The 52,320-nt window shown below is 74.1% G+C and carries 47 protein-coding genes, 1 pseudogene and 1 riboswitch; of the genes and pseudogenes, 12 read left to right on the plus strand and 36 right to left on the minus strand.

The window, feature by feature from the left end:
* Positions 1–193 precede the first annotated feature (193 nt).
* From H1A17_RS14540 to H1A17_RS14585, 10 genes are all read right to left on the minus strand, one after another.
* Entirely contained in the window at positions 194–1,066 is an 873-nt protein-coding gene (locus tag H1A17_RS14540; RefSeq protein WP_145918450.1) for a PspA/IM30 family protein, read from the minus strand.
* A gap of 189 nt (positions 1,067–1,255) precedes the next feature.
* Positions 1,256–1,699 (minus strand): helix-turn-helix domain-containing protein, encoded by a 444-nt coding sequence (locus H1A17_RS14545; RefSeq protein WP_194822093.1) that lies wholly within the window; start codon positions 1,697–1,699, stop codon positions 1,256–1,258.
* A 166-nt stretch (positions 1,700–1,865) separates the two neighbouring features.
* Positions 1,866–2,441 carry a CinA family protein gene (locus H1A17_RS14550; RefSeq protein WP_145918448.1) on the minus strand — a complete coding sequence of 192 codons (576 nt, stop codon included), beginning with the start codon at positions 2,439–2,441 and terminating at the stop codon, positions 1,866–1,868.
* Positions 2,442–2,557: 116 nt separating this feature from the next.
* A complete protein-coding gene (locus tag H1A17_RS14555) occupies positions 2,558–3,223 on the minus strand; it encodes a response regulator transcription factor (protein ID WP_240762680.1) in 666 nt (221 codons plus the stop codon).
* Between the two features lie 58 nt (positions 3,224–3,281).
* Positions 3,282–5,402 (minus strand): histidine kinase, encoded by a 2,121-nt coding sequence (locus H1A17_RS14560; protein ID WP_240762678.1) that lies wholly within the window; start codon positions 5,400–5,402, stop codon positions 3,282–3,284.
* Positions 5,403–5,440: 38 nt separating this feature from the next.
* Positions 5,441–5,902: a hypothetical protein gene (locus H1A17_RS14565; protein ID WP_145918446.1), complete on the minus strand. Its 462-nt coding sequence runs from the start codon at positions 5,900–5,902 to the stop codon at positions 5,441–5,443.
* Positions 5,903–6,246: 344 nt separating this feature from the next.
* On the minus strand, positions 6,247–9,438 hold the full coding sequence (locus H1A17_RS14570; protein WP_194822095.1) for a hypothetical protein: 3,192 nt from the start codon (positions 9,436–9,438) through the stop codon (positions 6,247–6,249).
* Positions 9,439–9,635: 197 nt separating this feature from the next.
* The gene (gene pgsA / locus H1A17_RS14575; RefSeq protein ID WP_088645596.1) at positions 9,636–10,223 is read right to left on the minus strand and encodes a CDP-diacylglycerol--glycerol-3-phosphate 3-phosphatidyltransferase; all 588 of its coding nucleotides are present in this window, start codon (positions 10,221–10,223) and stop codon (positions 9,636–9,638) included.
* A 77-nt stretch (positions 10,224–10,300) separates the two neighbouring features.
* Positions 10,301–11,851 carry a 30S ribosomal protein S12 methylthiotransferase RimO gene (gene rimO / locus H1A17_RS14580; protein WP_375372813.1) on the minus strand — a complete coding sequence of 517 codons (1,551 nt, stop codon included), beginning with the start codon at positions 11,849–11,851 and terminating at the stop codon, positions 10,301–10,303.
* Positions 11,852–11,939: 88 nt separating this feature from the next.
* The gene (locus H1A17_RS14585) at positions 11,940–12,863 is read right to left on the minus strand and encodes an ornithine cyclodeaminase family protein (RefSeq protein ID WP_194822096.1); all 924 of its coding nucleotides are present in this window, start codon (positions 12,861–12,863) and stop codon (positions 11,940–11,942) included.
* 92 nt (positions 12,864–12,955) lie between these two features.
* Positions 12,956–13,021: riboswitch (guanidine-III (ykkC-III) riboswitch) on the plus strand.
* Between the two features lie 58 nt (positions 13,022–13,079).
* Here H1A17_RS14585 and H1A17_RS14590 point away from each other — a divergent pair.
* Positions 13,080–13,394: a multidrug efflux SMR transporter gene (locus H1A17_RS14590; protein WP_145918443.1), complete on the plus strand. Its 315-nt coding sequence runs from the start codon at positions 13,080–13,082 to the stop codon at positions 13,392–13,394.
* On the opposite strand, the gene H1A17_RS14595 is transcribed toward H1A17_RS14590, so the two are convergent.
* Positions 13,338–13,952: a DinB family protein gene (locus H1A17_RS14595; protein WP_145918442.1), complete on the minus strand. Its 615-nt coding sequence runs from the start codon at positions 13,950–13,952 to the stop codon at positions 13,338–13,340. The two genes, H1A17_RS14590 and H1A17_RS14595, sit on opposite strands and share 57 nt — an antisense overlap.
* 146 nt (positions 13,953–14,098) lie before the next feature.
* On the opposite strand from H1A17_RS14595, the gene H1A17_RS14600 reads away from it, so the two are divergent.
* Positions 14,099–14,344: a hypothetical protein gene (locus H1A17_RS14600; RefSeq protein ID WP_088645592.1), complete on the plus strand. Its 246-nt coding sequence runs from the start codon at positions 14,099–14,101 to the stop codon at positions 14,342–14,344.
* Between the two features lie 102 nt (positions 14,345–14,446).
* Here H1A17_RS14600 and H1A17_RS14605 read toward each other — a convergent pair whose 3' ends face one another.
* Complete coding sequence (locus tag H1A17_RS14605) at positions 14,447–16,918, minus strand: DNA translocase FtsK (protein WP_194822097.1); 2,472 nt, start codon at positions 16,916–16,918, stop codon at positions 14,447–14,449.
* Positions 16,919–17,031: 113 nt separating this feature from the next.
* Between H1A17_RS14605 and H1A17_RS14610 the strand changes: the two genes are divergently transcribed.
* Positions 17,032–17,508, plus strand: a complete 477-nt coding sequence (locus H1A17_RS14610) for a YbjN domain-containing protein (protein ID WP_194822098.1) — start codon at positions 17,032–17,034, stop codon at positions 17,506–17,508.
* On the plus strand, positions 17,505–19,103 hold the full coding sequence (locus tag H1A17_RS14615; protein WP_194822099.1) for a YbjN domain-containing protein: 1,599 nt from the start codon (positions 17,505–17,507) through the stop codon (positions 19,101–19,103). The genes H1A17_RS14610 and H1A17_RS14615 overlap by 4 nt, the downstream gene beginning before the upstream one ends.
* A 75-nt stretch (positions 19,104–19,178) precedes the next feature.
* Here H1A17_RS14615 and H1A17_RS14620 read toward each other — a convergent pair whose 3' ends face one another.
* Positions 19,179–20,378, minus strand: coding sequence for a S1 family peptidase (locus H1A17_RS14620; protein WP_194822100.1), 1,200 nt, complete (start codon positions 20,376–20,378; stop codon positions 19,179–19,181).
* A gap of 184 nt (positions 20,379–20,562) precedes the next feature.
* Between H1A17_RS14620 and H1A17_RS14625 the strand changes: the two genes are divergently transcribed.
* On the plus strand, positions 20,563–21,447 hold the full coding sequence (locus H1A17_RS14625; protein WP_194822101.1) for a helix-turn-helix domain-containing protein: 885 nt from the start codon (positions 20,563–20,565) through the stop codon (positions 21,445–21,447).
* Between the two features lie 197 nt (positions 21,448–21,644).
* Positions 21,645–22,637, plus strand: coding sequence for an SMP-30/gluconolactonase/LRE family protein (locus tag H1A17_RS14630; protein WP_145918436.1), 993 nt, complete (start codon positions 21,645–21,647; stop codon positions 22,635–22,637).
* A gap of 74 nt (positions 22,638–22,711) precedes the next feature.
* Here H1A17_RS14630 and H1A17_RS14635 read toward each other — a convergent pair whose 3' ends face one another.
* From H1A17_RS14635 to H1A17_RS14655, 5 genes are all read right to left on the minus strand, one after another.
* Positions 22,712–24,400 (minus strand): ribonuclease J, encoded by a 1,689-nt coding sequence (locus H1A17_RS14635; RefSeq protein WP_145918435.1) that lies wholly within the window; start codon positions 24,398–24,400, stop codon positions 22,712–22,714.
* A gap of 52 nt (positions 24,401–24,452) precedes the next feature.
* Entirely contained in the window at positions 24,453–25,379 is a 927-nt protein-coding gene (gene dapA, locus H1A17_RS14640) for a 4-hydroxy-tetrahydrodipicolinate synthase (RefSeq protein ID WP_194822102.1), read from the minus strand.
* Between the two features lie 46 nt (positions 25,380–25,425).
* Complete coding sequence (gene thyX / locus H1A17_RS14645) at positions 25,426–26,169, minus strand: FAD-dependent thymidylate synthase (protein WP_194822109.1); 744 nt, start codon at positions 26,167–26,169, stop codon at positions 25,426–25,428.
* 137 nt (positions 26,170–26,306) lie between these two features.
* Entirely contained in the window at positions 26,307–26,978 is a 672-nt protein-coding gene (locus H1A17_RS14650) for a DUF2752 domain-containing protein (protein ID WP_145918433.1), read from the minus strand.
* Positions 26,979–26,982: 4 nt separating this feature from the next.
* Positions 26,983–28,212 (minus strand): winged helix-turn-helix domain-containing protein, encoded by a 1,230-nt coding sequence (locus tag H1A17_RS14655; protein WP_194822103.1) that lies wholly within the window; start codon positions 28,210–28,212, stop codon positions 26,983–26,985.
* Between the two features lie 78 nt (positions 28,213–28,290).
* On the opposite strand from H1A17_RS14655, the gene H1A17_RS14660 reads away from it, so the two are divergent.
* Positions 28,291–28,842 carry a GNAT family N-acetyltransferase gene (locus H1A17_RS14660; protein WP_145918431.1) on the plus strand — a complete coding sequence of 184 codons (552 nt, stop codon included), beginning with the start codon at positions 28,291–28,293 and terminating at the stop codon, positions 28,840–28,842.
* On the opposite strand, the gene H1A17_RS14665 is transcribed toward H1A17_RS14660, so the two are convergent.
* Positions 28,741–30,078, minus strand: a complete 1,338-nt coding sequence (locus H1A17_RS14665) for a glycosyltransferase 87 family protein (protein WP_145918430.1) — start codon at positions 30,076–30,078, stop codon at positions 28,741–28,743. The two genes, H1A17_RS14660 and H1A17_RS14665, sit on opposite strands and share 102 nt — an antisense overlap.
* Before the next feature lie 36 nt (positions 30,079–30,114).
* Between H1A17_RS14665 and H1A17_RS14670 the strand changes: the two genes are divergently transcribed.
* On the plus strand, positions 30,115–30,696 hold the full coding sequence (locus H1A17_RS14670; protein WP_145918429.1) for a GNAT family N-acetyltransferase: 582 nt from the start codon (positions 30,115–30,117) through the stop codon (positions 30,694–30,696).
* Between the two features lie 73 nt (positions 30,697–30,769).
* Positions 30,770–31,150 (plus strand): VOC family protein, encoded by a 381-nt coding sequence (locus tag H1A17_RS14675; RefSeq protein WP_194822104.1) that lies wholly within the window; start codon positions 30,770–30,772, stop codon positions 31,148–31,150.
* Between the two features lie 12 nt (positions 31,151–31,162).
* Here H1A17_RS14675 and H1A17_RS14680 read toward each other — a convergent pair whose 3' ends face one another.
* The 7 genes from H1A17_RS14680 to truB all read right to left on the minus strand — a co-directional run bounded on the left by H1A17_RS14680 (position 31,163) and on the right by truB (position 39,131).
* Positions 31,163–31,633, minus strand: a complete 471-nt coding sequence (locus tag H1A17_RS14680) for a GNAT family N-acetyltransferase (protein ID WP_194822105.1) — start codon at positions 31,631–31,633, stop codon at positions 31,163–31,165.
* Between the two features lie 128 nt (positions 31,634–31,761).
* Complete coding sequence (dapB, locus tag H1A17_RS14685) at positions 31,762–32,529, minus strand: 4-hydroxy-tetrahydrodipicolinate reductase (protein WP_145918426.1); 768 nt, start codon at positions 32,527–32,529, stop codon at positions 31,762–31,764.
* 84 nt (positions 32,530–32,613) lie between these two features.
* Positions 32,614–33,900: a pitrilysin family protein gene (locus H1A17_RS14690; protein WP_194822110.1), complete on the minus strand. Its 1,287-nt coding sequence runs from the start codon at positions 33,898–33,900 to the stop codon at positions 32,614–32,616.
* 206 nt (positions 33,901–34,106) lie between these two features.
* Entirely contained in the window at positions 34,107–36,482 is a 2,376-nt protein-coding gene (locus H1A17_RS14695; protein WP_145918425.1) for a polyribonucleotide nucleotidyltransferase, read from the minus strand.
* 223 nt (positions 36,483–36,705) lie between these two features.
* Positions 36,706–36,975, minus strand: a complete 270-nt coding sequence (rpsO, locus tag H1A17_RS14700; protein WP_067302624.1) for a 30S ribosomal protein S15 — start codon at positions 36,973–36,975, stop codon at positions 36,706–36,708.
* A gap of 218 nt (positions 36,976–37,193) precedes the next feature.
* Entirely contained in the window at positions 37,194–38,120 is a 927-nt protein-coding gene (locus H1A17_RS14705) for a bifunctional riboflavin kinase/FAD synthetase (protein ID WP_145918424.1), read from the minus strand.
* Positions 38,121–38,246: 126 nt separating this feature from the next.
* The gene (gene truB / locus H1A17_RS14710; RefSeq protein ID WP_145918423.1) at positions 38,247–39,131 is read right to left on the minus strand and encodes a tRNA pseudouridine(55) synthase TruB; all 885 of its coding nucleotides are present in this window, start codon (positions 39,129–39,131) and stop codon (positions 38,247–38,249) included.
* 95 nt (positions 39,132–39,226) lie between these two features.
* Between truB and H1A17_RS14715 the strand changes: the two genes are divergently transcribed.
* Positions 39,227–39,523: a hypothetical protein gene (locus H1A17_RS14715; protein ID WP_088645572.1), complete on the plus strand. Its 297-nt coding sequence runs from the start codon at positions 39,227–39,229 to the stop codon at positions 39,521–39,523.
* Between the two features lie 224 nt (positions 39,524–39,747).
* Positions 39,748–40,683, plus strand: a complete 936-nt coding sequence (locus H1A17_RS14720) for a hypothetical protein (protein ID WP_194822106.1) — start codon at positions 39,748–39,750, stop codon at positions 40,681–40,683.
* A gap of 55 nt (positions 40,684–40,738) precedes the next feature.
* On the opposite strand, the gene H1A17_RS14725 is transcribed toward H1A17_RS14720, so the two are convergent.
* The 10 genes from H1A17_RS14725 to rimP form a co-directional block, all read right to left on the minus strand.
* Positions 40,739–42,064: an MATE family efflux transporter gene (locus H1A17_RS14725; RefSeq protein ID WP_145918421.1), complete on the minus strand. Its 1,326-nt coding sequence runs from the start codon at positions 42,062–42,064 to the stop codon at positions 40,739–40,741.
* A gap of 1,746 nt (positions 42,065–43,810) precedes the next feature.
* Complete coding sequence (locus H1A17_RS14730; protein ID WP_194822111.1) at positions 43,811–44,020, minus strand: DUF6186 family protein; 210 nt, start codon at positions 44,018–44,020, stop codon at positions 43,811–43,813.
* Positions 44,020–44,427, minus strand: coding sequence for a hypothetical protein (locus tag H1A17_RS14735; protein WP_145918420.1), 408 nt, complete (start codon positions 44,425–44,427; stop codon positions 44,020–44,022). The genes H1A17_RS14730 and H1A17_RS14735 overlap by 1 nt, the downstream gene beginning before the upstream one ends.
* A 19-nt stretch (positions 44,428–44,446) precedes the next feature.
* The gene (locus tag H1A17_RS14740) at positions 44,447–45,547 is read right to left on the minus strand and encodes a bifunctional oligoribonuclease/PAP phosphatase NrnA (protein WP_194822107.1); all 1,101 of its coding nucleotides are present in this window, start codon (positions 45,545–45,547) and stop codon (positions 44,447–44,449) included.
* Positions 45,544–46,020: a 30S ribosome-binding factor RbfA gene (gene rbfA / locus H1A17_RS14745; RefSeq protein ID WP_145918418.1), complete on the minus strand. Its 477-nt coding sequence runs from the start codon at positions 46,018–46,020 to the stop codon at positions 45,544–45,546. Before rbfA ends, H1A17_RS14740 begins: the two co-directional genes overlap by 4 nt.
* Before the next feature lie 334 nt (positions 46,021–46,354).
* Positions 46,355–46,648, minus strand: coding sequence for a DUF503 domain-containing protein (locus tag H1A17_RS14750; protein WP_088647721.1), 294 nt, complete (start codon positions 46,646–46,648; stop codon positions 46,355–46,357).
* An 89-nt stretch (positions 46,649–46,737) separates the two neighbouring features.
* Positions 46,738–49,740 (minus strand): translation initiation factor IF-2, encoded by a 3,003-nt coding sequence (gene infB, locus H1A17_RS35550; protein WP_194822108.1) that lies wholly within the window; start codon positions 49,738–49,740, stop codon positions 46,738–46,740.
* A gap of 93 nt (positions 49,741–49,833) precedes the next feature.
* On the minus strand, positions 49,834–50,166 hold the full coding sequence (locus tag H1A17_RS14760; protein ID WP_088647723.1) for a YlxR family protein: 333 nt from the start codon (positions 50,164–50,166) through the stop codon (positions 49,834–49,836).
* A gap of 16 nt (positions 50,167–50,182) precedes the next feature.
* On the minus strand, positions 50,183–51,226 hold the full coding sequence (gene nusA, locus H1A17_RS14765) for a transcription termination factor NusA (RefSeq protein WP_145918416.1): 1,044 nt from the start codon (positions 51,224–51,226) through the stop codon (positions 50,183–50,185).
* A complete protein-coding gene (gene rimP / locus H1A17_RS14770) occupies positions 51,223–51,900 on the minus strand; it encodes a ribosome maturation factor RimP (RefSeq protein ID WP_145918415.1) in 678 nt (225 codons plus the stop codon). Before rimP ends, nusA begins: the two co-directional genes overlap by 4 nt.
* 172 nt (positions 51,901–52,072) lie before the next feature.
* Between rimP and H1A17_RS14775 the strand changes: the two are divergent.
* A pseudogene (locus tag H1A17_RS14775) lies at positions 52,073–52,320 on the plus strand (hypothetical protein); the annotation flags it as partial.

Consider the following 52,320-nt stretch of genomic DNA (forward strand, 5'->3'; position numbering starts at 1 on the left):
GACGGCGCTGCCCGCGGCGCCGGCCCAGGCCGCGTCGGGCAGCCCCAGCCCGGCGTACGGGGTCAGCACCGCCGCCGCACCGGTGAGCCCACCGGCCAGGACGCTCCACCGGCGGGCGGAGCGCCGCAACCGGCCCAGTCGACGGAAGTGTCTCGTTCGCTCGTCGGCCACCCGTACCTCCTCGTGCCGGCGGTCAGCCGGCGGTGGTGTCCCCCACGCCGCGGTCGCGGCTCATGCTGGCCCGGATCTCGTCCAGCCGGGCGGCGGCGGCCGGGTCGGCCGTCGGGGCGGCCGGCTGGGCCTGCTGCTGCACCGACGGCTGCTCCTGCCGGCTGCCGAGCTGGTCGCCGGCCATGCTGGCCCGGATCTGCTCCAGCCGGGACGACCCGGCGCTGTCCAGCGTCGACTTCTGGATCTCCAGCATCCGCCCCTCGACGGAGTTGCCGGCCAGCTCGGCGCGGCCCATGGCGTTGGCGTAGCGGCGCTCGATGCGGTCCCGCACCTCGTCCAGCGAGGGGGTGTTGGTCGGTGCGGTCATCGACGACATCGACTCCAGCGACCGGGCCACGCTCTCCTGCATCTTGGCCTGTTCGAGCTGGCTGAGCAGCTTGGTGCGCTCGGCGAGCTTCTGCTGGAGGATCATCGAATTGTTCTCGACGGCGCGGCGGGCCTGCGCGGCGGCCCCGAGCGCCTGGTCGTGCAGGGTCTTGAGGTCCTCGGTGGCCTGCTCGGCGGAGACCAGCTGGGTGGCGAGCACCTGGGCGGACTGCTCGTAGCGGCCGGCCTCGACCTCGTCGCCCTTGGCGCGGGCCTGGTCGGCGAGGACCAGCGCCTGCCGGGCGTTACCCTGGAGCCGCTCGACCTCGGTCATCTGCCGGGAGAGCTTCATCTCCAGCTGCCGCTGGTTGCCGATCACCGCCGCCGCCTGCTGGACCAGCGCCTGGTGCTGACGCTGCGCGTCCTCGATGGCCTGCTGGATCTGCACCTTCGGATCGGCGTGCTCGTCGATCTTGGCACCGAACAGCGCCATCAGGTACTTCCAGCCCTTGACGAACGGGTTCGCCATCTCCGCGGTATCCCCTCAGTAGCGTCGCTGCGCCTCGGCCACAGCGGGGCCGGACGGGCCCGCCCGACGCGCCCCCCATCGTCGCAGCCCGACGCCAGCAGGGCCGTTCGTGCCGTGGGGAGTGCTCCGGCGGCCTGCGATCAAGACTACGCGGCGTGGGCCAGCCCGGCCACGGGACGGACGGCGGGGTCAGGCGGCGCAGACCACGTCGCGGTCGCTCGGGCGGACCCGGGCACTGCGCAGGGTGGCCTTGAGTGGGGAGTCCTGGCGGACCGAGACGGCGACCGCACCGTCGGTGGTCACCTGGCGCACGCCCCGACCGGTGGCCTTGCGCACGCCGGCGGCGGGACCGGCGGCTGCCGGATCGTCCTGCACCGGCATGAGCACGCCGGGCAACTGTTCGGCAAGCGCCACGGTGTCGCTCACCTCGCGCAGCAACTCGGACAGGCGGGCGCCGAGCGCATCGCAGATGGCGGCGAGCAGCTCGCTGGAGGGTTCCTTCTGGCCGCGTTCGATCTCGGACAGGTAACCGAGGCTCACGTTGGCGGCGGTGGAGACCTCGCGCAGGGTGCGGTGCTGACCCTGGCGGCGCGCCCGAAGTGCGTCACCGATCACCCGGCGTAGCAGGACCATCGCACCTCCCCCTGACGGGATTTCACGCTCCGGGCGGATGGCCGCCCGCGCCGGACGCGGTGGACCGCGCCGCCGCCGACGCCGTACGCCGGAGCCTTCCCGCAACCGTACCCGTTGGTCGGCCCGGCGACATCCCACCCCGCCTGTCGGATCTGGACAACGCCGGTCAGCGCCGACCCGCGCCGGCCGGCGGGACCCCCGCCGCCGGCCCGGGGCGCGGGCCCGGCCCGGGCTCCGGGAAGGCCCGGTGGATACGCGTCGCGAGCAGGCGTAACGCCTCGATCACCGCCGCCGCGCGGATGTGGTCCCGACCCCCGTCGAGGTCGAGCTGGCGGACCACCGGGCCGCCCGGCCCGGCCACCGCGACATAGACCAGACCGACCGGTCTGCCGTCCTGCGGCTCGGGACCGGCCACCCCGGTGGTGGCCAGCCCCCAGTCGGCGGCGCAGCGCCGCCGGCCCCCCTCGGCCAGGGCGATGGCCACGTCCGGATCGACCGGCCCGCGCTGGGCCAGCAGATCCTCGGGTACGTCGGCCAGCCGCGCCTTGAGTTCCGTGGCGTAGGTCACCAACCCGCCCCGGTACACGGCGCTCACCCCGGCGATCTCCACGATCGCGGCGGCCAGCAGCCCGCCGGTCAGGGACTCGACGGTGGCCAGGGTCTGCCGCCGCTCGTGCAGGCTGTGCACCACGCCCGCCGCCGGGCTGCCTGTGGGTCGTTCGTGCTGCGCATCGGTCCCCATGCCGTCCTCCTTCCCCGACGTCACCCTGCTACTCATACCGGCCCGACCGATCGCCGGGTCCGCTCCCGCCTAGCCGGTGAGGCGGGCGTCCCGGACGGGCGTCGTCCGGGACGGGGTCAGCCGGTGAGGCCGGCGTCCCGGGCGAGCAGGGCGGCCTGGACCCGGTCGGCGACCCCGAGCTTGGCGAAGACGGCCGAGAGCTGGTTGCGGACGGTCTTCTCGCTGAGCCCGAAGTGGCGGGCGATCCGGGCGTTGGTGTCGCCGCCGGCCAGCCGGCGCAGGATGTCCCGCTCGCGCGGGGTGAGCCGGTCGAACGGGGGCGGCAGCTCGACCGGCTGGCGACGCAGGCTGGTCAGCACCTGCGGGCCGACCCGGGGGCCGAGGACGAGCCCGCCGCCGGCCACCGTCCGCAGCGCGTCGACGATCACGTCCGGGTCGGTGTCCTTGAGCACGTAGCCCCGGGCGCCGGCCCGTAACGCCCGGCCGACCACGTCCTCGTCGTCGGTCATGGTCACCATCAGCACCCGGATCTCCGGCCGGCCCTGCACGATCCGCCGGGTCGCCTCCACGCCGTCGCCGTCCGGCAGCGCCACGTCCATCGCGACCACACCGACCGGTTCGGTCGACGCGATGCCGATCGCCTCGGCGCAGGTGGCGGCCTCCAGCACGCCGTCGACCCAGGGCTCGCCCTCCAGCATGGTCCGCAGGCCCCGGCGGACCACCGGGTGGTCGTCCACGATCAGCACCCGGACCGCCCCGCCACGAGTCCCCTCGCCCGTCACTGTCCTCCCCCTCCCGCGGCGCCGTCCTCCACCCCCGCCGCCCCGCAGCCCTCGATGATCATCCGGGCCCCTCGGTGACCACCCGTGGCCCCTCGGTGCCCGGCGGGGCATCTTCGGTGATCAAGAGGTTCGCGTCATCCTCCGGGCGGATTCTGACGCAAACCTCTTGATCACCGGAAGCGGGCGGGGCGGAAGCGGGCGGGGACGGGGTGGGTGGGGGCAGGGGCAGCCGGACCCGGATCAGGGTGCCGTGCGGGTCCCGGTCGACGATGTCGCTGCCGCCGCCCAGCTCGGCGGCCCGCTCCCGGATCGAGTCCAGCCCGACGCCGCCGGGCCGGCGGGCGACGATGCCGGTGCCGTCGTCGGACACCTCCACGACCAGCGCCCGACCCCGGCGCACCACCACGTCGCAGCAGGTCGCTCCGGCGTGCCGGGCCGTGTTGGCCAGCGCCTCGCCGACGATCCGGTACGCCGCCACCTCCACCGCCGCCGGCAGCCCGTGCAGCGGGTCCGCCACGCTCAGCCGTACGGTCAGGGTCGGGCCGTCGAAGCGCTGGCACTCGGCCCGCAGCGCCGACTCCAACCCCCGGTCCAGGGCCGCCGGGCGGAGCTGGTCGACCAGTTGGCGTACCTCGCCGGTGCAGGTGAGCAGGTCGTCGGCGAGCCCGTCGAGGATGCGGGCCAGCCGGGCCTGGTCGACGGCGGCGAGCTTGCGGGCCGCGCGTACCTGCATCGACATGCCGGCCAGGGTCGGCCCGAGCCCGTCGTGCAGGTCCCGGCGCAGCCGGCGGCGTTCCTCCTCCCGGGCGGTCACCAGGCGCTCCCGGGAGTCGCGCAGGTCGCGGATCAGCCGGGCGGTCGCGGCGGCCACCGAGGCGTGCAGCGCGACGTCGCTGAGCAGCCGCCGCTCGACCGGGGTGAACCGGGTGCCCGCTGCCCGCCGGGCCACCACCAGCCGCCCCACCCACTCGCCGTGGGTCACCATGTCGAAGCGTTCCAGCGCGGTGGTGGCCCGGCCGTGCGCGGCGTGCACCCGGGTGGGCCGCCCGTCGTCGGCATGCTCCCCGCCGAGTTCCACCGCCACGTACGGCACCTGGAGCGAGCGGGCGATGGTGCCGGTCAGCAGCGGCAGCACCGCCTCCGGTTGGACCGTACGCTCCAGCAGGTCACCGAGGCGGGCCAGCACCGCGTACGGCTCGTCACGGTCGCCGTAGAGCAGCCGGTTCACCCCGCGCTGCACCCGCCGCCGCAGCGGTTCGAAGGTCACCGCGATCAGGCCGGTGGCCACCAGCGAGGCGTTCGAGGTGTCCCCGCGCAGCACGAGGTCCCGCAGCAGGGTGACCACCCCGACGAACGCGGCGATCACCAGCAGGCTCATCACCAGCCAGACCAGGGTGCGGTTGATCACCTGTTCCAGGCCGTAGAGCCGGTAGCGGAGCACCGCCAGCGTCATCGCGCCCGGGATCGCGATCACCATCAGCACCCACGCGCCGGACAGGTTGAGCCAGTCCAGCAGGAAACCGAGCAGGAACAGCGCCCCGGCGGCCAGCAGGCAGGCGAGCTGCTGGCGGGCCTCGCCGACGGCCCGCCGCCAGCGTCGGGCGAGCGCCACCAGCACGGCGACCACCAGCAGCAACTCCACCCCGACGGTCAGCAGGGCGACCCGCACCAGCAGTCGCGCGGTCGGGTCGGTGGCCGTCGTCGCGGACAGCAGCAGGCCCCGGGGGTCGCTGGTCGCGGCCACCGCCAGCGCCACGGCCACCACCGCCGTGGTGACCACCAGCCCGACCGCGACCGGCCGGAAGCGCCGGCCCGGCAGCCGGCCGTCCGGGAAGACCAGCAGGGCCAGGAAGATCAGCCCGTACGGCGGCCACCAGAGCCACTGGCCCAGCCAGGCCACGGGGGTGAGGGCCGGCCAGCTCAACGCCAGCACCGCCGTCCCGGCGACGAGTCCGGCGGCCAGCATCAGCCGGCCGACCGGGTGACCGGGCAGCCCGGCGAGCACCAGCGCGCCGAGCGCGGTGAACGCGACGGCGATCGTGCCGGTCAGCGCCGCCGGCCCGAGCGCCGCCGGCTGCGGGTACCACCACTGGCCGGCCAGGACGAGCCCGGCGACGACCAGGCCCACCCCGGCCAGGACCCGGCGGGACGGGGACAGCGCGGCGATGGGCGACGGCACGGCAGGCCCTCCGGGGTGTCGGTCGGTGGTGGGATCGGTCAGTCGGCCCAGCCGGCGGCGTGCATCGCGTTGTGCAGCCAGTTGCCGGTGTCGTGTTCGAGGTGGTCGGGCAGGGTGCCGATCTCGTGCGGCAGGTCGGGGCCGTCCAGGCGGGGCAGTTGGGCCAGCGCCTGCTCCAGCGTGATCCGGGAGCGGGTGAGCACGTCCGGGTGGCTGCGGACGTACTGCGCCACGTGGGCGAGCACCGCGGTCAACCGCTGCCGGACGGCCTCGGGCTGCGCCGGGGCGGTGCCGGCGTCGAGGGCCTCCAGCCGCCAGTCGGCGGAGAAGACGGGGTGCAGCCGCCTTCCGGTGACGTCGAAGAACTCGACGGCCCCGGCGAGCTTCTCGCCGTGGTCGGCGGTCGACAGCAGGTCGGACAGGTCCTGGTAGACGTGGCAGAACGTGTCGTCGGCCGCGATCAGCACGATCCGTCGGTCGTCGCCAGCGGTCAGGGTCATGATCACTCCTCGGGTGCCGTACGCGGACGGCGGGGCCGGTCCCCCGGCACCCGTCCGCCGCAGCGTAGGTGGTCGACCGTCCACAGTGGCACCGCCGGGCGGGCCGGCGGGGTGGACGGTCGAGTCATCGTCACCCGCCGGCTGTCCCGCCGACCCGGGTCGGATGTCCCGACCCGGCGGGACCGATCGGACGGCGACCCCGCCCGGTGACCCGGGGGAAGCGCCTACGACGGCGACGGGGCCAGCGACGCGGGGGAAGGGTCCCGGCCGGCCCGGCGGGCGGGGGAAGGGTCCCACCCGCTCGGGCCGACGGGACCCTTCCCGGTCGGCACGCCCGGAGGCGGTCAGCCCGCCGGGTGCACGCTCACCGTGGTCGCCCGGGTCATGTCGGTCGCCGCGGTCACCTCCGGCAGTCCCTCGGTGTGCCCGCCGGAACGCACCCGGGACGACCAGTGGTCGTACCGCTGGCCGAGCTGCCCGACCCGGACGAACGCCGCGCTGGCCAGGCAGGCGCTCAGCGGGTCGCGCGGCTTGTCCGGCACGCTGGCCTGGACGCAGCCGGCGCCGTACTGACCCTGGTCACGCAGCGGGTCGAAGCCCGACCGCTCCCCGTCGCACGGGTTCCAGTCGAACGTCTGGACGCAGTCGGCGTAGTTGTCCACCGCCTGCGTCATCGCGTTGCGCAGGTGCTGGTGGGCCGACTGGTCGCCGTCGCTGCGCGGCCGGGTGTAGTCGGCGGGCAACCCCTGGCCGCCGAAGAGCAGGCCGGCGAGGCTGTCGTCGAGTTCCAGCGCGGTGCCCCAGCCCAGTTCGGTGTACGCCTGCAACAGCCGCAACGCGTCCGCGACCGCCTTGCCCTTCTGCCAGAGCACCCGGGACACCTCCCAGGTGTCGCTGCTCGGCGGGTTCGGCCCGGTGCCGGCCCGCATCACCCGGTAGAAGTACTTCTGCCGGCCGGACAGCATCGCGGCGGCCCTGGTGCGGGCGGACGTCGCCTGGGTGGCGACGACCGGGATCGCCGCCGACTCGAACGCCGGCTTGTACGTCCCCGGCCACCGATCGGTGAGGTACTTGTTCTCGTCGTAGCAGTAGCCCTGCGGGATCGGGGAACGGACGTCCCACGAGCAGAACGTGCCGATGGGGAACACGCGGGTGGCGGTCTGCACCTCCTGCCAGTCCCCGCCGGCCCACTTCACCCGCGACCGCAGGGTGATCTGGAGATCGCCGGTGGTGGTCTGGAACCGGGGTCCCTCGTGCTCCTCCACGTTGACGAAGTTCGCGTCGTAGCAGGTGGAGAACTCCGGGGCGTGTCCCGGCGGCATGGCGTGGCGGGCCAGGTGGAACGCGTTGGGCAGGTTGCTGCGGCGCACCGTCGACGGGATCGGCCGGCTGACCCGGCTCGCGCCGCACCCGCCGATCGACTCGGTCTCGGGAATCCGGTTCGCCGCCGGGAGTTCCTGGTCCGGGCTGCCCCACATGTCGTGCACCGGCAGGGTGTCGCTGCCGTTCCAGACCACCGCCTTGCGGACGTTCTCCACCTGGGCGTTCCAGTTGGCGACGGCGGTGCGGTAGTCGGCCATCAGCGCGGTGAACAACGGGTTGGTGCCGCCGTCGGCGGTCGGCTGGCTGAACTGCCGGACCCGCTCGTTGATGGTCCGTCCGGCCTCGGCGACGGCGTCGCCCCGCCCGGCGGCCACCTGGGCGGCGAACTGCGGGTTCTCCAGTTGCAGGATGTTGTAGACCCGGGCGGCGGTGGACCAGGCGGCGGCGTTGGCGACCGGGCCGACGGTCCAGGTGCCGCCGACCCGGTTACGCGCCCACTGGCCGAGGTAGTTGATCGAGCCGGCGGGCAGGTGGGTGTCGAGCACGCTGACCGGGTCGGCGAGGCTGGTGCCGGCCGGCGCGGTGAAGGTGCCCTCGTCGGCGGCGTTGACGGTGGCGAAGGTGAAGGTCGGCGACTCGGCCTTCGGGAAGTAGGTGCCCAGGTAGTCCGGGATCGGCTGCCCGGTGATCTCCTTGTGGTGCACGTACGTGGTGATCACCTGGTTGAGCTGGCTCTTGGCGATGTTCTCCAGGGCCACGTGGGTGGCGAGCGCCATCGAGTCGACCTTGCGTTCGATGGTCTGCAACTGGGTGGCGATCCGGCCCAGGTTGGCGCGTACCTCGTCGAGGCCCTTGGTGAGCGCGTCGAGCTGGGCGACCAGCCCGGCGTACATCTCCTTGAGCGCCGACTCGATCCGGTCGAACCGCTTGTCGATCCCCTTGGCCAGCCGGTCGATCTGCTGGCGCAGCTTGCCGATCTCCGCCTGGATCGCGGCGTTCGGGTCACCGCCCCCGGCGAACAGGCCGATCAGGCTCACCGCCGCGCCGAGCAGGTTACCGGTCAGCACCGCCGTGCCCATCGCCGTCGCGGCCATGGTCAGCCCCTGCCCGAGCACCGTCGTCACGTACGTGTTGATCGCGGTCACCGAGGTCACCACGGCCTTGCCGATGGTCTCCAACTGCTTGCCGAACTTCTTGTCGACGAAGCCGACCAGGGTGGACAGCACCGTGACGGTAGACCCGAGACCCTCGAAGATCTTGCGGTTCGACTCGGTCTTCGCCTTCTCCGCGTCGATGACCGCCTGGCTGGGCTTCGGGTCCTGGTTGAGCGGGTACGTGTTGGCGTAGCCGACCACCTCGGTGATCCGGTTGTTGCCGTCGGTGTCGAGCACCTTCAGCGTCGCGTACGCCCGCTCCTGCACCAGCGCCTTGAAGGCGGTCGGGTCACCGCGGACGTCGCGGATCGCGGACAGCGGCACGTAGTAGCCCAGGGTGCCGGTGTTGCCGTCGGCGCGCGGCTCGTGGATGCGGGCGGCAAGCAACCCGTCGACCGGGGTACGCACCCCGGTGCCGGTGCGCCCGGCGAACGCGCTGTCCCAGCCGGTGGCCAGCGCGTCGTCGGTGGCGGCCCGGCGGTGCAGCTCCCGCCAGGTGTCCTGGACCAGGTCCCGGGAACGGGCGTTCCACGCCGCGTCCTGGTAGCCGCCCCGGACCAGGTTCAACGCGTCCGGCACCACGTTCGCGCCCTCCGCGCCGACCGTGCTGGCCAGGAACGCCCGCACCGCCGGGCCGGTGGTCACCGCGCCGCTGGACTCGCCGAGCCGGGCCAGCACCGCCATCGCCACCGCGAACCGGGACCGGTCCTCGGCCCGTGCGTCGCCGACCGCCGCGTCGGCGACCGCCCGGGTGGTGGCCACGTGCCCCGCCACCTGCGTCGCGTCGGCACCCGGCTGGCCGGTACGCCAGTCCAGCAGCTCGGCCGTGAGCAGGGCGTCCTTCAGCCCGGCCGCCCCGGCGTCGCGTAGCTGCACCACCGCCCCGAACAGCGCCCCGTGCACCGCCTGCTCGTCGAACGGCACCGGGTCGGCGGCGCGGGCCGGGGTCTGGTGCATGGTGACCGCCAGCACCGCCGTGAGGCCCGCCGCCCACAGCCGGCGGCTGCGCCATCCGCCGCCCGGGGACCGTCCCCGGGCATGTCTCGTCGCTGTCCCCACCGCTGCTCCTCCCGCCACCGGGCGCAACCCCGCCCGCCGTCACCGGGCGTCGACCCGGCCGGGCCGACGCCGCACCGGGCCGCAGGGGGCCGGTGCGGTGACGACTCTGCGGGGCGGGGCGTCCCGCCCGGCAGGGACAGCCGTCCCGCCGCCCCGGGATTCCGGTGCGGCGGTTCAGCGGGAGCGGTACGGGCCGGTCAGGGCCGGGGGCGGCGCAGGCGCAGGGCCTGGGCGACGTAGTCGAAGCCGGTGACCACGGTGACCAGCACGGCGGCGGCCATGATCCACGGGCCGACGGCGGCGAGGGCGGCCGGCATCGGCCACAGGTACCAGGCGATGGCCAGGATCTGCAGCGCCGTCTTGAGCTTGCCGCCCCGGCTGGCGGCGATCACGCCGTGCCGGATCACCCAGAACCGCAGCCCGGTGATGCCCAGCTCGCGGACGAGGATCAGCACCGTCACCCACCAGGGCAGCCGGTCGTAGACGGAGAGCAGCACCAGGGCGGCACCGGTGAGCGCCTTGTCGGCGATCGGGTCGGCCACCTTGCCGACCGAGGTGACCAGGCCGAAGCGGCGGGCGATCCAGCCGTCCACCAGGTCGGTCATCGAGGCGAACGCGAAGATCAGGCAGGCGGCGATCCGCCACCCGGTGTGGGTCATGCCGGAGGCGACCACCGACGCGGCGAAGACCGGCACCAGCACCAGCCGCAGCAGGGTCAGGCCGTTGGCCGCGTTGAGCACCGGCACCCGGGCCACCGGCGGCGCGGACTCCGCCGCCCCGGTCACCGCCGCGCCCCGCTCCGGCCGTCGAGGCCCACCTGGCACCGCCCCACCTGGCTCCCCCGCTCCGTCCGGGCCCACCGTCACCGTTCCGCGCCGGGCGCCGCCGAGATCATCTCATCCGGCACGGCGACCAGGTCGACGCCCTCGGTCGCGGTGACCGTGGCCCGGACCAGGTCGCCGGGGCGCAACGCGGCCAGGTCGACCCCGCCGCCGACCGGGGCGACCAGGGTGGTCGAGCCGTCGACCTCGGGGGCCTGGTGCGCCGCCCGGCCCTCCACCACACCGTCGTCGACCGTGTCGACAAGCACCTCGACGGTGCTGCCGAGGCGTTCCTCGGCCCGCTGCGAGCACAACTCGTCGGCGAGCGCGGCGAGCCGGTCGTAGCGGCGCTTGACGGTGGCGGCGGAGAGCTTGCCGGGCAGCCCGGCGGCCTCGGTGCCGTCCTCGTCGCTGTAGTCGAACACGCCGATCGCGTCCAGCCGCGCCTCGGTCAGGAAGCGGGTCAGCTCGGCCACGTCCTGCCGGGTCTCGCCGGGGAAACCGACGATGAAGTTGCTCCGCGCGCCCGCCTCCGGGGCCAGGGCGCGGGCGCTCGCCAGCAGCTCCAGGAACCGGTCGGTGGAGCCGAACCGGCGCATCCGGCGCAGCACCGGCTCGCTGGAGTGCTGGAACGACAGGTCGAAGTAGGGGGCCACGCCGGGGGTGGTGGCGATCGCCTCGACCAGGCCGGGGCGGGTCTCGGCGGGCTGGAGGTAGCTGGCCCGCACCCGGACGATGCCGTCGATCGCGGCGAGCTGCGGCAGTAGCTTCTCCAACGCCCGCGGGTCGCCCAGGTCCTTGCCGTACGACGTCGAGTTCTCGCTGACCAGCACCAGCTCGCGGACGCCGGTCTTGGCCAGCCACTCCGCCTCGGCGAGCAGCTCGTCGGGGGTACGCGAGACGAACGCGCCCCGGAACGCGGGGATCGCGCAGAACGCGCACCGCCGGTCGCAGCCGCTGGCCAGCTTCAGCGAGGCCACCGGGCCGGTGTCGAGCCGGCGGCGCAGCACCTGCCGCAGGTGCGCCGGGGTGTGCTCGTCGGTCTCCGGCGCGACTCGGGCCGGGGTGCCGTGGCCGGGCAGCGACACCGCCGACTCCCGCCGGGCGACCGGGGTCAGCGGCAGCAGCTCGCGGCGGTCCCGGGGGGTGTGCGCGTCGACCGTCTCGCCGGCCAGCACCGCGTCGAGCCGGGCGGCGATGTCGGGGTAGTCGTCGAAGCTGAGCACCGCCTGCGCCTCGGGGAGGCTGTCGGCCAGCTCCCGGCCGTACCGCTCGGCCATGCAGCCGGCGGCGACCACCTTCGCCCCGGTGTCGGCGGCGGCGAGCAGGGTCTGGATCGAGTCCTGCTTGGCCTTCTCCACGAACCCGCAGGTGTTGACGACCACCACGTCGGCACCCTCGCCGTCGGTGGTGACCTGCCAGCCGTCGGCGTGCAGCCGGGCGGCCAACTCCTCCGAGTCGACCTCGTTGCGGGCGCAGCCCAGGGTCAGCAGGGCGACCCGGCGGCCGTCGGCAGGCGACGGCTCCGGGTCGCGGCTCGGCGTCGGGCGGGCCGGGCCGGCGTTGTCAGGCGTGGGGGTGGCGGACACCATCCGAGGGTACCGGGCGACGTCGCGGGCCCGACCGACGGCGGCGTGCGGTGTCGGCCGGTTCACCTCCCCGGCCGCCCGCAGGTGGTGGTCAGACGGCCGCCGCGCCCACCCGGACCAGCCGGTCCAGCAGGGCGACCTCGGTGCCGGCCAGGCCGGTGGAGCAGAACACCGACACCTGGTCCGCGCCGGTCCGGCCGGGGACCGCGCCGGCCAGCACCGCTCCCAGGTCCCGCAACCTGCCCGGGTACGGCCCGACGGCGGTCACCATCGGGGGGTCGTACGCCGCCGCCTGGGCCGGCGAGTCGGTGACCAGCACGTCGGCGGCGTCGAGCAGGTCGGTGCCGAACTCGTGCCGGTGCACCTGCTTGAAGCCGACGGTGTTGACGTGGGTGCCCGGGGCGAGGTCGGCGGCGGACAGCACCGGGGTGACGCTGGTGGTGGCGAGCACCACCACGTCCCGGTCACGGACCGCCTCGGCGGCGGAGCCGACGGCGCGGGCGGGTATCCCCAGCTCCGCGCGGACCCGGGCGGCGAACGCCTCCCGGCGGGCCGCCGAGCGGCTGTGCACGGTCACCTCGCGCAGCGGCCGGACGGCGGCGGTCGCCCACACCTGCGTCCACGCCTGCCCGCCCGAGCCGATCACGCCCAGGGTGGCGGCGTCCGGGCGGGCCAGTGCGTCGACCGCCACCGCGCCCAGTCCGCCGGTACGCCGGGAGCCCAGCTCCGCGCCGACGGCGATGGCCCGTACCGCCCCCGTCCGGGCGTCGTGCAGCACCACGAGCTGCTCGCCGGCCGGGTGGCCGAGGGTGTCGTAGGAGCGGAAGCCGTACCACTCGTCGGTGAGCTGCCCGGCGGTGAGCACCATCCGCCCGCCGGCCAGCGGTGCGGACGCCCGGGGCGGGGCGACGAGCCGGCCGGCGTGGGCGGCCAGCAGCGCGTCCCGCATCGCCGCGACGGTGGTCGGCGCGTCCAGGGTGGCGGCGACCTGCCGGTCGTCGAAGAGCAGCGTCATGCTCCCCATGCTGCAACCTGAAGCTGACTTCAGCTCAAGGTGCGGTGGGGAGGATCACCCCACCCCGCCGGCCGGCGGTGCTAGCGTCGGTCGTGGTGGCCCGCGCGGCCACCCCGGACGAGTCGCGGGCGTACCCGGTCAGGCCAAGACGCCCCGTACCGAACCGACTCGTCCCCGGCCGACGGCCCGGGACCCGCACCCCCGAGGTGATGCCCGATGGCCTGGATCGTGCTGGTGCTCTCCGGACTCCTGGAGACCGCGTGGGCGGTCTCCCTCGACCGCAGCGCCGGGTTCACCCGGCCACTGCCCTCCACCGTCTTCGCGGTCACCCTGGTCGCCAGCATGGCCGGCCTGGCGTACGCGCTGCGCGACATCCCCGTCGGCACCGGCTACGCGGTCTGGGTCGGCATCGGGGCGGTCGGCACCGCCGTGGTCGGCATGGTCGCCCTCGGCGAGTCGACGAGCCTGCCCCGGCTACTCAGCCTGCTGCTGGTGGTGGCCGGCGTGGTCGGCCTCAAGCTCTTCCACTGAGGAACCCCGGGAACCACCCGACGGGTCGGGGTGGACCGCCCGCGCACAACGCAGCAACCGGAGTTGGCCGACCTCGGCGACGTTCTTCATCAGCTCGGCGTTCACCCAGGCGACCATGTGGGCGACGGTGTACGCGGGGTCGTCCCGCCACGGGAACGACGCGGTCGCATCGAGGTCGGCGTCGCCGAGCTGGTCGAACACCGCCAACCACGCGGCACGCAGGTCACCCAGCCACGCCACCGTCCGGTCCCGGTCACCGGGCCAGCCGATCTCGGTACGCTCCCGCGGCCTGCGCCCCCGCGCGTGGTCGGCAGCGACCGTCCACCACCAGCCGATGTGCCAGGTGATCCAGCCGATCGTCGGCACCGGGACCGGGTCGGGCTCGACGTCCGCCCAGTCCGGCACCCACCCGCCGTCGGCGGCCGGGCGCACCGTCCAGCAGTGCGGCACCGGCTCCCAGAGCAGGTCCGCCGGCTCCAGGCGTTGCAGGTGGTACTCGAACAAGGACCAGGTCAGATCGAACTGCGACCGCAACAGGTCACGACGGGATGCCGGCATCGGGTGACCCTGCCACACCGGCGGGCCCCGGATCGATCGGAATTCCCGCGCCGACACGCAGGCGGGCAGCCCGGTGCGTAGTTTCCGTCCGGTGTGGGTAGTGATCGATCAACACAGCACTCAGGCCCCCGACCACGGAGGACGTCATGGCCGACATCCACGCCCCCGCCCGCCCGCGTACCAACGCCGCCCGCATCTGCACCATCCTGGCGTTCGTCTTCGCCGTCGTCGCGCTGCTGATCGCGCCGGTCATCTTCGGCATCATCGGCCTGGCGCTCGGCATCGTCGGCGCGGTGCTCGGCGACAAGCCGCTGGGCTGGTACGCCGCCGCGGCGAACGTGGCCGCCATCGTCCTCAGCCTCGTGCTGATCAGCGCCATGATGAACAGCTGACCAGACGCACCCGCGCGAACGGGCCCGCCGGATTCCCGGCGGGCCCGTCGCACGTCCCGGCCCGGTCGGGGGGTCTACGCCCCCACCGGCGCGCCCGTCGGGTCAGTCCACGTCGCCGCGCAGGCCGACCAGCACCTCTTCCAGCTCGTCCGGCTTGACCAGCACGTCGCGGGCCTTGGAACCCTCGGACGGGCCGACCACCCCCCGGGTCTCCATCAGGTCCATCAGCCGGCCCGCCTTGGCGAAGCCGACCCGCAGCTTGCGCTGGAGCATCGAGGTCGAACCGAACTGCGAGGTCACCACCAGCTCCACCGCCTGCACCAGCAGGTCCAGGTCGTCGCCGATGTCCTCGTCGATCTTCTTCTTGCTGTCCTGCGCCGGGGCCAGCACGTCGGAGCGGAACTCCGGCTCACGCTGGTCCTTGCAGAACTTCACCACGTCGGCGATCTCACGTTCGGTCACCCAGGCGCCCTGGATGCGGACCGGTTTCGACGCACCCATCGGCAGGAACAGCCCGTCGCCCCGACCGAGCAGCTTCTCCGCGCCCGGCTGGTCGAGGATGACCCGGGAGTCGGCAAGCGACGAGGTGGCGAACGCCAGCCGGGACGGCACGTTCGCCTTGATCAGGCCGGTCACCACGTCGACGCTCGGCCGCTGGGTGGCCAGCACCAGGTGGATGCCGGCGGCGCGGGCCAACTGGGTGATCCGGACGACCGAGTCCTCCACGTCGCGCGGGGCGACCATCATCAGGTCGGCCAGCTCGTCCACGATCACCAGCAGGTACGGGTACGGCCGCATCTCCCGCTCGCTGCCCGGCGGGGCCTTGATCTCGCCGTTGCGCACCTTGCGGTTGAAGTCGTCGATGTGCCGGACCCCGTTGGCGGCGAGGTCGTCGTAACGCATGTCCATCTCGCGGACGACCCACTCCAGCGAGTCGGCCGCCTTCTTGGCGTTGGTCACGATCGGGGTGACCAGGTGCGGGATGCCCTCGTAGCCGGTCATCTCGACCCGCTTGGGGTCGATCAGCAGCAGCCGCACCTCGTCCGGCGTGGCCCGGGTCAGGATCGACACCAGCAGGGTGTTGAGGCAGCTCGACTTGCCCGCGCCGGTGGCCCCGGCGATCAGGATGTGCGGCATCTTCGCGAGGTTGGCCACCACGAAGCCGCCCTCGATGTCCTTGCCGAGGGCCACCACCATCGGATGGTGGTCGCTGGTCGCGGCCCGGGACCGCAGCACGTCACCGAGCGCGACGTTCTCCGGGTCGGTGTTGGGGATCTCCACCCCGACCGCGCTCTTGCCCGGGATGGGGCTGAGGATGCGCACGTCGGGCGACTTCACCGCGTACGCGATGTTGCGGGAGAGCTGGGTGATCCGCTCGACCTTGACCCCGTGGCCCAGCTCGACCTCGTAGCGGGTGACGGTGGGGCCCCGGGTGAAGCCGGTGACCTCGGCGTCCACCCCGAACTGGTCGAAGACGCCGGTCAGCGCGGCGATCACCTCGTCGTTGGCCTTGCTGCGGGTCTTCGGGGCCGCGCCACCGGTGAGCATGTTGGCCGGCGGCAGCACGTAGTCGCCGGCAAGCCCGGTCAACGCGAGCTGCTCGGCGCGGGTGGGCGGGGCGGAGTGCTCCGGCGGCTCCACCGGCTTGCGGCTGGCCGGCACCCGGCTCGCCGGCCGGCGGGGCAGCACGATCGTCTCCTGGAGGTCGACCTCGGGGCCGACGTCGTCGAAGTCGTCGGGGTCGGGCGGCGGGGGCGCGGCCTTGCGGGCCGGGCGTTTACGGGCCGGCTTCGCGACGGCCTCCGTCGGCTCCGCCTCCTCCTGCGCCGGGGCCTCGGGCGGGGCGACCAGCGTGCCGGCGAGCAGGCCGAGCCGCTCCGGGATCTTGTTGATCGGGGTGGCGGTCACCACCAGCAGGCCGAAGACGAGCAGCAGGATCAGCAGCGGCATGGCCACCCAGGCGGTCACCGCCCGCTCCAGCAGGTCGCCGATGCCGGCGCCGACGAGACCACCGGCGTAGTCACGCTGCACCGGGTCGACCGGATTCTGTCCGATGTGCAGCATCGCCGCCGTGGCGACCAGCATGGAACCCCAGCCGACCAGGCCCCGGCCCCGGTGCTCCGGGTCCACCGGGGTCCGCATCAGCCGCCAGGCGCCGATCATCAGCAGCACCGGCACCACCACCGCGATCGCGCCCAGGAACAGGCGCACGGTGTCGGCCAGGCGCGCGCCGAACGGGCCGGCACCGGAGAACCAGATCGCCACCGCGCTGAGGATGGCCAGCCCGAACAGCAGCAGGCCGGCACCGTCGCGGCGGTGCTCCGGGTCCAGCTCCCGGGCCGAGGCGGCCTGCCGGCCGGCGGCCCGGAAGCCCCAGCCGACCCCGTGCGCCAGGCCCATCCACAGTGCCCCGACGGCCCGGCCCACGTAGGCCGCCGGAGCGGGCCGGGGGGCCGGCCGCCGCCGGGCCGCCGCCCGGGTGGTCTTCTTCGCCGGCTGACGGGCACGACTGTTCGTGGTGCCACGCGGCGACGCGCCGCGTCGCCGGCTCGCCTGAGAGGTACGGCCCGCCATAGAGTCACCGTAACGGCGTTACCCGGCAGATCGCCGCTTTTCCGGGTCGTGTCCGCGCGTCGCAGCACGGACCACGCCCGCAGACGTGTTATTCGCCTCAGAAGGGATGCCCGATGGCGTCGCCTGCTTTCGCGGACCGTCCCGACCCCCTCGCGGGTCACCCGCAGGCCCTGCGTCCGCTGACCACCGACCTGGTGGCCGCCGTGCTGGGCACCCGGGGGTACGTCGTCGTCGCCGACGGCGACGGGGACCTCGTCGGCCGCTGGGACGACAGCCTGATCTGGTTCCTGCGCCAGGGCGGCCACGGCGAGCTGCTCCAGGTCCGCACCCTGGCGGCGGCGACCTTCGACATCGAGCACGTGCCGGCGCTCTACGCCTTCTGCAACGCGTGGAACCACGAACGGTTCTGGCCGAAGGCGTTCGTGCACGTCGACGACGACGGCCGGGCCCAGGTCTGCGGCAAGGTGATCACCGACCTGGAACGCGGGGTCACCCCGCACCAGCTCGACCGGTTGCTCGACTGCGGCATCACCGCCGGCTGCCAGCTCGCCGCCGCCGTCGGCCAGCTACCCGGCCGGACGCCCGGATGACCGGCGGGTTCCGTCCCGGGGCGGACGGGCCGCCCGCGCCGCGCGACCCGGGCCTGGCCGCCGCGTTCGCCGACGCCGGGGACCTGCCCGACGGGGAGGCCCGGCTGGCCGAACTCGACCGGATCGCCGCCCGCGCCGACGCGCTGGGCGACCCGCACTCCGGCCTGGACGCCCGGTTCGCGCTGGTGGCGGCGTACCTGCGGCACGGTGGACGGTGGCGGATCATCGAGCCGGTACGCCGCCTGCTGGCCGCCGTGGACCGGTCCCCGGAACTGCTCGACGCCCGCCCCGGCGACGCGGAGCTGCTGCGGCGGCACCTGCGCCAGGCGGTGGAGGCCGCGATCGGCACCCCCCGGATCGGGCTGGACCAGGCGTACACCCTCCTCGACGCGCTGGCCCGCCGGGTCGGCGCGGACGCCGGCGTGGTCGCCCAGCTGCGGTGCCGGCTCGCCGACCACACCGGCGACGAGCCCACCGCCCGCCGGTGGTACGACAGCTGGACGGCCGCCGCGCCGGACCCGGAGGGCGGCTGCCCCGCCTGCCTGGCGGTACGCCGCGCCGAACTGCTCGCCGGGTGGGGGGACGACCGGGGCGCGTTGGAGGCGCTGCGCCCCGCGCTCGACGCCGACTGCACCGACCAGCCGGAACGGGCCCTCGCGGTGGGGTTGCTGCCGTGGCTGCGCACCGGGGCGGCCGGCCAGGCCGCGACGGCGCACCTGCGGGCGTACCGACGGCACCGGCGGGAACGGGCCGCGTTGCCGTACCTGGCCGCGCAGTTGCGGTTCTGCGCGCTGGCCGGGCACCCGGACCGGGCGCTGGACCTCCTCGCCGAGCAGTTGCCCCGGCTGGACCACCCCTACGACGACCTGTCGGCGATGGAGTTCGCCGCCGCCGGGGCGCTGGTCTGCGCACTCGCCGCCGAGTCCGGCCGGGACGCCCGCCGGGTCCGCCGTCCCGGTCACGCCGACCGGCCCGCCGCCGACCCGGACGTGGCGACCCTCGGCACCGACCTGCTGGCCGAGGCGACCCGGCTGGCGGGCAGCTTCGACGCGCGCAACGGCACCGGGCACCACGCCGGCCGGATCGCCGCCTGGCTGGCCGAACGGCCGACCGCCACGCCGGTGCCGCTGCCGGAGCCGGACGGCGTCGACGACCCGGCCGACGAGCCGTTCCTGCCCTCCGCCGAGGAGCCGGCCCCGCTGAGCCTGGCGCAGCTCACCGCCGTGCTGGACACCCGGGGCGACGTGTACGCCGTCGACGCCGGTCCGGTGGTGGTCGGCCGCTGGGACGAGGCGGTCGTGCAGTTCCGCCTGCTGGGCCGGGACGGGGAGATCCTGCACGCCCGGGTGGTGGCGGCCCGGCGGCTGGCGGCGGGCCGGCTCGCCGAGGCGTACGAGTTCTGCAACGCGTGGAACCACGACCGGCTGCTGCCGAAGGCGTACGTCCACGAGCTGCCCGGCGGTGAGCTGGTGCTGGCCGGCGACGTCACCACCGACCTGGCGTACGGGGTGGCCCCGGCGCAGCTCGGCATCCTGGTCGACGCGGCGGTGAGCACCGGCGTCGCGTACGCCGACGCGGTCGCCGCCCTGCCCTGACCGCCGCCGTCCCGGACACGGGAGCGGCCCCCGACCTCCGGGCGGTGGAGGTCGGGGGCCGCGGTACCGGGGTGCTCAGCGACCGCGTCGGGTCCCCTGCTGGCCGCCGTCGGCGGTGACCAGGGTCAGGTTGTTGCGCTGGAGGATCTCGTTGACCGGCTGGAAGAACGTGACGCCGCCGACGGTGCAGTCACCGGAGCCGCCGGAGGTGACCCCCTGCGCCTGGTCGCCGGCGATCCACGAGCCACCGGAGTCGCCCGGTTCGGCGCAGACGTCGGTCCGGGTCAGGCCGGTCACCGTCCCCTCCGGGTAGTTGACGGTGGCGTTGCGGGCCTGGACGACGCCGCACCGGGCCCCGGTGGTGGAGCCGGAACGGCAGATCGACGCGCCGGGCGGCACCTCGGTGGAGCCGTTGACCGGCACCGTGCCGCCGTTGAAGTCGCTGACCACCCCCTGCGGGGTCCACTGGCCGTTGGTCCGCACGAACGCCCAGTCGTCACGGGGGAACGACGACGCCGCGAACACCCCCTGCCGGGCCTGGTTGAACCCGGTGGTGCGGTCACCGACCCGGCCGCAGTGCCCGGCGGTGACGAACCCGCCCACCACGGAGAAGCCGATCGAGCAGCGCCCGACGTCGTTGATAAAGAACGGGTCGCCGCCGACCAGGTCGAACAGCGGGCGCGGCTGCTCCCGGGAGGTGGTGACCCGCACCGCGTCCGCCGGGGCCCCGCTGCCCGCCGCCCACCGGCGGGCCCGCGCCTCGGCACCCGGCTGGGCGAGCACCACCACCGAGTTGGTGGCGACGTCGACGTACCAGCCGGTGATGGCCGGGGACGCCTGCCCGCCCACCGCGTCGAGCCGGGTCTTCGCCGCGTCCAGCTCGCCGACCGCGCGCTCGACCGGCTTGGGCACCGCACCGGCGGCCCGGACCCGGTCGGCCTGGGCGGGGTCGGCGACCGCCACGTTCAGGGTGGACCCGTCGCCGCTGAGCCAGGCCCCGCCGTAGTCGTTGCCGAGGGCCGCCCGCAGCCCGGTCAACCGGGCGGCGGCCTGCTGCTCGGCGGTCAACCGCCGGACCGCCTGGTCCCGGCTGATCCGCAGGTCGCGGCTGAGCGCGTCCACCACCTCGGGGGCCGGTCCGCCGGCCGCGCGGGCGTCGGGCCCCCCGGCGCGTGGCGTGCCCTGGTCGCCGGCGAACGACGGCAGGGTCACCGCCGCCGTCAGTCCCGCTGCCGCCAGCACGACGCCGATCGCTGTCATCCGTCTGCGGTCCATCCGTCATGCTCCTCCCGGCCGACGCGGGGTACGCCCGCCGGACGGAGGTACGGAGGCGGCCACCGTTCGGATGAGCCGAACCGCAGTTATCGACGTACGGTGACCGCCTGGTCACCCGATCTCCGTCCTGCCTATCCCCCGCAGGGTGTGGTTGGCCGGGTGGCCGCCGCCAATACTGGGAGCCATGCAGGCGCAACGACAGCTCGGCGAGTTCCTCCGCTCGCGACGCTCCCGGCTCAGCCCGGAGGAGGCCGGGGTGCCCACCTACGGCGGCCGACGGCGGGTGCCGGGGCTGCGCCGGGAGGAACTGGCCCTGCTGGCCGGGGTGAGTGCCTCGTACTACGCCCGGCTGGAGCAGGGGCAGGCCACGAACGCCTCACCCGAGGTGCTGGACGCGCTCAGCCGGGCGCTGCGGCTCGACGCCGCGGAACGCCGCCACCTGTCCGGGCTGGCCGCCGGCCCCCGCCGCCCGGCCGTCCGCCGGCCCCCGCCGGAACGGGTCGACGCCGCCGTACACCAGCTCGTCGCCGCCCTCGGGGACGTGCCCGTGCTGGTGCTCGGCCGCCGGCTCGACGTGCTGGCCTGGAACACCGCCGGGCACGCCCTGTTCGCCGGTCACCTGGAACCCGACGCGGTGGACCGGCCGGACCGGCGGCCCAACATGGCCCGGCTGGTCTTCCTCGACGCGCACACCCGTGACCTGTACGTCGACTGGCCGGCCAAGGCACGGGCCGTGGTGGCGACCCTGCGGATGACCTCCGGGCAGCACCCGACGGACCCGCTGCTGGCCACGCTGGTCGGCGAACTCGCGGTGGGCAGCCCCGAGTTCGCCGCCCGGTGGGCCGACCACCGGGTCAAGGCCGGCGGCACCGCCGCGTACGAGATGCGGCACCCGCTGGTCGGCGCGCTGACCGTCACCCAGCAGAGCCTGCGCACCGAGGACGACCAGACGGTCGTCGTCGCCACCACCGCACCGGGTTCCCCGTCGCAGGCGGCGATGACCCTGCTGGTGCACGCCGCGGTCACCGGCCGCGCCACCGCCCGGCAACCCCTGCCCGAGCGCGGCTGACCCTCCACTCCCGCTTCCGGCGACACAGGTGCCGGCGTCCCCTCCCGCTGCGGCGGCCCACCGCCGGACACCGTCGTCCGGTGCGGTCCGACGCCGCGCCACACCACGCGACGACGGCGCTCCGACCGGGGCGTCCGGTCGTCCGTGCCCGCAACCGGACCCGCTCGGCGGGTCCGCGCACCCACGAAGGACGAACCATGCGCAGAAGAATCCGTACCCTCGCGGTGGCCGTCGCGGCAGTCGGCGTCCTGGCCGCACCGGCGACGCACCCGGCACCGGCGGTGGCCGGCCCGGCGGGAAGCGTCCCGGCCGCCACCTCCGGCCCGTCGACCCTGCCGGCCCGGATCGCGGTCCACTTCGACCCGACGACGGGGCAGCTCCCGGAGAACATCGCGTGGGCCCCGGACGGCACCGCCTACCTCACCTTCGCGGCGGCCCGGCAGGTCGTCGCCGTCGAACCGGCGGGCCGGACCCGGGTGCTGGCCACCCTGCCCGCCCCCGCCGACGGTGGTGTGCACACCCCGGTGCTCGGCTTCGCCCTGACCACCGGGATCGTCCGGACCGGCGACGGCACCCTGTACTTCCTGTACGCCAGCGGCGACGCCGCCGGCACCGGCCTCTACCGGCTGACGCCCGGTCAGCCGCCCCGGCGGATCGCCGCGCTGCCCGCCACCGGGCTGCCGAACGGGCTGGCTCTCGACCCGGCCGGCCGGACGTTCTACCTGACCGACTCGGTGCTCGGCACCGTCTCCACGGTGCCGCTGGCCGGCGGCCCGGCCCGGGTCTGGTCGTCGGCGTCCGCCCTCGCCGCGACGGGCTTCCTCGGCGTCAACGGCGTCAAGGTGCGTGGCGGCGCGGTCTGGGTGACCAACCTGGACCAGGGCACCCTGCTGCGGATTCCGCTGCGGCAGGGCCGCCCGGGAGCCGTCGAGGTCAGGGCGACCGGGCTGGTCGGCATCGACGACTTCGCGTTCACCCCCGACGGCCGGGTCGTCGCCGCCCTCAACGGGCCCAACACGGTGGTCGGCATCGACCACGACGGGCGGACCCGGACCCTGCTGACCGGTGCCGACGGGCTCCAGAACCCCACCTCGGTGGCCGTACGCGGGCACACGGTCCTGGTGGCCAGCGCCGCCTACGTCACCGCGACCGACCCCAACCTGATCGTGGCCACCCTGCGCCACCGCTGAGCCGACCGCGCGAACGGGCCGGCCACCGTCGTGACGACGGTGGCCGGCCCGCAGCGTCCCGGTGGGGAACCCGTTCAGACCTCGACGACGGTCGGGACGATCATCGGGCGGCGGCGGTACGCGTCGTTGACCCAGCGCCCGACGGTGCGCCGGACGATCTGCTGGAGCTGGTGCGGGTCGGTGATGCCGTCCGCGGCGGCCCGGTTCAGCGCCTCGGTGACCAGCGGGATCACCGGGTTGAACGCGGCCGGGTCCTCGGAGAAGCCCTTCGCCGACAGGGTCGGGCCGGCGACCACCTTGCCGGTGACCGAGTCGACGACGACGGTGGTGGCGATGAAACCGCCGTCACCGAGGATCCGCCGCTCGGTGAGCAGCGACTCGCTGACGTCACCCACGGCCAGGCCGTCGACGTAGACGTAGCGGCTCTTCACGTGCCCGACCACGCTGGCCCGGCCCTCGACCAGGTCGACGACGTCGCCGTCCTCGCAGATCACCACCCGGTCCGGGGCGACGCCGGACTCGATGCCGAGCCGGGCGTGCGCCCGCAGGTGCCGCCACTCGCCGTGCACCGGCATCAGGTTGCTCGGGCGCACCACGTTGAGCAGGTAGAGCAGTTCACCGGCCGGGGCGTGCCCGGAGACGTGCACCTTGGCGACGTCCTTGTGCACCACCACCGCGCCGGCCCGGGCCAGCCGGTTGATCACCCGGTAGACCGAGGTCTCGTTGCCGGGGACCAGCGACGAGGCGAGCACGACCGTGTCGCCGGGGGCGATGGTGATGTGCCGGTGGTCGCCGCTGGCCATCCGGCCCAGGGCGCTCATCGGCTCGCCCTGCGAACCGGTGGACATCAGCACGATCTGGTCGGGCGGCAGCGTGGTGGCCTCCTCGATGCCGATCACCAGACCGGCCGGGATGTTGAGCAGGCCGAGGTCGCGGGCGATGCCCATGTTGCGGACCATCGACCGGCCGATCAGCGCCACCTTGCGGCCGTGCTCCAGCGCCGAGTCGAAGACCTGCTGCACCCGGTGCACGTGCGAGGCGAACGAGGCGACGATGATCCGCCCCTTCGCCTTCGCGAAGATCGAGTCGAGCACCGGCCCGATCTCCCGCTCCGGGGTGACGAAACCGGGGATCTCGGCGTTGGTGGAGTCCGACAGCAGCAGGTCGACGCCCTCCGCGCCGAGCCGGGCGAAGCCGGCAAGGTCGGTGATCCGGCCGTCCAGCGGGAGCTGGTCCATCTTGAAGTCACCGGTGTGCAGCACCAGGCCGGCCGGGGTACGCACGGCCACCGCGAGGGCGTCCGGGATCGAGTGGTTGACCGCGAAGAACTCGCACTCGAACGGGCCCAGCCGCTCCCGGCCGCCCTCCCGCACGGTCAGCGTGTAGGGCTGGATGCGCCGCTCGGCCAGCTTCGCCTCGACCAGGGCGAGGGTGAACTGGGAGCCGACCAGGGGGATGTCCGGCTTGTGGGCGAGCAGGTACGGCACCGCGCCGATGTGGTCCTCGTGACCGTGGGTCAGCACGATCGCCTGCACGTCGGCCAGCCGGTCCAGGATCGGCCCGAAGTCGGGCAGGATCAGGTCCACCCCGGGCTGCTCCACGTCGGGGAAGAGCACCCCGCAGTCGACGATCAGCAGCTTGCCGTCGTACTCGAAGACGGTCATGTTCCGGCCGATGGCACCGAGTCCGCCGAGCGGGATGATCCGCAGCCCGCCCTCGGGCAGCGGCGGGGGAAGTTCACCCTCGAATTGCGCCTCGGTCACGCGTCCACCTCATTCTGCGACGCCGTAACCCGGCGTCCGTCGTGTCGTTCGATCATTCGGGCAGGTCCAGGCCCGCCGCCGCGCAGTCCGCGCGCAGCAGGGCCAGTTCGTCGTCGGTGGCGTCCACCAGCGGCGGACGCACCGGGCCGGCGGGCAGGCCCAGCACGTTCAGGCCCGCCTTCACCAGAATGGTGCCCGGGCTGCGGAAGATCCCGGTGAACAGCGGCAGCAGCCGCCGGTGCAGGGCCAGCGCCGTGCCGGTGTCACCCGCGTCGTACGCCTCGATCATCTGCTTGGCGAGCGCGCCGGTGAAGTGGGTCGACGTGCCGACCAGCCCGACCCCGCCGACCGCCAGGGTGGGCAGGGTGAGCGAGTCCTCGCCACTGTAGAAGGCGAGGTCGGTGCGGCTGGTCACCCAGCCGGTGGCGGTCAGGTCGCCCTTGGCGTCCTTGACCGCGACGATCCGCTCGTGCGCGGCGAGCCGCACCAGCGTCTCGGTCTCGATCGGCACCCCGGCGCGGTGCGGGATGTCGTACATCATGATCGGCAGGCCGGTGCCGTCGGCGACCGCGGTGAAGTGCGCCACCAGCCCCCGCTGCGGCGGCCTGCTGTAGTACGGGGTCACCACCAGCAGGCCGTGCGCGCCGGCCTTCTCGGCCGCGGCGGCCAGCTCGATGGTGTGCCGGGTGTCGTTGGTGCCCACGCCGGCCACGATCTGCGCCCGGTCACCGATCGCCTCGACCACCGCGCGGATCAGCGTCTCCTTCTCCGCGTCCGAGGTGGTCGGCGACTCGCCGGTGGTGCCGTTGAGCACCAGCGCGTCGTTGCCCTGCTCGTCGACGAGGTAGGTCGCCAGCCGGACGGCCCCGTCGAGATCGAGGGAGCCGTCGGCGGTGAACGGGGTCGCCATCGCGGTGAGCAGTCGCCCGAACGGGCGCGACAGGCCCCGGTCGGGGGCGGCAGGGTGGTCGTGCGTCATGCTCACAACCTAGCGGACGAGCACCGGACGTCCGGTGGGGAAGGGCTCAGGACAGCTGTGCGTGCGGGCTCGTCGCCACCTCTGTGCCGTCCGGCAGGGTGCTGACGACGAAGTCGGCGAACACGTTCGGGGCCACCTGCCGGAGCTGCCGCAGGCACTCCACGGCCAGCTCGCGGATCTCCACGTCGGCGTGTTCGGTGGCCCGCATCCCGATGAAGTGCCGCCAGGCGCGGTAGTTGCCGGTGACCACGATCCGCGTCTCGGTGGCGTTGGGCAGCACCGCCCGGGCCGCCTGCCGGGCCTGCTTGCGACGCAGCGTCGGGTTGGGCTCGTCGGCGAACCGCTGCTCCAGCCCCTCCAGCAGTTCGGTGTACGCCCGGACGCTGGCCTCGGCGGCCTCGACGAACCGCTTGTGCAGCTCCGGGTCGTCGGCGATCACCGCCGGCTCGACCATCGCCGCGTCCCGCTCCGGCACGTAACGCTGGGAGAGCTGGGAGTAGGAGAAGTGCCGGTGCCGGATCAGCTCGTGGGTGAACGAGCGGGACACTCCGGTGAAGTAGAACGTCACGCTGCCGTGCTCCAGCACCGACAGGTGCCCGACCTCCAGGATGTGCGCCAGGTAGCCGGCGTTGGTGGCGGTCGCCGGGTTCGGCTTCTTCCAGCTCTGGTAGCAGGCCCGGCCGGCGAACTCGGCGAGCGCCTGGCCGCCCTCGGCGTCGGTCGACCACGGCACGCCGTCGGGGGCCTGGAACTGGGTCCACGCGATCAACTGCACCTGGGGCTGCACCATCTCCGGCATTCCTGCGACTGTAGTGGCCCGGTGGGCTGCGGGGAAACTCGGGCCACCGCGCTGACCAGCGAGATCATGGACAGTTCCGGCCGGGGGCGGCGGCGGGTGGCCAACGTCTCCCACCCGGCCCCGGCCGGTCAGACGTACAGCGCGGTGAACGGTGCCCAGGGCAGGTTGCGCAGCACCGAGAAGGCCATCCAGACGGCGAGGAATCCGCCGATCACCGGGGAGCTGAGCCGCAGTTCGGGCAGCCGCCACCCGAACGCCTGCCGACCCGCCCAGGCGACGAAGAGGTAGGCCAGGAAGGGCACCGCGAAGACGAACACGGCGTGGTGGCGGGCGGCGGCCGGCAGGTCGGCGTGCAGCAGGTACCACAGCGCGCGGGTGCCCCCGCAGCCCGGACAGTCCAGCCCGGTGGTCAGCTTGAGCAGGCAACTCGGCGCGGCGTCCGGGTCGCTGGTGGTCGGCTCGCTGACCAGCGCGTACCCCATGCCGGCGGCGACGCAGCCGAGCGCGGCCAGCGGTGCCGCCCAGCGCGGCGAACGGGCGTGCAGCCGGAGCACGAACCGGGTGAGCCGGTCCGGCTCGGGCGGCTGCCACACCACCGGCGGCCCCGCCGGCCAGGACCCGGGCGGCAACCCGTCGACGCCCGCGCCCGCCGCCGGGTGGGGGTGCGGCGCGGCCGGCGCGTCGACGGGGGGCGGGTCGCTCAGCGTGTGGGTGGTGCCGGCCGGTGCGGCACCGGTCGACGTCGGATCGGTGCCCTGCCCCGACCGGGTCGGCCCGGTCGGCCCGTCAACGCTCGTCACGGCCTCACGGTACACCGGTGAGGCTGCGCAACGCGGCGGTCAGCGGGGCGGCCAGGTCACCGGCCGCCGGTGGGGCGACCGCGTCCAGGCCGAGCCAGCCGGCGAGCCGGTGCAGCTCGGCGGCGAGCGCGACGGCGGTCTCCCCCGGGTCGATGCCGGGCTCCTGCCAGGCCGCCGGCACCAACAGCACCCCGGCCTTCCGGTCGGCCTTGAGGTCGACCCGGGCGGTGAACCGCTCGCCCTGCAGGAACGGCAGCACGTAGTAGCCGTGCACCCGCTGCGCAGCCGGCACGTAGATCTCGATCCGGTAGCCGAAGGCGAACAGCCGCTCGGTGCGGGCCCGCTCCCAGACCAGCGGGTCGAACGGGCTGACCAGGGTGTTGCCCCGGACCCGGCGGGGCAGCCGGGCGTCGACGTGCCGCCAGGCCGGCTGCCGCCACCCCTGCACCGTCACCGGCACCAGCTCACCGGCCTCGACCAGGTCGGCGACCGCCTGCCGGGCACCGGCCAGCGGGAGTCGGAAGTAGTCCCGCAGCTCCGGCTCGGCGGCCACCCCCAGCGACCGGGCGGCCACCGCGACCAGGGTGCGGTACGCCTGCGCGTCGGTCGGCGTGGGGGCGTCGAGCGCGGCCGCCGGCAGCACCCGTTCGGGCAGGTCGTAGCGGCGGGCGAAGGAGGGCGTCCGGTCGGCGGCGGTGACCTCGCCGGCCCAGAACAGGAACTCCAACGCCCGCTTCACCGCCGACCAGTTCCACCCCCAGTGACCGGTCTCCCGGGGCGCGTCGTGTTCGATCTCGGCGGCGGTCAGCGGCCCCCGGGCGGCCACCTCGTCGCGCACCCAGGCGACCAGCTCGGGCTGCTCGGCGGCGATCCGGCGCATCCCGCCCCAGGCGTCGTCGCGGGCCTTGGCCATCCGCCAGCGCAGCGCGGCGTGCAGCCCCACCGGCACCAGGGACGCCTCGTGCCCCCAGTATTCGAACAGCTCACGCGGGCGGCGGTAGGCGGCCGTGTCGAGCAGGCCGGTCGGGTAGGGCCCGAGCCGGCTGTAGAGCGGCAGGTAGTGCGCCCGTTGCAGCACGTTGACCGAATCCATCTGGATCAGCCCGACCCGGTCGAGCACCCGGCGCAGGTGCCGGCGGGTGGGCGCCCCGGCGGGCGGCGGGTCGGCGAAACCCTGGGCGGCGAGCGTCATCCGCCGGGCCTGGGCGAGCGAGAGCGATTCCGGTGCGACCATCGCCGACGACCCTAGACCAGTGGTACGACACCGGAGCGGACGCTGGACCGACCGCCCGTCGGGGCATAGAACGGACGCATGCTCACCATCCGCCGCGAGGAGCCCGACGACGCCGAGGCGATCGCCCGGGTGCACATCCACGGCTGGCAGGCCGGGTACGCCGGCATCATGCCGGCCGAGGTGCTGGTCCGACTCAACCCGGTGGCGTGGGCGCAACGCCGGCGGGATGTGGGCACGGCCGACCCGGAGCACCCGTTCACCACCCTGCTCGCCGAGGTCGACGGGCTGCCGGCCGGGTTCACCACCTTCGGGCCGTACCGCAACAACCAGGACCGGGGCGACCTGGACCCGGCGTACGGCGAGGTGCTGGCGATGTACGTCGAGCCGGCGCACTGGGGTGACGGCACCGCGCAGGCCCTGTTCGCCGCCGCCCGCGACGGGCTGGCGGCACGCGGCTGGCGGGAGTACCGGCTCTGGGTGCTCGCCGACAACACCCGCGCCCGCCGGTTCTACGAGCGGGCCGGCCTGTCAGTCGACGGCGAGCGGTCCCGTTACCCGGTGCCGCTGGCCGGTGGCGGTCCCCCGGTCCACCTCGACGAACTGCGCTACACCGGCCGGTTGCCCGGCTGAGCCGGCCGGCCGCCGCCCGACGCCGGGGTCGACCGGTCCCGTCGGGTCGCCGGGCCGGCCGCCGACCGGCGCCGCCCAGGTGCGGATCGGCAGCAGCACCAGCAGGGCGAGGCTGATCCAGACGTAGGTGTTGCTGCCCAGGAAGCCGCCGATCCCGGTGAAGTCCTTCTCCCAGGCCCAGACGATCCGGCTGCACAGCAGCGCGTAGCCGACCACCGCGCCGGCCAGCAGCGCGCGCCGCCGCAGGCTGCCGGCGGGCGCGGCGACCGCGTTGTCGACCAGCAGGATCAGCGCCGGGATCAACCAGACCAGGTGGTGCACCCAGGTGACCGGGCTGACCAGGCACATCAGCGCGCCGGTCAGGGCCAGCCCGGTGGCCTCGTCGCCGACGGCCACGGCGGCCCGGCAGCGCCACGCCCAGACGGCCAGGGTGACCAGCACCAGCGCCAGCCAGGCCAGGGTGCTCGGGTGCTCCGGGTCGAGCCGGGCCACCACCCCGCGCAGCGACTGGTTGGACACGAACGCCAACTCGCCCACCCGGTCGGTGTTCCACAGCGCCGACGTCCAGAACTCCCGGGCGGCGTCCGGGAAGATGGCCGCGGCGAGCAGGGTGGCCGCCGCGGCGGCGGCGACGGCGGTGCCGGCGGCCCGGAACCGCCGGGTGATCAGCAGGTAGACGATGAACACGCCCGGGGTCAGCTTGATCGCGGTGGCCAGCCCGATGCCCACCCCGGCCCACCGGTTGCCGGCCGGCAGCAGCCGCAGCAGGTCCACCGCCACCAGGAACAGCAGCAGCATGTTGACCTGGCCGAAGTTGACCGTCTCCCGCATCGGCTCGAACGCGGCGGCCAGGCAGAGCGCCACCGCCAGGACGAACCACCGGGTCCAGCCGGCCCGCCGGGCCACCGGGTCGAGCAGCCACCACACCAGCACCGCGCTGACCACCACCGTGGCGGCCACGCTGACGGTGATCGCGGCCGGCCACGGCAGGTACGCCATCGGCAGCATCACCAGGGCCGCGAACGGCGGGTAGGTGAAGCCGTACTGGGTGCCGGGCTTGAGGTAGTCGTAGATCTCGCCGTGGTCGTGTACCCAGAAGTGCAGCGCGCCGTAGTAGACCTTCAGGTCGAAGAAGCCGTGCCGGACGGCCGCCACGGAGAGGAAGGCGGCCACCGCGACGGCGAGCACCACCACCGCGACGACCTGCCCGGCCGTCCGCCTGGCCCCCTGCGCCACCGTCGTCTCCCTCGCTGTGGCCTAGGCTTTCGTGCCATGGCTCTGGGGTACGTCCGCCCGGCGCGTCCCGAGGACGCCGCCGAGATCGCCCGTGTGCAGCTCGCGACCTGGCGGGTCGCGTACCGTCGGCTGCTGCCCCGGCACGTGCTCGACAACCTGGACGAGGCGTGGCTCGCCCGGCGGTGGAGCGCGGCGGTGCAGGAGCCGCCCTCGGCCGCACACCAGGTGCTCGTCGCCGTGGAACAGGCCGAGCAATCCTATCTGGTGGGGTTCGCGGCTTCCGGGCCGGCGGACGCCGAAGCGCTCGCCCCGGGCGAGCCGGCCACGGCGCTGGGCGCCGGGGTGGTCGCGGTGACCGACCTGCTGGTCGAGCCGCGCTGGGGTCGGCGCGGGCACGGCAGCCGGCTGCTCGCCGCCGCCGTGGACGCCTGGCGCGGCGACGGGTTCACCCACGCGGTCGCCTGGACGTTCGACGGCGACGAGGCGACCCGTAGGTTCCTCACCAGCACCGGCTGGGAGCCGGACGGCGCGGCCCGCGCGCTGGACGTCGACGACATGCTCGTCCCCCAGGTACGGCTGCACGTCGCGGTCCCCACCGAACCGGACGACACGCCCTGACCCGGTCGGTTCTGTCGGCCCGCCCTGGTAGACCGGAGGCGGCGGTACGCCACCGACGGTGAGGGAGAAGGGCATGTTCCGGGAGACGAAGGCGTTCAGCGGGTTCTCGGCCGACGACACCGACCGGGCCCGGGAGTTCTACGCCGGCACCCTCGACCTGCGGGTGTCGCAGCTCGGCGGCCCCGGTGGGCTGCTGATGCTGCACCTGGCCGGCGACCGGGACGTGGTGGTCTATCCCAAGGCCGACCACGTGCCGGCGACGTTCACCGTGCTCAACTTCCCGGTGGCCGACGTCGACCGGGCGGTCGACGAGCTGACCGACCGGGGGGTGCGGTTCGCGCGCTACCCGGGGCTGCCGCAGGACGACCGGGGGATCATGCGCGACAACGGGCCGACGATCGCCTGGTTCACCGACCCGGCCGGCAACATCCTGTCCGTCATCGAGCAGGAGTGACCCCGCGCCCGGTCAGCGGCGCAGCTCGACGACCAGTTCGTCGTCCTCCACCGCCCCCGTCGGGGTGAAGCCCAGCGAGGCGTAGAGCCTCGCGGCGGCCGTGTTGTCCGGGTGGTACGACAACCGGACGGGGTGTCCGCCGTCCTGCCCGACCAGCCAGGTGGCGAGGGTACGCACGGCGGCCCGGCCCACCCCCCGGCCCTGTTCGGCGGCGTCGATCAGCATCCCGCCGATCCACCGGGACCCGTCGTCGTCCACGCCCCACATGACGTGGCCGGCCACGGTCTCGTCGGCGTGGACCGCCAGCGACGTCCACACCTCGGAACGCGAGGTCAGCACCAGGTAGCGGGCCGCCAGCGCGGGCACCCACCCCCGCTGGTCGTCGCGGGGGGCCAGGTCGGCCACCGCCCGCCAGTTGTCGTCGTCCACCGGACGCAGGGTGACCCGCCGCCCGAGCCGATCGGTATGTCCGGAATCCAGCACCGGGGCAGCCTAGGGGCGCACGACGGTCCACCGCCAACGAATTCGCCGCCACCCGCACACGACGCCGGACCCGGCACCACACCGGACCCGGCCGCACCGGGCACGGCGGCCGGGCCGACGCGGCGGATCTAGTCGAGCAGGGGGTCCAGGCCGACGGTCAGGCCCGGCCGCTGCCGGACCGCCCGCACGGCCAGCAGCACCCCGGGCATGAACGACACCCGGTCGTACGAGTCGTGCCGGATGGTCAGCGTCTCGCCGAGGGTGCCGAACAGCACCTCCTGGTGGGCGAGCAGGCCGGTGGCGCGGACCGCGTGCACGCGTACCCCGTCGATGTCGGCGCCCCGCGCGCCGGGCACCTCGTCCTTGGTGGCGTCGGGGGCCGGGTCGAGGCCGGCCTCGGCGCGGGCCTGCGCGATCAGCCGGGCGGTGTGGGTGGCGGTGCCGCTCGGCGCGTCGAGCTTGCGCGGATGGTGCTGCTCGATGATCTCCACGGACTCGAAGTGCCGGGCCGCGCGGGCGGCGAACTGCATCATCAGCACCGCGCCGATGCCGAAGTTGGGGGCGATCACCACGCCGACGTCGGGCCGGTCGGCGAGCCAGCCACGCACCTGCTCCAGCCGCTGCCCGGTGAAGCCGGTGGTGCCGACCACCGCGTGGACGCCCTGGTCGATGCACCAGCGCAGATTGTCCATGACCACGTCCGGGGTGGTGAAGTCGACGACCACCTCGGCTGAGGCGGCGGCGGACAGCTCGTCACCCTGGTCGACGGCGGCCACCAGGGCCAGATCGTCGGCCCCGTCGACCGCCCGGCACACCTCGGCGCCCATCCGGCCCCGGGCACCCAGCACGCCGACCCGGACCGCCCCGCCCGGACCCTTCTCCTGCTCGTCAGTCACGCGGCACAACCTATCCCAATCGGGACGCGGGCCACCGCCGGACCACCACCGTCCCACCGGCCGGTCCACCGGGTGTGCGGCGGCTCAGCCGGCGAAGTCGTGCTCCCCGAACGGGCCGACCACCGCCAGCGACATCGGCCGGCCCAGCAGTTCGGCGGCGAGGGTGTTCACGTCGGCCACGGTCACCGCGTCGACCCGGGCCAGCAGCTCGTCCACCGGCATCAGGTCGCCGTAGAGCAGCTCGCCCTTGGCCAGCCGGCTCATCCGGGAGCCGGTGTCCTCCAGGCCCAGCACGAACGAGCCCTTGCTCATCCCCTTGCCCCGGGCCACCTCCGCCTCGGTGAGCCCGTCGGCGGCCACCCGGGCCAGTTCGGCGCGGGTCAACCGGAGTACCTCGTCCACCTTGCCCGGCGCGCAGCCGGCGTAGACGGCGAACAGGCCGCTGTCGGCGTACTGGCTGGCGTAGGAGTAGACCGAGTAGGCCAGGCCGCGCCGCTCGCGGATCTCCTGGAACAGCCGGCTGGACATCCCGCCGCCGAGGACGTTGTTGAGCACCCCGAGGGCGAACCGCCGCTCGTCGACCCGGTCGATGCCGGGGCAGCCGAGGATGACGTGCGCCTGCTCGGTCTCCTTCGGCTCGACCAGGACGGCGGCCGGCTTCGTACGTACCGCCGGGGTGTTCGGCCGGGGCGTGCCCGGCGCGGCCGGGTCGGTGTCCAGCGGGGTGCCGCGCAGCGCCTGGCGGACCAGCCGGACCACGGCGGCGTGGTCGAGGTTGCCGGCGGCGGCGACGACGATCTGCGGCGCGGTGTACCGGCGGCGGTAGAAGCTCTGGATCTGCCGGCGGGTCATCGGGGTGACCGTCTCCTCGGTGCCGGAGATCAACCGGCCGAGGGGGTGGTCACCGTAGACGGCGCGGGCGAAGAGGTCGTGCACCTCGTCGCCGGGCTCGTCGTCGTGCATGGCGATCTCTTCGAGGATGACCCCGCGTTCGGTCTCCACGTCGGCCGGTTCCAGCAGCGAGTCGGCGACCGCGTCGCACATCACGTCGATGGCCAGCGGCAGGTCCTCGTCGAGCACCCGCGCGTAGTAGCAGGTGTACTCCTTGGTGGTGAAGGCGTTGGTCTCGCCGCCCACCGCCTCGATCTCGGCCGAGATCTCCAGCGCGGTGCGCTTGTGGGTGCCCTTGAACAGCAGGTGTTCCAGGAAGTGCGCGGCACCGGCCTGCGGGCCCGTCTCGTCCCGCGAGCCGACCGTGACCCAGATGCCGAACGAGACGCTGCGCATCGTCGGGATCGCCTCGGTGAGCACCCGCAGCCCGCTGGGCAGCACGGTCCGCCGGACGGTGCCGCCCAGCGGGTCGTCACTGATCGTGCGGGTGACCGCCCGGGACGGAGTCCCGGCGCGGCCGGGCTGCCCGGCGACGGCGTGCCGGACGGGCGACGCCGCCGGCCGCCGGTCCGGGGGAAACGACGAACGCTGGGCGCGGCTCACGCAGACCTGCTTCCCGTGCGACGAGGGGTGGGGGGAACACACCGGCCGGGTGACGACGTCGTCGTCACCCGGCCGGTCACTGCTCAGCTGTGCCGGGTACGCCGACGCGGACGCTCGCCGCCGTCGCCACCCTCGCCGCCACCCGGGCCACGCTCGCCGCGCTCCGGCGCCCGACCACCCCGGTCGCCGCCCCGGTCACCGCGGTCACGCGGACCCCGGTCACCGCCCCGGCCGGCCGGCCGGTCGCCACCGGCGGACTCACCGGCGGCCGGCGCCTCGGCGCCCTCCGGCCGGACCTTGTCCAGGTAGATCTTGCCGCGGGCGTCGATGTCCGCGATCTCCACCTCGACCTTGTCGCCGACGTTGAGGAAGTCCTCGACCCGCTCGACCCGCTTGCCGTCGCCCACCTTGGAGATGTGCAGCAGGCCGTCGCGGCCGGGCAGCAGCGAGATGAACGCGCCGAACGCGGCGGTCTTGACCACCGTGCCGAGGAACCGCTCGCCGGCCTTCGGCAGGGTCGGGTTGGCGATCCCGTTGATCCGGTCCACGGCGGCCTGCGCCGACGGGCCGTTGGTCGCGCCGACGTAGATCGTGCCGTCGTCCTCGATGGAGATCTCGGCGCCGGTCTCGTCCTGGATGGCGTTGATGGTCTGCCCCTTCGGGCCGATCACCATGCCGATCTTGTCCACCGGGATCTTGACGGTGGTGACCCGGGGCGCGTAGTCCGACATCTCGGCCGGGGCCTCGATCGCCGCCTGCATCACGCCGAGGATGGTCTGCCGGGCCTCGTTCGCCTGCTGGAGCGCGGCGGCGAGCACGTCCGACGGGATGCCGTTGAGCTTGGTGTCGAGCTGGAGCGCGGTGACGTACTCCGGCGTGCCGGCGACCTTGAAGTCCATGTCACCGAACGCGTCCTCGGCACCGAGGATGTCGGTCAGCGTCACGTACTGGGTCTTGCCGTCCACCTCGTCGGAGATCAGGCCCATCGCGATGCCGGCCACCGGCGCCTTGAGCGGCACACCGGCCGACAGCAGCGCCAGCGTCGAGGCGCAGACCGACCCCATCGAGGTCGAGCCGTTGGAGCCGAGCGCCTCGGAGACCTGCCGGATGGCGTACGGGAACTCCTCACGCGACGGCAGCACCGGCAGCAGCGCCCGCTCGGCCAGCGCGCCGTGGCCGATCTCCCGCCGCTTCGGCGAGCCGACCCGGCCGGTCTCCCCGGTCGAGTACGGCGGGAAGTTGTAGTTGTGCATGTAGCGCTTGCGGTTCTCCGGGGAGAGGGTGTCCACCATCTGCTCCATGCGCAGCATGTTCAGCGTGGTGACGCCGAGGATCTGGGTCTCGCCCCGCTCGAACAGCGCGGAACCGTGCACCCGGGGCAGCACGCCGACCTCGGCGGTGAGCGGCCGGATGTCGCGCGGGCCCCGGCCGTCGATGCGGACCTGCTCACGCAGCACCCGGTTGCGGACCTCGGACTTGGTCAGCGAGCGGAAGGCGGCGGAGAGTTCCTTCTCCCGGCCCTCGAAACGACCGGTCAGCTCCTCGGCGACCCTGGCCTTGACCCGGTCCAGGGCCTCCTCACGGTCGGCCTTGCCGGCGATCTGGAGCGCCTCGGCCACCTCGGCGCGGACCAGCTCGGCCACCGCCTGGTAGACGTCGTCCTGGTAGTCCAGGAACACCGGGAACTCGGTGACCGGCTTCGCGGCCACCTCGGCCAGCTCGCTCTGCGCGCGGCACAGCTCGCGGATCGCCGGCTTGGCGGCCTCCAGGCCGCTGGCGACGATCTCCTCGGTCGGGGCGGTCGCGCCACCGGCGATCAGGGTCACCGCGTGCGGGGTCGCCTCGGCCTCGACCATCATGATCGCGACGTCGCCGTCCTCGAGGGCGCGACCGGCCACCACCATGTCGAAGGTGGCCCGGGACAGCTCCTCCAGCGTCGGGAACGCCACCCACTGGCCCTCGACGTGGGCCACCCGGGTCGCCCCGATCGGGCCGGAGAACGGCAGGCCGGACAGCTTCGTCGACATCGAGGCCGCGTTGATGGCGACCACGTCGTACGGGTGCTGCGGGTCGAGCGCGAGGACGGTCTCGACGACCTGGACCTCGTTGCGCAGGCCCTTGACGAACGACGGGCGCAGCGGCCGGTCGATCAGCCGGCAGGTGAGGATCGCGTCCTCGCTGGGCCGGCCCTCGCGACGGAAGAACGAGCCGGGGATGCGGCCCGCGGCGTACATCCGCTCCTCGACGTCGACGGTCAGCGGGAAGAAGTCGAACTGCTCCTTCGGGTGCTTACCGGCGGTCGTGGCGGAGAGGACGACCGTCTCGCCGAGCTGGGCGATGACGGAGCCGGCGGCCTGGCGGGCCAGCCGGCCGGTGGAGAAGGTGATCTCACGGGTGCCGAAGGACCCGTTGTCGATCACGGCGGTGCGGGATTCGGTGCCGAGGTTGGTCTCGGTCATGTGCGGCGGTACTCCTTCGCGTCGTGGGCCCACGACACCGGAGCTGCTCAGACGGCCGGTCTTCGATCGAAGCGCCCGGGTGGCCGGCATGTTGCCGGGATGCCCGGGGGCCACTACCGGAGACCGGTACGCTGACCGGCTCCCTCTCGGGTGGTCGCGCGGCCCTCTTCTTCGTGGTGGTGCCCGAACGGGGGAGCGGCCCGGTGGCCGCTCCCCCGTCACGTCATCGGCGCAGGCCGAGTCGCTCGATCAGCGACCGGTAGCGGTTGATGTCCTTCTTCTGGACGTAGTTGAGCAGCCGACGGCGCCGACCGACCAGCAACAGCAGCCCACGGCGGCTGTGGTGGTCGTGCTTGTGCACCTTCAGGTGCTCGGTCAGCTCCGCGATCCGCTTGGTGAGGACCGCGACCTGCACCTCCGGCGAACCGGTGTCGCCCTCGGCGGTCGCGTACTCCGAGCGGATCTTGGCCTTGGCTTCCTGGTCGAGCGCCATGTTCTCCCTGTTTCGGTGGGTTGACAACTGATGTCCGTCGTTCGGGTCCGCGTGGACCGGAGACGGACGAACCTCGCACCCGCGGCGTCGTGCAGGCACGCGAGGCCCCGCGTCGGTCATCCGACGTCACCGCCACACTACCAGCCCGTCGCGGAACCGCCCGGTCAAGGCCCACGCGGCGGGTGACGGCGGCCCGTCGACCCACCCCGCCGGGCCGGTCAGGCGACCGCCAGCCGGGTCCGCGCGACGTCCTCGGCCATCTGCACCAACAGCGGCTCGATCGCGTCGTACCGGATCTGGCCACGCAGGTGGGCGGCGAAGTCGAGGGCGACGTGCTCGCCGTACAGGTCGCCTGCGAAGTCCAGCACGTGCGCCTCGACCCGGCGCTCCCGGCCGGCGAACGTCGGGTTGGTGCCGATCGAGATGGCCGCCGGCAGCCGCTCGATGCCCCCGCGCACCAGCCAGCCGGCGTACACCCCGTCGGCGGGCACCGCCGCGTGCGGCGGGCAGCGCAGGTTGGCGGTCGGGAAGCCCAGCTCCCGGCCGCGCTGGTCGCCCAGCACCACCACCCCTTCGAGCCGGTGCGGCCGGCCGAGCACGGCGGTCGCCGCCGCCACGTCCCCGGCCTCGATCCGGGCCCGGATGTACGTCGAGGAGAAGACCGTGCCGTCGGCGGCGACCAGCGGGGCGTTCTCCACCCCGAAACCGAAGGTCCCGCCGAGCTGTTCGAGCAGCGCCACGTTCCCGGCGGCCCGGTGCCCGAACCGGAAGTTGTCCCCCACCACGACCAGCGCCGCGTGCAGGTGTTCGACCAGGATGTCGTGCACGAACGCCTCGGCCGGCAGCCGGGACAGCTCGGCGGTGAACGGCACCACACACAGCACGTCGACCCCGAGCGCCTCGATCAGCTCCGCCTTGCGGGTGGGCTCGGTGAGCACGGCCGGGTGCGCGCCGGGGCGGACCACCTCGGCCGGGTGCGGGTCGAAGGTCACCACCACCGACCGTACGCCCAGCTCACGGGCGCGCGCCACGGCGTGCCCGATGGTCGCCTGGTGCCCCCGGTGCACGCCGTCGAAGACGCCGATGGTGACGACCGACCGCCCCCAGTCACCGGGTGCCGCCTCGTACCCCCGCCACCGCTGCATGCCGCTCCTTCCCTGCTCCGCCGCTGACCGGCTCACACCCGTACCCACGCCGCCGGTCGTCCCGGCCGTCGTCCCCGCGCCCGTCGTCCCCGCCGTACCGTCCGGCCGTGCCGGCCGGCGGCCCGGTCAGGCCGGGGCGAGCACGATCTCCGCGCGGGCCCGGCCGTCCCGCTCGCTGACGATAGCGATCAGGCCACCGTCCGGTCCGAAGACGGCGTACGGTCCGGCGATGCCCACCGGGTCCAGCGGGCCGCCGTGGGAGAGCACCTTCGCCTCGTCGGCGCTGGCCTGCCGACGGGAGAAGTACCTGTCGGCGGCGGTGTCGAGGGGCAGGGTGACCACCTCCGGCGCGCGCTGCTCCAGCGTTGCGAGGGTGGCCGACTCGGCCAGGGTGAAACTGCCCACAGCGGTACGCCGCAGCGCGGTGAGGTGCCCGCCGACGCCGAGCGCCAGGCCCGCGTCCCGGGCCAGCGCCCGGATGTACGTCCCCGACGAGCAGTCGACGTCGATGTCCACGTCGACCACGTCCGGGGTGTCCCGGCGGATCGCCGACACGTCGAGCCGGGAGACGGTGACCCGCCGGGCGGGCAGCTCGACCTGCTCGCCGTCCCGGACCCGCTTGTACGCCCGCTCCCCGTTGATCTTGATGGCGCTCACCGCGCTGGGCACCTGGTCGATCTCGCCGGTCAACGGCACGAACGCGGCCCGGATCGCGGCGTCGGTCAGCGCACCGGCCGGCGTGGCGGCGATCACGTCACCCTCGGCGTCGTCGGTGACCGTGGACTGGCCGAGCCGGACCGTCGCGGTGTAGCTCTTACCCGCCCCGATCACGTACGTCAGCAGCCGGGTGGCCCGGCCGACCCCGATCACCAGCACCCCGGTCGCCATCGGGTCGAGGGTGCCGCCGTGCCCGACCCGGCGGGTACGGGCCAACCGGCGGATGCGCGCCACCACGTCGTGCGACGTCATGCCGCCAGGCTTGTCGACCACGATCAGACCGTCACCGTTCACGACCGCCAAGCCTGCCAGACGGGTCCACCCCGCCCGCCACCGCACGGCACAATGCCGTCACACCACGAGAACCCCCGTCACCCGTCAGGAGCAGCATGACCACGCCGCCCCCGCCCGAGCACCGTGCCCGGGTCGAACTCCCCGAGTGGATGCGTCACCCGGAGCCGCCCCGTCGTACCCTCGGCCGGCGGCTGTCCGAGCTGGTCGAGGCCGTGCCGACGCTCCGCCGGGCACGCCTGTCGCTCTGGCGGTGGCGCGACCGCAGCCGATTCAGCGAACGTCACCCGGTGGTCGCCGGGATCGTCTCGTTCGTGCTGGTGGCGACGCTGGCCAGCCTGCTGGTCGGCGGCGCGCTCTACCTGTTCGCCCGGATGCGCGCCGGCACCCTCTGAACCCGTCGTCGCCCCCGCCCCGGGGCCGGTCCGCGTCCGTGACCCCGGACGGGACAGCGCCGCGACGGACCGGGTGCGAGGATCATGCGCCCCTCCCCCTCCGACCCAGGGAACACCTCGTGACCCACGGCCCGACACCGGCTGATCCACCCCATGCCGCCCGGTCATCCCCCGACCGAGCGGCGGTCGCCACCGCGGACGAGCCGGTCCGGATTCCGTCCTGGATGCGGGAAACCGAGGTGGAGCACGAGTTGACCCGCTCGGAACGGCTCCGGCTGCGCTGGGGTCGGTACGGCGGCACGCTGCTCGGCACGGTGGGCGTCCTGCTGGTGCTGGTGCTGGTCGGCGGGCTCGCCCTGGGTGGGTTCCGTTTCGTCCAGCGGGCGCACGAGGGCGCGCCGCTGCTCCCCCGTCGGGGTGGCACGTCGCCGCCCGCTCCCCGGCCGACCGACGACAGCGGCAACAGTCTCGGCCCGTTCGTCGCCACCCCGGCCGAGGCGTACGCCGAGGGCGCGGCGGCCATCGTGCCGCCCGCCGCCCACCGGACCGGGCCGTTCACCGCCAGGCAGGTCACCGACGGGCTGGCGAGGGTCCGTCGGGCACTGGTCGAGGGACGGGTGGAACCCCGGATGCTGGACGGCGATCCCGACGGGTTCCTCGCCGTGCTCGCCCCGCAGAACCGCGACTCCGCCCGCCGGGACCTGGCCTCCGGCGCCGGCCTCGGCTTCGCCAGCCGGATCGCCGACCGCGCCGACCCGGGGCTGGACCGCGACGAGAAGGTGCGTGGCCGGGGCACCATGACCTACCGGTCCACCACCGCTGCCAACGGGGTACGGGCGTTGGAGGTCACCACGCGGTTCGTCTGGGCCTACCCGTTCGACCTGTGGCGTCCCCAGGCGTACCGGCCGGGCGCGGAGCTGGTCACCCTGCGCGACGAGGTGGTGTGGCTGGTGCCGTACCCGGACGACGTCAGCCCGGCCGGGCGCGGCCTCTGGCTCGACTCGGCCCGGGTCACCCTGCAGAACGCCAGCTGCCCGGCGATGCAGCGGGGCTTCCTGGCGCTGGCCGAGGCCGAACCGCTGCGCCGTCGGACCGCGCCGGCCCCGACGGGCGACGTCTACGACGAGAGCTGGCGGGCCGGCGACGGCGAGGAGTGCTGACCGACGATCACGGTGCTCCCGGTCGGGAGACCGCCCTCGGATCGCCGCGCGCCGGTCAGCGCACCGCGCCGACCACCGCCCACCTGCCGGAACGCAGCCGCAGCAGGACGCCGACGAGCCGGATCACCACGAGCAGGGTGAGGCCGGCCCAGATGCCGCCCAGACCGAGGTCGAACGCGTAGGAGAGCCAGATCGCCGGCAGGAAGCCGCCGACCGCCGCGACCACGGTCAGGTTGCGCAGGTAGCGGATGTCGCCGGCACCGATGAGCACACCGTCGAGGGCGAACACCACCCCGGCGAACGGTTGCATCGCCACGAACCAGGGCCACGCCACCATCGCCTGCTCGCGTACCTCGGGATCGGAGCTGAACAGGGACGGCACGACGCCGGCCCCGGCGGCGATCAGCACCGCGAAGGCCACCCCGCACACCCCGCCGAGCAGGGCGAACCGGCGGGCCAGAGCGCGCGCCCCGGCGGCGTCGCCCGCGCCCAGTGTCGCGCCGATCAACGCCTGCGCGGCGATCGCCAACGCGTCGAGCAGCAGCGCGGTGAAGAACCACAGTTGCAGCGCGATCTGGTGGGCCCCCACGGCGGCGGCACCGAACCGGGCGGCGACGGCGGTGGCGGACAGGAAGCTGGCCTGGAAGGCGAGCCCCCGGATGAGCAGGTCCCGGCTGAGCACCAACTGCTGGCGGATCAGCGCCGGCCGGGGCCTCAGGCCCACCCGTTCCCGCAGCAGCGCCCCCACGAAGAGGGCACCCGAAACGGTCTGGGCGATCGCGTTGGCCACCGCCGAACCGGTCACCCCGAGCCCGGCGGGGTAGACCAGCAGGGGGCAGAGCAGCGCGGAGAGCAGGTTCGGCCCGAGCACGAACAGCAGCGGGCGGCGGGTGTCCTGGATGCCGCGCAGCCAGCCGTTGCCGGCGGCGGCCAGCAGCAGGCCGGGCGCGCCGAGGGCCGCGATCCGCAGCCACCGCCCGGCGGTGTCGGCCACCTCGCCACCGCCGCCGGCGAGGGTACGCGCCAGCGCGTCACCGCCGAACTGCATGCCGACGGCCACCAGCACGCCCACCCCGAACGCCAGCCAGGACGCCTGGACGCCCTCGGCCAGCGCCGCAGCCCGGTCACCGGCACCGAACCGGCGGGCCGCCCGCCCCGTGATGCCGTACGCCAGCACGGTGCCGAGCCAGGCGGTGAGCGTCAGCACCGTGCCGCCGACGGCGAGCGCGGCCAGCGGAACCCGGCCCAGGTGCCCCACGACGGCGGTGTCGACCAGCACGTAGAGCGGTTCGGCCGCGAGCACCACCAGGGCGGGAAGGGCGAGCGCGGCGATCCGGCGCGGCGAGGCGAGCGCGGTGGCGGTGGCGGTGGGCTGGCTCATCGCCGCCGATCCTGGCATGCCTGCCGTAAGGAACGCAAGCCTTGGCATCACTTACCGAACGATGGTCGACGGAACCGGCCCGGCGACGCACGCTCAGACGGGGTGGGGCGTGCGGGCGGCGGAGTGTTTCGGCCGAGCCGGGCCGGTTCAGCGGGGCGGGGTTTGCAGAGCCCGGCCCGGACGGGCGGGTTCCGCCCGGCGCGGTCGAGGCAGGCCGCGCCGGCCAGGCAGACGCGGGCCGAGCCAGGCTGATCGGGCGGGTCTGGCTGTGGCGGGCCCGACTGGCCTGCCTTGCCTTACCTACGACCGGGTTCGCTGCGCCGGACTGGGCACACGGCCTGCTCCCCGCACGGCTTGGCGGGGCGGCTCTTGGGCACGGCTCGGCGGGGCGCCTTCTGGGCACGGCCGGCCCATCCCGGGGCACCGCCTGACCGGGCCGGCTGGTGGGTGTCGTGTCGACCGCCGCAGGTTGAACACGAATTGGCCGAGGACCTCGGGACACCACCGTGAGCAGGCCGGTCGAACACGCCTGGAGCCGGGCGGCCTCTGACACGGCGCGGCGGAGCCGGTTGAACCCGGCTCGAAGCGAGCGGCCCCCGGACACCGCCTGGCAGGGCCGGTTGAGCGCGGCTCGAAGCGATGTTCCCGGACACCGTCTGGTCGGGCCGGTTGAGCGCGGCTCGGCCCGGCTCGGCCTGGCCGCGCTGAACGCGGCCGGAGCCGGGGCCGGGCCAGAGTAGACGGGCCGGGGTGGAACTGAGCGCAGCCGGTGCGGGACCGGGCCGATCCCGCACCCGGGTGGAGACGACCCGGAGCAGGCGCTACGGCCGGGCCGGGGCTACACCTGGGCCAGGGCTGACCCGGGCCGGCGCCGGGGCCCCGGCCCGGGGCCGAGCCGCGTGGGGCCGGCGGCAACGAGCGGGGCTGGGCGTAACCGAGCACGGCACCGGGGCCGGGCTGAGCGGAACTCAGCCGGGCGGCGGGGTCACCGCCGGTGCGGCAGGGTCACTGACGGGTGTCCATCGAGGTCTGCAACGCGCGGCGCATCTGCTCGCGGGCCTCGTCGGTGGTCTCGGTCTTGGGCTTGGTCGCCATGGCGGTGTCCTTCCAGGGTGTGGACCACCGAACAGGTGGCCCAGACGGGCGGTCCTGCTGAGCGCCGGGAAGGCAGCCCGGGATCACCGGAGCGGCTCGCCTGGCAGCGTGAGCCCGGGTCGGTCAGACCCTGGAGGGAGGCGGCACCGGGTGTGGCACCACCGCCCGCGACCTGCGTCGCGGCGCGACGTCGGCCCCTCCCAAGTTAACGTTTACTTTCCACATGCTGCCCACTCTTCCCGTCATCTGGACGGGCCCGGCAAGCACCCCGAGAACACCCCGAACCGGCCTGCCCGGCACGAACACCCGCACCGCACAGCACCTGGACCCCGGCCGATTTCCCGTGACACGTCCGATCGAGCAGGCCACGCCGACCACGGGACGGCACCGCTGAACCGACCGAACCCGGCACAGGACGTTGCTTCAAGCGGCCGGACCAGACACGGGATGCGAAACCGGGCGGGCCGAACCCGGCACGGACCGAGCTGGGCAGACCGCACACGCGCACGGGGTGGGAGAGATCGGCCCGGAACAGCCACGAACACCGGGCCGGACCAGACCCGGGCCACCCAGCCGAAGGCCGGCCCAGGCAGGTCCGCGTCGCCGCTCGCGGCCGGCCCGGAGCGGCCGGGGACCCGACGGTGGAGTCGGTCAGCGGGCCAGGAAGTGCCAGCCCAGCCACCACCAGAACCCGAACACGCCGATCCGGCCGACCGGCACCGGACCGACCTCGTACCGCATGACGTAGGCGCAGACGTCGCCCAGTGACGGAATCCGGGAACCTTCCCGGCGGGCGGCCCACTCGACGGCCGCGAAGAGCACCAGCGATGCGAGGAAGCCACTGATGGCGAGGGTGCGCATCATCGCCGTACCAGCCCCCAGAAGGCGGCCAGCCAGGCGAACCAGGCCGCCGAGCGGACCAACTCGTCCTCCAGCAGCGGATCGGCCAGGCGGGAGAAGGTGGGGAACTCGTCGCCGACCGCCATGACGAAGGTGGCCCCTTCGAGCACCCCGAACAGCGCCGCCGGAAGCAGCCACCAGACGGTGCCCCGGCCCAGCCGGCGCGGTGCCGGCCGACGCTGCACCCGGTTGCCGAGGCCGAGCCAGATCAGCGCGCCGCCGGTGCCCAGCGTCCAGATGTTGGCCTGTGCCGAGAACGACGGGAACTGCCCACCGACCAGGGAGAGGCAGGCCAGCACCGGCACGGTGACCACCGGCCTGTCCCAGGCGCGGGAGACGTCCACGGCGATCTCGTGCGGCTGCTCCATCGTCCGATTCTCCCCGGGGTCACCGTGTGCGGGAAGGCCGACACCCGTCGGCGTGAGCGGGGCCACCGGTCAGCGCACCGGCCAACTCCGCCCTGATCAGGGCGATGACCTGCTCGGCGTCGCCCGATCCGGTGAAACCGGCGGCGAAGCGGTGACCTCCGCCACCCAGCGCCACCGCCACCGCGCTGACGTCGACGGCGCCCTTGCTGCGCATCGACACCGCCCACTCGACCGGCCCGACCTGCTTGAGCACGCACGCGACGTCCGCCTCGGCGGTGCAGCGGACCGAGTCGATCAGCGACTCCAGCACGTACGGCTGCTGGTCGTGCCGGGCCAGGTCGTCGAGGGTGGCGTTGGTCCAGACCAGGCCGTGACCGGCGGCGGCCTCCGGTTCGAGCCGGGCCCGGCCGAGCACCTCACCGAAGAGCCGGACCGCGCCGAACGGCCGGGTGTCGAAGACCTGGCGGGAGATGTCGCCGGGGTGCAGGCCGGTGGCGAGCAGCCGGGCGGCGAGCCGGTGCACCTCGGGGGTGGTGGCCGCGAACCGGAACGAACCGGTGTCGGTGGTCAACGCGACGTAGAGGCCCGTCGCGATCTCGGCGTCCAGCGGCACGTCGAGCCGGGAGAGCAACTGCTCGGCGACGACCGAGGTCGCCGCCGCCGCCGGGTCGACCAGGCGTACCGCGCCGAAGCCGGTGTTCGAGGCGTGGTGGTCGAGGACGACCGAGGTGCCGGCGGTGTCGAGCCGGTCGACCAGGTCACCGAGCCGCGACTCGCTCGCGGCGTCGAAGCAGACCACCAGATCCGGGTCCGGGTACGCCTCGCTCGCCGGCACCAGCAGGTCGAGCCCCGGCAGCCAGCGGAACGGCTCCGGCACCTCGGGGGGCCCCGGAAAGGTGGCCTGCAACCGGTGTACGCCGAGCCGGCGCAGCCCCAGCCCGAAGCCGAGCATGCTGCCCAGCGCGTCACCGTCCGGGTTGACGTGACAGATCAGCAGCACCCGGGAGTCGGCCGGCAGGCCACGTACCGCCGCGACGGCGGCAGCCCAGTCGTCCTCGCCGGGGCCGGTGGACGGCGACCCGGTACGGAGTTCGTCGGCCGTGCCCGGGGCGGCCGTCACCGCCGGTCCGTCGCGGACGGGTCGGTGGTGACGTCGTCGTCGGTCTCGTCGTCCTCGTCGTCGACCCGGTACGGCTGGGCGTCGCCCGCGTACTTGGCCTGGGCGGCCAGCCGCTGCACCTCGGCGTCGGCGTGCCGGGCCTGGGCGAGCAGGTCGTCGATCTGCTTGACCTGGTCCTGCACGTCGTCCAGGACGAAGGTCAGCGAGGGCGAGTGACGCAGCCCGAGGGCCTTGCCGACGGTGCTGCGCAGCATGCCCTTGGCGCTCTCCAGTGCGGCGGCGGTGCTGGCCTGGGCCGCCGCGTCACCGAGGACGGTGTAGAAGACGGTGGCGTCGCGCAGGTCGGCGGTGATCCGGGCGTCGGTGATGGTGATCATCCCGAGCCGGGGGTCCTTGATCTGGCTCCGCACCACCGAGGCGACCAGTTCGCGAATCCGCTCGGCGTGCCGGCGAACCTTGGCCGGATCAGTCATGTCCCCCACCTCCAGGGCGTTCCTTCCGCGGCCGGAGCGGCGACGCGGGCGTCACCGGGACCAACCACCCAACACCTCGAACACTACCCGCGCGCCACCCCCACCCGCCCGCCCCCACCCCGCCCACCCACCCCTCACTCCCACCTCCCTCACCCACCCCACTTCCCGCCCCCGCCTATGCCCCACCCCACCCCGCCCCACCCCGGTGATCAAGAAGTTTGCGTCAACTGATCAAGAGGTTCGCGTCAACCCGAAGATCGAAGCTGACGCAAACCTCTTGATCACCGAGGGCAGACGGGGCGGGGCGACAGGGCGGGGGAAGCGGTGAGAGGGGTCAGTCTTCGGGGGTGTGGAGGTGGCGACGGACGGAGAGCAGGTCGATCTCGGGGCGGGCGGCGACCAGGCGTTCGCAGGAGTCGAGCACGTCGCGGACGTGGGTCGCCTCGGCGGCCACCACGGCCACCCCGATCTCGGCCCGACCGTGCAGGTCGAGCGCGCCCACCTCGGCGGCCGACACCTCGAACCGGCGCAGCGCCGCCACGATGGGCCGGACGTAGGAGCGCTTCGCCTTGAGCGAGCGGGAGTCGCCCGGCAGGAGCAGGTCGAAGAGTGCGGTTCCGGTATACATCGCCACGGACGTTACGGAACCGGCCCGGACATGCTCAAGGGGTTTACGCCGGGTGGCGTAAACCCCTTGAGCACCGTGTCAGCGCCGGATCAGGCGCGCGGCTTCTCCCGCATCTCGAAGGTCTCGATGGTGTCGCCGACCTGGACGTTGTTGAAACCGCCCAGAGTCAGACCACACTCGAAGCCTTCGCGGACCTCCGTCGCGTCGTCCTTGAACCGCTTGAGCGAGCTGATCGTGAGGTTGTCCGCCACGACCGCCCCGTCCCGCAGCAGCCGCGCCTTGGCGTTGCGGCGGATGATGCCGGACCGGACGATGCAACCGGAGATGTTGCCGATCTTGGACGAGCGGAAGACGTCGCGGATCTCCGCGGTGCCCAGCTCGACCTCCTCGTACTCCGGCTTGAGCAGCCCCTTGAGCGCGGCGTCGATCTCCTCGATGGCCTGGTAGATGACGGTGTAGTACCGGATCTCCACGCCCTCGCGGTCGGCGATCTCGCGGACCTTGTTGGCGGCCCGCACGTTGAAGCCGATGATCGTGACCGCCTCGGACGAGGCGCTCGCGAGCATGACGTCGCTCTCGGTGATCGCACCCACGCCCCGGTGGATGATCCTGAGCTGGACCTCCTCGGGGATGTCGAGGTTGAACAGCGCGTCCTCGAGGGCCTCCACGGAACCGGAGACGTCGCCCTTGAGCACCAGGTTGAGCGAGGTCTTCTCGCCCTCCTTGAGCTGCTCCATGAGCGTTTCGAGGGTGGCCCGGCCACGGGAGTTGGCGAAGGACGCCGCCCGCCGTCGTGCCTGCCGCTGCTCGGCGATCTGCCGCACCGTGCGGTCGTCCTCGGCGGCCAGGAAGGTGTCACCCGCACCCGGCACCGCGGTCAGACCGAGCACCAGGACCGGACGGGCCGGACCGGCCTCGGCGACCTGGTTGCCGTTCTCGTCGAGCATGGCGCGGACCCGGCCGTGGGCCCCACCGGCGACGATCGAGTCGCCCGCCCGCAGGGTGCCCTTCTGCACCAGCACCGTCGCCACCGCGCCGCGGCCCTTGTCCAGGTGCGCCTCGATGGCCACACCCTGCGCCGGCCCGTCGATCGGAGCGGTCAGCTCCAGCGACGCGTCGGCGGTCAGCAGGACCGCCTCCAGCAGCTCGTCGATGCCGATGCCCGGCTTGGCCGCCACGTTGACGAACATGGTGTCGCCGCCGTACTCCTCGGCGACCAGGCCGTACTCGGTCAGCTGCTGGCGGACCTTGTCGGGGTTCGCCTCCGGCTTGTCGACCTTGTTGACCGCGACCACGATCGGCACCTCGGCCGCCTTGGCGTGGTTGAGCGCCTCGATCGTCTGCGGCATGACGCCGTCGTCGGCCGCCACCACCAGCACCACGATGTCGGTGACCTGGGCACCACGGGCACGCATGGCGGTGAACGCCTCGTGACCCGGGGTGTCGATGAAGGTCACCGCGCGGTCCTCGCCCTCGTGCGGGACGTGGACCTGGTACGCGCCGATGTGCTGGGTGATGCCACCCGCCTCGCCGGCCACCACGTTCGCCTTGCGGATCGCGTCGAGCAGCTTGGTCTTACCGTGGTCGACGTGACCCATGACGGTCACCACCGGCGCACGGCTGACCAGGCGGTCCTCCGCGACCTCGGCGTCGAGGTCGATGTTGAACTGCGCGAGCAGCTCGCGGTCCTCGTCCTCCGGGCTGACGATCTGCACGTCGAAACCGAGGTGCTCACCGAGCAGCAGCAGGGTCTCGTCGGAGCAGGACTGGGTCGCGGTGACCATCTCGCCCAGGTTGAACATCTCCTGGACCAGCGAACCCGGGTTGGCGTTGATCTTGTCGGCGAAGTCCGACAGCGAGGCGCCACGGGAGAGCCGGACGACCTGACCCTGACCCCGGGGCGCGCCCGAGCTCATGGTCGGGGCCGACAGGTTGTCGAACTCCTGTCTGCGCTGCTTCTTGGACTTGCGACCACGGGTCGGCCGGCCACCCGGACGCCCGAAGGCACCCGCGGCGCCGCCGCCACGGCCACGACCGCCACCACCGGGACGACCACCGCCACCGGCCGGGGCACCCGGACGGAAACCACCGCCGGGAGCGCCACCGCCGCCACCGGGGCCACCACGGTAGCCGCCGCCGCCGCCGGCGCCACCGCCGCCACCGGGACCGCCACGGAAGCCACCGCCACCGCCGCCACCGGGACGGAAGCCACCGCCACCGCCACCGGGACGACCGGCGCCGCCGCCGGGGCCACCACGACCGCCACCGGGGCCGCCGGGGCGACCCGTGGTGGGCCGCTGGCTCGGCATCGAGGCCGGGCTGGGCCGGGGCGGCATCGAGGCCGGGCTCGGCCGCGGGGGCATACCGGCCGGGCTCGGCCGGGGACCGCCGCCACCGGCCGCCGGGGGCCGCTGCTGCTGGCCGCCCTGGATGCCGAACGGGTTGTTACCGGCGCCGCGCGCCGGGGGACGACCACCGGGACGGGCACCGGGGCCCGCCGGGGGACCACCGGGCCGGCCGGCGGCCGGGGTGCCCGGACGCGGCGGTACCGCGTTCGGGCCGGGACGCGGACCCGGACGCGGGCCACCCTCGGTGGGCGGCTCCCGCCGGACGTTGTCCCGCTGCTGCTGCCGGGCGGCCTGGGCGGCCTTGACCGCCGCCTCCTGCTCGGCGTTGAAGGCGGCGGCGCGAGCCTCGGCGGCGGCCACCTCGATGTCGTGTGCGCTCGCCGGCTTGGCGACCGGGGTCACCGGCTGCGGCGGGCCGGGGACCGGGCCCTTGGGCTTCGGTCCAGGGGTCGGCGCGGCCGGCCGCCGGGGCGGCATCGGTCGAGCCGAGACCCGGGGGGCACCCGGGGTCGGGGGCGGCGTCGGGGTCGGTGCCGGGCTCGGGGCCGCCGCCGGAGCGGACGGTGCCGACGAACCACCGGCGGACGCGACGAATGCGCCACGCAGCCGTCGGGCGACGGGCGCCTCGACGGTGCTGGACGCGGACTTCACAAACTCGCCCATTTCCTTCAGCTTGGCGAGCACTGTCTTGCTTTCGACCCCGAGCTCCTTAGCAAGCTCGTGTACGCGGGCCTTACCTGCCACTGCACTCCTCACTCCGAGGTCGTGCGGGCAGCACCCGCAGCGACCTCACTCGTGCACTTGAAGCCTGGTCATTTCAGGGACTTCATCGTGTGCTCATGTCGGTCGTCCTACCTTGCTAGCGACCCTCGCCCGATCGGGTTGACCGGACGTAGTGGTTGGCGCATCGACGTGCTCCGCGACGGCACCGTGATCGGGGACCCCGGTGAGTCGCAGCGCCCGCCCGAAGGCGCGACGCCGCACCGCCAGCGCGAAGCAGGCCGGATCCGGGTGCATGTTCGCTCCCCGACCCGGCAGACTGCGGCTCGGATCAGGCCGGAGACTGTGACCATCCTCGTCACCGACCGCGACGATCCGCAGCAGTTCGCTGGCCGGCGCACGTTTCCGGCAACCCACACAGGTGCGCTCCGGATGCGCGCGTCGTACCACTGGAAGAAGTCTACCCCTAGCCGCCCGAGATCGCTCCGCCCGGCTCCGGGACGGACTCGGCACCACCCCGACCGCCGGCGCCCGCCTGCTCCGCGTCCGACCGGATGTCGATCCGCCAACCGGTCAACCGGGCGGCAAGTCGGGCATTCTGCCCCTCCCGGCCGATCGCCAGGGAGAGCTGGAAGTCCGGGACGGTCACCCGGGCCGTACGGGTGGCCAGGTCGACCACCTCGACCCGCAGCGCCTTGGCCGGCGAGAGCGCGTTGCCGACGAAGGTCGCCGGGTCGTCCGACCAGTCGATGATGTCGATCTTCTCGCCGTGCAGCTCGCTCATCACCGCGCGGACCCGCTGGCCCATCGGCCCGATGCAGGCGCCCTTGGCGTTCACGCCCTGCACGGTGGACCGGACGGCGATCTTGGTGCGGTGACCCGCCTCACGGGCGATCGCCCCGATCTCCACGGTGCCGTCGGCGATCTCCGGCACCTCCAGCGCGAAGAGCTTCTTCACCAGCGCCGGGTGCGACCGGGACAGGGTGATCTGCGGCCCGCGCATCCCCTTGGTCACGTGCACCACCACGCAGCGGATCCGCTCGCCGTGGGTGTACCGCTCGCCGGGCACCTGCTCGGACTGCGGCAGCACGCCCTCCAGCTTGCCCAGGTCGACGCTGACGATGCCCTTCTCGCTGCGCGCCTCGTGCGCCTGCACCACGCCGGTGACCAGGTCGCCGTCGCGGCCGACGTACTCGCCGAAGTGCACCTCGTCGGTGGCCTCCCGCAGCCGCTGGAGGATCACCTGCTTGGCGGTCATCGCCGCGATCCGGCCGAAGTCGTGCGGGGTGTCGTCCCACTCCCGCACCACGCTGCCGTCGTCGTCCAGCTCCTGGGCGTAGACCAGGGCGGCCCCGTTCTTCCGGTCGATCTCCACCCGGGCGTGCGACTCGGCGCCGTCGGTGTGCCGGTAGGCGGTCAGCAACGCGGTCTCGATCGCCGCGAGGATCGTGTCGAACGGGATCTCCCGCTCGCGCTCCAGTGCGCGCAGCGCCGCGAGGTCGATGTTCACCTCTCCTCGTCCTCCACATCATCATCGTCGTCATCTTCGTCGGTGTCGTCGCCGACCTCGTCGATCTCGTCCGCCTCGTCGATCTCGTCGAGGCGGTGGAACTCGACCTGCACCCGGCCGGGGCCCAGTTCGGCGTAGCGGTGCTCCACCGGACCGGACTCGGTCTCCAGCACCACGCGCTCGTCGTCGGCCGCTGCCACCCGCCCGGTGACCTGCCGGTCCACGGCGGGCTCCCCGGCCCGTACGGTCACCTTGACCAGTCGGCCGGCGTTGCGCCGCCAGTGCCGGGGCAGGGTCAGCGGGCGGTCCACCCCCGGGGAGCTGACCTCCAGCTGGTACTCCCCCGCCACGATGTCCCCGCCGGACTCCTCGGCCGCGTCGAGCGCCGCCGAGACCGCCCGGGAGACGACCGCGACCGCGTCCAGGTTGATCCCGCCGTCGGCGTCCACGATCACCCGGACCACGTGCCGGCGGCCGGCCCGGGAGACCGAGACGTCCTCCAGGTCGTAGCCCGCCCCGGTGACCACCGGCTCGATCACCGCGCGCAACCGGTCGCGACGGGCGGCCAGGTCACCCCGGGATGCGCCGGCACGGTCGCCGCCCCGGGGGCCGTCGGTGCGACGGGAGCGTCCCGCCGGCGCCGTCGGCCTGGTGGCACGGCCACGCTGCGTCATCTGGGCACCCTTCTCCTGGTCGGCGGCGGTCGTCGGACCGGCACGCCGGGACGCCACCGGGGCGGCAGCGCCGGTGGCTGCGCAGAGCGTAACGCGCCGTCGGTACGGCGGCCCCGGCGGCGCACCGACGGCGGTCGCCCGGCGGACGGCGGGCATGGTGTTGACTTGTCCGGTGGCCACGGGCAGAACAACGACGCACCACGACGGAACGGGGCAGTCCCGGCGTACCGTGCTGCGGGCCGGCGCGCTCCTGGCGGTCGGCGTCGCCGCCGTACCGCTGACCGGGTGCGGTCTCCTCGACCGCGACGACCCCACCCCGCCGCCCGACCCGCTGGAACCCCTCGCGGCCGAGGCCCGGTCGCTGGCCGACCGGCACCGGGCCGCGATCGCCGCCGACGCGGGGCTGGCCGGCCGGCTCAG

It is taken from the genome of Micromonospora sp. S-DT3-3-22, from assembly GCF_015354745.1.
Taxonomy (GTDB): domain Bacteria; phylum Actinomycetota; class Actinomycetes; order Mycobacteriales; family Micromonosporaceae; genus Micromonospora; species Micromonospora wenchangensis.

What these genes read in the sequence shown, in the direction of transcription:
- H1A17_RS14730 (WP_194822111.1), bottom strand. Translation starts at nt 44,020, where the DNA reads ATGCGCACCCTCGCCATCAGTGGCTTCCTCGCATCGCTGGTGCTCTTC.
- H1A17_RS14725 (WP_145918421.1), bottom strand. Translation starts at nt 42,064, where the DNA reads ATGAGCCAGCCCACCGCCACCGCCACCGCGCTCGCCTCGCCGCGCCGG.
- rimO (WP_375372813.1), bottom strand. Translation starts at nt 11,851, where the DNA reads ATGGTGTCCGCCACCCCCACGCCTGACAACGCCGGCCCGGCCCGCCCG.
- H1A17_RS14660 (WP_145918431.1), top strand. Translation starts at nt 28,291, where the DNA reads ATGCTCACCATCCGCCGCGAGGAGCCCGACGACGCCGAGGCGATCGCC.
- H1A17_RS14675 (WP_194822104.1), top strand. Translation starts at nt 30,770, where the DNA reads ATGTTCCGGGAGACGAAGGCGTTCAGCGGGTTCTCGGCCGACGACACC.
- dapA (WP_194822102.1), bottom strand. Translation starts at nt 25,379, where the DNA reads ATGACGCACGACCACCCTGCCGCCCCCGACCGGGGCCTGTCGCGCCCG.
- H1A17_RS14705 (WP_145918424.1), bottom strand. Translation starts at nt 38,120, where the DNA reads ATGCAGCGGTGGCGGGGGTACGAGGCGGCACCCGGTGACTGGGGGCGG.
- H1A17_RS14595 (WP_145918442.1), bottom strand. Translation starts at nt 13,952, where the DNA reads ATGCCGGCATCCCGTCGTGACCTGTTGCGGTCGCAGTTCGATCTGACC.
- H1A17_RS14655 (WP_194822103.1), bottom strand. Translation starts at nt 28,212, where the DNA reads ATGGTCGCACCGGAATCGCTCTCGCTCGCCCAGGCCCGGCGGATGACG.
- H1A17_RS14600 (WP_088645592.1), top strand. Translation starts at nt 14,099, where the DNA reads ATGGCCGACATCCACGCCCCCGCCCGCCCGCGTACCAACGCCGCCCGC.
- H1A17_RS14550 (WP_145918448.1), bottom strand. Translation starts at nt 2,441, where the DNA reads ATGGGGACCGATGCGCAGCACGAACGACCCACAGGCAGCCCGGCGGCG.
- rpsO (WP_067302624.1), bottom strand. Translation starts at nt 36,975, where the DNA reads ATGGCGCTCGACCAGGAAGCCAAGGCCAAGATCCGCTCGGAGTACGCG.
- H1A17_RS14735 (WP_145918420.1), bottom strand. Translation starts at nt 44,427, where the DNA reads ATGGAGCAGCCGCACGAGATCGCCGTGGACGTCTCCCGCGCCTGGGAC.
- H1A17_RS14695 (WP_145918425.1), bottom strand. Translation starts at nt 36,482, where the DNA reads ATGACCGAGACCAACCTCGGCACCGAATCCCGCACCGCCGTGATCGAC.
- H1A17_RS14565 (WP_145918446.1), bottom strand. Translation starts at nt 5,902, where the DNA reads ATGACCCTGACCGCTGGCGACGACCGACGGATCGTGCTGATCGCGGCC.
- H1A17_RS14750 (WP_088647721.1), bottom strand. Translation starts at nt 46,648, where the DNA reads ATGTATACCGGAACCGCACTCTTCGACCTGCTCCTGCCGGGCGACTCC.
- H1A17_RS14590 (WP_145918443.1), top strand. Translation starts at nt 13,080, where the DNA reads ATGGCCTGGATCGTGCTGGTGCTCTCCGGACTCCTGGAGACCGCGTGG.
- H1A17_RS14630 (WP_145918436.1), top strand. Translation starts at nt 21,645, where the DNA reads ATGCGCAGAAGAATCCGTACCCTCGCGGTGGCCGTCGCGGCAGTCGGC.
- H1A17_RS14715 (WP_088645572.1), top strand. Translation starts at nt 39,227, where the DNA reads ATGACCACGCCGCCCCCGCCCGAGCACCGTGCCCGGGTCGAACTCCCC.
- H1A17_RS14605 (WP_194822097.1), bottom strand. Translation starts at nt 16,918, where the DNA reads ATGGCGGGCCGTACCTCTCAGGCGAGCCGGCGACGCGGCGCGTCGCCG.
- H1A17_RS14620 (WP_194822100.1), bottom strand. Translation starts at nt 20,378, where the DNA reads ATGGACCGCAGACGGATGACAGCGATCGGCGTCGTGCTGGCGGCAGCG.
- H1A17_RS14585 (WP_194822096.1), bottom strand. Translation starts at nt 12,863, where the DNA reads ATGACGCTGCTCTTCGACGACCGGCAGGTCGCCGCCACCCTGGACGCG.
- H1A17_RS14540 (WP_145918450.1), bottom strand. Translation starts at nt 1,066, where the DNA reads ATGGCGAACCCGTTCGTCAAGGGCTGGAAGTACCTGATGGCGCTGTTC.
- H1A17_RS14670 (WP_145918429.1), top strand. Translation starts at nt 30,115, where the DNA reads ATGGCTCTGGGGTACGTCCGCCCGGCGCGTCCCGAGGACGCCGCCGAG.
- H1A17_RS14545 (WP_194822093.1), bottom strand. Translation starts at nt 1,699, where the DNA reads ATGGTCCTGCTACGCCGGGTGATCGGTGACGCACTTCGGGCGCGCCGC.
- H1A17_RS14615 (WP_194822099.1), top strand. Translation starts at nt 17,505, where the DNA reads ATGACCGGCGGGTTCCGTCCCGGGGCGGACGGGCCGCCCGCGCCGCGC.
- H1A17_RS14720 (WP_194822106.1), top strand. Translation starts at nt 39,748, where the DNA reads ATGCGGGAAACCGAGGTGGAGCACGAGTTGACCCGCTCGGAACGGCTC.
- rimP (WP_145918415.1), bottom strand. Translation starts at nt 51,900, where the DNA reads ATGACGCAGCGTGGCCGTGCCACCAGGCCGACGGCGCCGGCGGGACGC.
- thyX (WP_194822109.1), bottom strand. Translation starts at nt 26,169, where the DNA reads ATGGTGCAGCCCCAGGTGCAGTTGATCGCGTGGACCCAGTTCCAGGCC.
- rbfA (WP_145918418.1), bottom strand. Translation starts at nt 46,020, where the DNA reads ATGACTGATCCGGCCAAGGTTCGCCGGCACGCCGAGCGGATTCGCGAA.
- H1A17_RS14625 (WP_194822101.1), top strand. Translation starts at nt 20,563, where the DNA reads ATGCAGGCGCAACGACAGCTCGGCGAGTTCCTCCGCTCGCGACGCTCC.
- H1A17_RS14610 (WP_194822098.1), top strand. Translation starts at nt 17,032, where the DNA reads ATGGCGTCGCCTGCTTTCGCGGACCGTCCCGACCCCCTCGCGGGTCAC.